Raw genomic sequence first — 55,220 nt, forward strand, 5'->3', positions numbered from 1 at the left:
GGACGAGCGCCGTAGCTGCATCACGTGCGAAGAAGGTCCAGAAAGTCAGCAACATTGCTGCATACACGCCGACGAGCAAGCCCAACGTGGCAGGATGGACGCCGCGCGATGCGATGCCTGGAGCCGTTCTTTCCAGCTCGTCATAATTGCCTGCATCCGGCACGATTGCGAGATGTCGACGCACAGGCTTAGGAGCAACGAGTGTCTCGGTAGCGAGATCGTAGATCGGCTGTGTTGCCATGAGGAAGTCTCCGCGCGTCTCGATGAATGCCGAGCGTGACAGGATAGATGATTGCGGCGGGGCGGTCGGTCCAACGCATAACCACGGTCATTCCAATCATTTAACAGGAACGGTTGGCGATCTATAATCGCGTTTTCGTATTGAAATCATCGCGACCATGCGTTGGACGCGAGGGACATATCGGTCGATCTAGCGGCATCGGACCGGCACGATCACCCGCCGGGTCCGTGATAAGGATCAAACGATGAAAGCTGCGATCGTTCTGGTTGCCGCGATGTTGGCCTCCGTAGCGCCAGTCCCGGCGATCGCTCAGGCCTATTGGGCTGCACCTGCGGCGGACGACTTTCCCTACGATATCAAGGCGGTTCAGGCACCGTGGTCGAAGGCTGATATCGACCTCAGCCATCATGACCGGATCTATGTGTCTGACCCTACATCGACGAAGATCGTTGTCATCGATCCTGCAGCGGGCAACGAACTGGGACGGATCGACCTCGCCAAAAGCGCGATAGCTGAGCCCAGCTTTTCCAGCCCCAAAGTCCAGCACCTGGCTGCAACGCGTGACGGGCGGACCCTGGCGGTATCGGCATTAGCGCAGCACAGTGTGACGCTCGTAGATCTGGCCACGAACACGGAACGAGGCCGGACCGTGTTCCAGACGTCGCCTACCGCCGTCGCGTTTACGCCCAATGGGCACGAACTCCGGGTTTCGCTCGGCGATGAACATGCCATCGCGGTCGTGGATCCTAAGACAGCGCGGGAGATCACCCGCGTACCAGCAAGTGGCGGAGCGGGCGCGACCATCCTGTCGCCAAACGGACGCTATGCCTTTGTATCGCTTACTGAAAGGCCGTCCATCCTGGTTGTCGACGTCGAGCATCGGCGCGTCGTCGGACACGTTGCCAGCAACGGTGCAGGTGCGGGAGCAATCGCGGTCTCGCCAGATGGCAAACAGATCTGGGCAACACGCCGCGAGAGCGGCACGACCACGGTCTTTGCTGCCAAACCGCCGTTTGCGGTACGCGAAGTGATAAACACTGGTCCAGCAACGGGCGCGGTCAACTTCGCCCAGCGCGCAGACGATTCCTTTGCCTATGTCAGCGTTGGCGGCGATCAACCTGCAATCAAGGTCTATAGAACCGACAGCCTGGAGGCTGTGGCAACCGTCCCGCTACAAGCGGCTCCGAGTGCGGTTTGGCCGTCGGGCGATGGTACGAGGATCTATGCCAGCCTGGCCGGAACCAACAAGGTCGCTGGGATCGACACGCTGACGTACACCACCGTGTCGACGATCCCGATCAGTACGGATGCGCAGAGCCTGATCTACGTTCCTGGTGCCGTAAGATCAGGAAAAGGTCTCGCCAATCTGGTGCCATCCGGGCGCGATGCGGCGCTTGCCCTGGCGGCGCGTTGATCGGTCTCACACCGTCTGTAATCTCCCAACGAAAGCCCTTTCCAAAATGACCAAGCCCCCCGTCAGGATCGCGATCAGCGGTGCCGCAGGACAAATTTGCTATTCGCTGCTCTTCCGGGTCGCGCAGGGTGACGTGTTCGGACCGGACCAGCCCGTTATCCTTCAACTGCTCGACGTGCCGCAGGCGCTGGACGCAGTACGCGGCGTGGTCATGGAACTGGAGGATTGCGCGTTCCCGCTGCTGGCAGATGTGATCATTACTGATGATCCGATGGTGGCTTTCAAGGACATCGATGCGGCCATGCTGGTCGGGTCTCGTCCCCGCTCGAAGGGCATGGAGCGCCGTGATTTGCTCGCTGCCAACGCAGCGATCTTCAAGACGCAGGGCGCAGCGCTGGACGCAGTGGCCAAACGCGACGCCAAGATCCTGGTCGTCGGTAATCCCGCCAACACAAATGCCTGGATCATTGCGCAAAGCGCACCGGGTTTCCCTGCCGAAAACATCACGTCGATGATCCGCCTCGATCACAACCGCGCGCAGGGACAGCTTGCGGCCAAGGCGGGTGTCGGTGTCGATGCGATTACAAAGCTCGTCGTCTGGGGAAACCATTCGCCGACGATGTTTGCCGACTGGGGGAATGCCGAACTCGATGGCCAAAAGCTTGCCGACCGTATCGGAAACGAGGCCTGGTACCGCGAGACCCTGATCCCCACCGTTGCGCAGCGCGGAACCGCGATCATCGAAGCACGGGGTGCGTCCTCGGCCGCGTCGGCAGCAAATGCGGCGATCGACCATCTGCGCGATTGGGTGCACGGCGCAGGCGACAATTGGGTGTCGATGGGCGTGGTGTCAGATGGCTCCTACGGTATCCCGCAAGGGCTGGTGTGCGGCGTGCCGGTGCACTGCAAAAGCGGTGGGTATGCGCGTATCGAAGGACTGATCCTCGATCCATTCCAGCGAACGATGCTTGATCGCACGATTGCCGAACTGGTCGATGAACGTGAGGCGGTTATCGACATTCTGAAATGACCGATCGGTATATCTGATTGGAATGACCGTAATCTTTGGTTGGTGCGATTGATCTCCTTTCCCTATCATTGGGGCAAGGAGATCGGGCATGACCCTGGAACAACTCAGGATTTTCGTCGGTGTCGCTGAGCGCGAGCACATGACGCGCGCGGCCGAAGCGCTCAATGTGACGCAGTCAGCCGCAAGCGCTGCCATCGCCGCGCTGGAAGCCCGGCACGGCGTGCCGCTGTTCCACCGGGTCGGCCGTGGGATCGAACTGTCCGAAGCGGGCCGCATGTTTCTGGTCGACGCACGCGCAGTGCTTGGCCGTGCCGCCAGCGCGGAACTTGCACTGGCCGAATATGCAGGACTGGAGCGCGGCACTCTGCGGCTAGTCGCAAGCCAGACGATCGCGGGCTATTGGCTGCCCCGCCAGCTGGCCGCGTTCCATGCGCGCTACCCCGCGATCTCAATCGAACTGGCGATCGACAACACCGAGGGGGCCGCGGCGCGCGTGCTCGACGGTGCGGTCGAGCTCGGCTTCGTCGAGGGTGTGATCGACGAGCCCGCGCTCGCGCATTGGACGGTCGCGAACGACCGCATGGTGCTGGTAAGCGACCGCGCAGCCGACACGATCGACGAGGACTGGATCCGCGCCGCACGCTGGATCGTCCGCGAGCAGGGATCGGGCACGCGCTCGTCGTTCGAGGAGGTGCTGCGCCAGCGCGGCGTCGATCCGTCGGACCTCACCGTGGCGCTGATGCTACCATCGAACGAGGCGGTACGTAGCGCGGTCGAGGCCGGGGCGGGCGTCGCGGTGCTGTCGCAGCATGTCGTCGCACCTGCAATCGCGGCCGGCACGTTGCACGATCTACCGCTCGGTCTGCCGCGGCGTCCGTTCTACGCGCTGCGCCATAAAGAGCGGTATCGAACGCGGGCGGCCGATGCGCTGACCGATCTCATCAAGGAGACTGGCAAGTGACCGCCGATCTGAAACCCGTTCTCGATGGCCTGAAGCCCCTCAGCCGGCTCGACTCCCCGCGCGAGATGATCCGGCAGTTCACCCCCAACTGGTTCGCCGCTACGATGGGCACCGGCATTCTCGCGCTCGCCTTGCCGCAGGTGCCGGGCGTCGGCGCATCGCTGCACCCGGTCGGCGAGGCGCTGTGGTACTTCAACATCGCGCTCTTCACGCTGTTCGCCGGGCTCTACACCGCGCGCTGGACGATGTTCGGACACGAGGCGCGGCGGATCTTCGGGCACAACACCGTGTCGATGTTCATCGGCACGATCCCGATGGGGCTGGCGACGATCATCAACGGATGTCTTGCATTCGGCCTGCCGCAGTTCGGCGCGGGCGTGATCCCGATCGCCGAGACATTGTGGTGGATCGACGTCGCGATGTCGCTCGCCTGCGGTGTGGCGATCCCCTACCTCATGTTCACGCGGCACGAACATTCGCTCGACGGCATGACCGCGGTGTGGCTGCTGCCGGTGGTCGCGGCGGAGGTCGCAGGTGCGAGCGGCGGCCTGCTCGCCCCGCATCTGGCGGACGCGCATCACCAGTTCGTCGTGCTCGCAACGTCGTATGTGCTCTGGGCTTATTCAGTGCCGGTCGCGTTCGGCATCCTCGCGATCCTGATCCTGCGGATGGCACTGCACAAGCTGCCGCACGAGAGCATGGCCGCCTCGAGCTGGCTCGCGCTCGGTCCGATTGGCACCGGCGCGCTTGGGATGCTGGTGCTCGGCAGCAACGCGCCCGCGATCCTCGCCGCCAACGGCCTGGGGCAGATCGGCGCGGTAGCGCAGGGGATTGGCACGATTGCCGGGCTGCTGCTCTGGGGTTTCGGTCTGTGGTGGCTGGCGCTCGCGACGCTGATCACGATCCGCTACTGGCGCGCGGGCATTCCGTTCAACCTCGGCTGGTGGGGCTATACCTTCCCGCTTGGCGTCTACACGGTCGCCACCTTCAAGCTCGGCACGACGCTTCAGCTCGGCTTTTTCGGGATCGTCGGCACTGTCCTCACAGTGGCGCTCGCAGCAATGTGGCTGCTGGTCGGCGCCAAGACGGTCGCGGGCGGCTGGCGCGGGAACCTGTTCGTGTCGCCCTGCATCGCCCAAGCCAATTGATGGGCCGAACTGATCGTCCTGTCGGATCGAACCGTCGCATCCGATCGACCCGTACCGGGCAGACCGGCGGACGGGTCGCGCATAAAAGCATGACATCGAAGGGAGAATGCTGGTGGACAGCCTGGATATGAAATTGGCGCAGGCGACGAACCGCCGTCGCTTTCTCTCAGAAGCCGCGATCGGTAGCGGCGCGCTGATCGCCGCGCCCGCGCTGGCGCAGAGCATGGTCGATCTGCATCTGCCAGGTGGCCCATCGGAACGGCCCATGACCAACGCGTTCCCCGGCAAGGGCAACATGATCCTCCAGCGTATCCACCCGCCGTTGCTGGAAACGCCGATGAGCGTGTTCAATGGCGACGTCTTCACGCCGAACGACCAGTTCTTCGTCCGCTGGCACTGGGCCGACATTCCAACCGCGATCGATGTCGAGGCGTTCCGGATCAAGGTGTACGGCGCGGTCACGCGTCCGCTGTCGATCTCGCTCGCGCAACTGCTGAAGCTGCCGCGCGTCGAGTTGGCGGCAATCAACCAATGCTCGGGCAATTCGCGGGCGTTGTTCCAGCCTCCGGTGGCGGGTGCGCAGTGGCGTCACGGGGCGATGGGCAACGCCAAATGGCTCGGCGTGCGGCTGCGGGATGTGCTCGATATCGCCGGCGTGAAGCCGGGCGCGGTCGCGGTGCGGTTCGGTGCGCTCGACCAGCCGGTGGTCGCGGGCGGACCGGATTTCGCCAAGTCGCTGTCGATCGACCATGCGCGCGACGGCGAGGTGATGCTCGCCTTCGGGATGAACGGCAAACAGATGCCGCTCCTCAACGGCTTCCCGGTCCGGCTGATCGTACCCGGCTGGTATTCGACCTACTGGGTCAAGATGCTGAACGACATCGAGGTGCTTGCCGCGCCCGACGACGGTTACTGGATGGCCAAGGCGTACAAGGTGCCCGCCACGCCCGGCGCGAACGTGCGGCCTGGCCAGAAGGATTTTCCGACCGTCCCCATCAACAAGATGATCCCGCGCAGCTGGGTCACGAGCCTCGACGAGGGGCAGGTGATCGCGTTCGATCGCTCGATCCCGCTGGGCGGTATTGCGATGGGGGGCGATTGCGGCGTCGCCAAGGTCGATGTGTCGACCGACAACGGCAAGACCTGGTACAAGACGACGCTCGGCCCCGATCACGGCAAATACAGTTTCCGCCGCTGGGATGCGCAGGTTCCGCTCACGCATGCGGGCCCAACAAAGCTGATGTCGCGCTGCTGGAACACCGCCGGCATCGCGCAGCCGATGACGCCGATCTGGAATCCGGGCGGGTTCATGCGCGGCAACATCGAAACCACCAACATCGTCGTCGGCTGAGGAGCGCACCGCATGAAAACGCCTTCCATCGGCACGCTGTCGTTCGGGTTCGTCGGCGCGACCGTCGTTCTTCTGCTCGCGATCGGTGCCCCGAACAGCCGCGTCGCCCCGCCGCCTGCGGCCCCGACTGCACCACCGCCGCCAAGCGTCTCGGCGCGCGGCTTTTCGCTGGCGTCCACCTCGGTCGATCTTCCGACCGACGAAGGTCAATATCCCGCCGGCCCGCATGCCGATGTCATCAATGCCAACTGCACGTCGTGTCATTCGGCGAGCATGGCGCTGAACCAGCCACCACTCTCTGGCGACCAGTGGACCGCGGAGGTCACCAAGATGCGCGAGGTCTACAAGGCACCCGTCGCCGCAGCCGACGTACCGGCGATCGTCGCCTATCTGACTGCCATGAGCACGAAGCAGCCGGGCGCCGCGAAGGGCAAGGCACAGGACCCCGATCCGAAGGCTGCGCCCGACGTATCGGGAGGATCAGGTTAAGCCATCAACTCACGACACGCGGTTTTGCGCGCGAAGTGCTGTGCGGCGTGTACGTGTCTCGCGCAGTGTCGCATCGGGCGCCAGACCGTCTGCCGGCACCTTGGGTATCGCAACGCGCTGCGACAGGTAGATGCCGTTGTGGCCCGAGCAGAGATAGGCCACGAAACAGGCGACGGCGATCGGCACCGCATAGGCGGCGCCGAACAGTTCGATTCCCATGAAGGTGCAGGCGAGCGGGGTATTGGCGGCCCCGGCAAACACCGCGACAAAGCCGATCGCGGCGAACAGGCCCGTCGGCACGCCCAAGAAAGGCGCCAGCGCGTTACCGAGCGCTGCGCCGATGAAGAACAACGGCGTGACTTCACCGCCTTTGAAACCCGCGCCGAGCGTGACGACGGTAAACAGCAGCTTGATCGCCCAACTCCACGGATGCGTGTCCGGTCCGAAGAAGCTGGCGATGGTAAGGCTGTCGGGCCCCGCTGCCAGGACACCCAGGCCCAGATAGTCGCGCGTGCCGAACAGGAAGACGAGCGCGATAACGACGGCCCCGCCGATCACTGGACGTAGTGGACCATAGGGAACGATACGCTTGAGCCATCCCCCGACCACGTGGTTGGCTTCGGCGAAGGCCAGACCGACCAGTCCGAATATGATCCCCGCAACACCTGCCTTCGTCACGAGCAGCGCATCGACGGGTATCAACGCACCGATCGGGTAGACACCGTGATGGATACCCCAGGCGAGGCACGTCCAATCGCCGACCAGCGCTGCAACAAGGCAAGGCACCAGCGCGGAATATTCAACGCGGCCGATCGCCAGCACTTCGAGCGCGAAGACCGCTCCTGCGATCGGCGTGCCGAAGACCGCGCCGAACCCGGCTGCGATCCCCGTCTTCAACAGGATGCGCGTGCCGCCCGCATCGAGGTGGAGCGCGCGGCCGAAACCGCTGGCAAGGCTTCCGCCTAATTGGACGGCGGTGCCTTCACGTCCGGCCGAGCCACCGAAAAGATGCGTCACCACTGTGCCGAAGAAGATGAGCGGCGCCATCCGCAGCGGCACACCGCCGCCCGGCTCGTGGATCTGCTCGACGATCAGGTTGTTGCCGCCCTCCACCGAGCGCCCGGTGAGATGGTAGAGCAATCCGACCACGAACCCGCCCACCGGCAGCAGATAGAGCAGCCAGGGCGATGCGAACCGCAGTCGCGTAACGGTATCGAGGCTCAACAGGAACGCCGCACATAGCGTCCCGACGAGTGCCGCCATGGGCAGCAGGATCAGCGCCCAGCGCAGGACAGAGATCGCATGGTCGTGACGATCGCGCACGAATGCCGCAACGTTCAGCGTGTCGACCAGATTGCGAAAGGTAGCGCGCACAATTCCTCCTTGCTGCCTGACGGCGCCAAGTAGGAATCATCAGCTCATGTCAGAGCGGTTCGGCCAAATTGCCCGGCAGAAATCCATTGCCGAGGTCGATCTATGAGACGTTGGCCCCAACCGTCAATGGGCATGTTGGTCGGGCAAATGCTCGGACCTGTCAGTCGCCAGGGTCTATCTGAGCCCGTTATATGGACCGACCCGGGTACGCTACATGCGGGACCGATCGGTTTCGACCCGCGCGTCGTTTTCGGGCTGCGTCACAAGGGGCGATACCGCACGAAAGCCGCCGATGCGCTGCCGGGTCTGATCGGCCCGTAGCGTGGTTAGCGCTGCTGCGCTAAGAGCGCGCCGTCCAGATGCCGACGAGCGCGGCCAGCGACACGAGCATAAGAAACCCGTTCATTACCAGGAGCAACGCCGCTGGCAGGCGCTTGATGTCGGGTCGTGGCGGCGGGGCGCCGGCACCCATCTCGCGCCACACCGCGGCGACAAAGCAAAAGGCGCTGAACAGGATCAGCATGGTCCCGGTCGCCGTCGCCAGCCACGGGAACACGACGTCCTTGAGCAGCGCGCGCGCGCCGATCCCGGAAGCGAGCGCCGCCAGTCCGGTACGCACCCAGGCGGCATAGGTGCGTTCACCGGCGAGGATTGTGCGGTCTGCGGCAAGCTCCGTGCGACGATCAGCGCTGTCCACCTGCTGGACTGCGCTGTCCTTCAGCGTGCTCGCGCTCTCCGCCAGCTTCGCATGGGCCCGATCGGCGTCGTGCGGCGCGTCCATCAGCCGGCGGTGACGGTGGTGCGATGCCAAGCCGTCGAGAGATAGCCGGCGAAGTTCCAGATCGCTTCGGGCCGTTCGGGCTGCATCTGCCCGGCACCGTCGACGGCGCGCACGACCAGGACGTGGAGCCCGGGCGAGAGATCGACCGTGACGTGCCACTGCGTCCAGCTCCAGGGTGAATCCGGTTGGCTGGTCAGTTCCGCCTGCAGCCAGTCGGTGCCGTCATTGACGGAGACCTCGACGCGCGAGACCGCTCGGCCGAAGGCGACCGCATAGCCCGCGATTTCGCATGCGCCGGCGCCGATATGCGCGCCGTCCACGGGGGCGCAGATCGCAGCGTTGAGCGGCATCTCCTCGATCGTCAGGCCCCGGTCCCAATCCGCGTCCTCCTTCGCTACCGACGCCGGAAAGAGCTTGTAGTCCTTGGCCTGGATCGGCGCATCGGACGGGCGATCGCGCACCTCGATGCGCGTCAGCCACTTGGCGCTACGAACGCCCGCATAGCCCGGCACGACGAGCCGCAGCGGTGCGCCATGTTCGGGGGCCAGCACCTCGCCGTTCATGCCCCAGGCGATGAGCACGTCCGGCTCTAGCGCCTTGGCGATCGAGATCGAGGCACCGAACGGCGCCGTCTCACCATCGACATCCACGTCGTCGGCCCCCGTAGTGCCGACGAACGACGCGCCATCTTGGATGCCGGCCGCGGCGAGTACGTCGCACAGTGCGACGCCGGTCCAAGCCGCATTGCCGATCGCGCCCACGTCCCAGGGATCGCCCGAAGTCTTTTCCACGTCTTGAAGATGTGCCCGACGATTGCCGGCGCACTGCATGGTCGCGGTCACTGTCCGGGTCGCAAATGCCGTTTGAAGTTCGGCGACCGTGTAGGAGCGCGGGCGGTCGACCAAGCCGTCCAGCGCTATACGATGATCGTCGGCCAGCTCCGGCGTAGGTCCGTGACTGCGGATGTAGAAATTCGCCTGCGGCGTCAGGAAGGACGTGATCAGTTTATCCGGAGGCGTTTCCGCATTGAGCGGCTCCGGACAGCGGAGGATTAGATTCTGTTCGGCGCGATCGGATGCGGTCATGCAAGCGGCCTACCATGATGAAATCAATAGCGAAATTGATCGTTTGGCTGGACGATGTCACCCAGACTCTTTCGATAGCCTATCCCTTTCTAGACGGGGGGAGCGATCGCCATGCCGTCGCGCAAGAGGCGCCGAGTGCAAGACAGCCTTTCCCGTAGATCGACTCAATGTGGCTGAGCTTGCTACGACGGCTTTGCCCCAAAAGTCGTCGCTAGGCACCAGGGATGACGGAAAACCCTATCGCCATCGCAGATGCGTGACAAACGGGTGTTTTCGGACACCCAAGCAGACCTGTCGGCGCTTAGCGTATATCTGGGTCCGTTCTATGTACCGACCCCATATCGGCGCTAGCAAGCTTCATCGCTGGCTGGCGCTGATTATAGGTGTGCAGTTGCTGCTCTGGTTCTCCAGCGGCTTGCTGATGAGCATCCTGCCGATCGAGCGGGTTCGCGGCGAGCATCTCGTCGCCCGCGATAGCCGGGAGACACTGGCACCGGCCCAGCAGTTCGTTTCACCGACAGCCGTCCTGAGCGCGGCGCCGGGTCTTGTTCGTGAGTTGCGCTATACGAGCTTGCTCGGCCGTCCCGTCGCCGAGCTGACGATGGCGGACGGCACCGTGCGCATGCACGATGCCCTGAGCGGAAACCCGATGGCGAGCATCGATGCGCCATTCGCCGTGAAGATCGCGACGGCGGCGTACCGCGGCACCGGCGCGCCGCCTGCGTCGGCGATGCTGGTCCGCACCGCGAGCACTGAGTTTCGTGGCAAGCTGCCGGTTTGGCGCGTGCAGTTCGAGGATGCGGAGACGACCCGGGTTTTTGTCTTGCCGGATAACGGGAAGATCGTCGGTGTCAGAACCGGCACGTGGCGGCTCTATGACTTCTTCTGGGGTCTCCACATCATGGACTGGAAGAACCACGAAAACTTCAACACGCCCTGGATGATGGCATTCGCAGCGGGAGGGTTGATCCTGGCCGTAGCGGGGGTGGTGCTCCTCTACATGCGCTGGCCGCGCCGCAGGCGAAGAAAAGTTTGAGGGGTGAGCAAGGCTGCCGCGTAGCTCCTTTGTAGGGCGGGGGTTCCTAGGGAGCAGTACCCATGAAGACTATCACCACGATCGGTATCCTCGCTGCGGCGCTCGCCGCTAGCCCCGTTGTCGCGCAGCAGGGCGGCATGGCGGGGATGGACCATAGCCAGATGCAGGGCATGGATCATTCCAAGATGATGCAGCCGACCCCGGCCAATCCGTACGGGCCGGATATGATGAAGATGCATGAGCAGATGATGGCGGCGATGGGCGCCGATGCCGGCGAGACGTGGGTCCGCAAGATGATCGAGCACCATCGCGGCGCCGTGACCATGTCGCAGACCGTGCTTCGTCACAGCCAGAATGCCGAGATTCGGCGCGAGGCGCAGAAAACGATCACCGGCCAAAACCGCGAGATCGCGACGCTGAATGGGATGCTTCGCAAGATGGGCAAGCGTCCCCAGTAAGGCCGTTGCCTAAGTCCCCGCCCTCACGGGCGGGGCTTACCCGAGGAGTCGAGCGATGAAGTTGTCGATCCGTAGCGCACTTGCCGCCGCAGCCATGATGATGCCGGCTGCCGCATTGGCGGCGAACAGTATTGCGATGCATCGCGATCCAGGATGCGGATGTTGCGAGAAGTGGGCGGCACAGGTGCGCCAGCAGTTCGGCCGCAACGTCCAGATCATCGATGATACGCACCGCGACGTGCTGCAGCGCAAGATGGGTGTGCCGGCTGATCTTGGCTCCTGCCATACCGCGATCCTCGACGGTATGGCTTTCGAAGGACATGTCCCGATCGTCGACATGAAGCGAGCGCTTGCGCAGCATCCCAAGGGTGTGCGCGGCCTAGCCGTGGCTGGAATGCCGATGGGTTCACCCGGCATGGAAGTGCCGGGCATAAAAGCGCAGCCATATGACGTGATCGCGTTCGGCCCGGCTGGGAGGCGCGTCTTCGCGCATCATGGTGGATAAGAGCTGGTTGGTCCTACGGCATCGATCTTGCCGTGTAACCGACTGCTCGTTTCGGCGAATTGACCTTTAACCCCGTTGCATTAGGTTACACGATGACGTGACTCGCTTTCTTCGCCTTTTCCTGCTGTTCTTTGCGGTCGTCGGCCTGTTCGGACAGTCCACGGCCATGGCAATGAGCCCGCTTCAGAGCGAGACCATGTCCATGGCGACAATGGCCTCAATGGATTGCCGCGATGGCATGACGGCGGGACAGATGCACGGCTCGGTGCCGTGTAAGAAGATGACGCTCCAATGCATCGCGGCGATGGGATGCACCACCGCAGCGATCACCGAGCCGGTAGGTGCTACTCTCACGACACGCCAGCTCGATCGCCTTGATCCAGCATGGCCACTGACTGCGCGCCTTGATGGGCGGACCTACGGCCCCGACCCCGACCCACCCAGCTTCCTGATCTGACACCCGGAATCCGTCTGCCGCAGGCCTCTTTGAGGCTCTTGCGTGCTGGCGGCCACTGCTCAGATCAAGGAATTAAGACTATGAATATCAAGTTTTCCGGCGTTCTCGTCGGTGTGATCGCCGTGTTTGCTCCCACCTCCGCATCCGCATCACCGCGTCCAGATGCCGGTCATTACGAATGGCGGGCGAGTACCCAGGCTCCCGGCCCTCGCGCGCCGCTTGCCGTGGCGCGCCGCGTCTGGGTGCCAGCGGCCATTGCGATGACCGACGCCGACGTTTGCCAGTCTATGATGACGGCCAAGTTCGGCGCTATGGCCTGCTGCGCCTCGCACAGTTCCTAATCGAGTGCTGAAAGTCGACCGGCAGGGCTTTGACCCTGCCGGTCGACTTTTCGCTACGCATCGATCTGCCAGCGGGGAAAACCATGTCCAGATACACGATACTGAGCGCTGCGCTGATCGCTGCGCTTATCACCACTACAGCCGCGGCAGGACCGCTCTCCTTCGATGCGGCGCTCGCCGCAGCGAAGAGCCATGCGCCGTCACTACGTGCTCGTGCCCTCGGTGCCGATAGCGCGCGTGCTTCACGCGAGGCCGCAGGCGCTCTCCCCGATCCGAAGCTTGCGCTCGGGATCGACAGCTTCCCGGTCTCGGGGCCGCTCGCGTTCGAGCCCAATCGCGACAATTTCACCTGGGCGCGGGTCGGGCTATCGCAGGACATTCCGAACGCCGCCAAGCGGCACGCGCAACAGGCGCGCGCCGATACCGATATTGCGACTGCCGATGCAGAGGCGGTAGCTGAAGCCCGCACCGTCGAGGTCGAAACCGCAATCGCTTGGATCACGCTGGCCTATGCCGAGCGCCGTCTGGTGGCGCTCGACGCCGTGCGCGGCAGGCTCGATCGTTTGGTACGGACATCACCAAGTGCGGTATCGGCGGGAAGCGCTCGCCCAGCGCAGACGCTTGCCGGACGCCAAGGTCTCGCCGCCCTCGATGATCGCCGCGACGAACTGGTGTCCGCGATCGCGCGCGCGCGCTCAGACCTGATCCGCTGGACCGGAGATCCGACCCCTGTGGTCGCCGGCCCGGTGCCAGACTTCATGGTGGACCCCGCGCAATTGCGCAGCGCGCTCGACCGCAACCCCATGCTGGCGGCGATTGCCGCCCGTGTCGGCCAAGCCGATGCCGACGTCCGGTTGGCGCAGGCCGATCGCCGTCCGGATTTCGGGGTCGACGTCAGCTACCAGCGCCGCGATCCGCGCTTTGGCGACTATGTCTCCGCCGGCGTCACTATCGGCCTGCCGCTGTTCAAATCGCACCGCCAAGACCCGTTGATCGCCGCCCGCGCCGCGGACGCGGCGAAACGGCGCGCCGAGCAGGAAGATACCGCCCGCCAACTCGCGGCAGGCCTCGATGCGAGCCTTGCCGATCATGTGATGCACCATGCGCAGTGGATGCGATCGAAGGAGACGCTCGAGCCGTTGGCGCGCGAGCGCGTCGATCTCGAGACCGCGAGCTATGCTGGCGGACGTGCCGGACTGCTCGATGTCGTCGACGCACATAGTGCGCTTGCCAATGCGGCCCTCGAAACGCTCGACCGCGAGGCATTGGTCGCGATCGACGGTGCGCGTCTCACCCTCACCTATCGGAGCGACCCACGATGAGCCCGCGCGATCTCGTCCCCCGCACGCCCGCGTCCCGCGCGGTCGTTCTTGCGATCCTTGCCAGCGGCGGGATCGGGTTCGTCGCCGCACGGTTGACTGGTCCGGCTACGACCGCCCCGGCGACATCGGCGACCGCCGGTCCGGCCTCCGCGGCGAAGCCCAAGCCACTCTATTATTACGACCCGATGGTGCCGCAGGAGCATTACGACAATCCGGACTCGCTCTCGTCGATGGGGATGAAGACGATCCCCAAATATCCGGATGCGAGTGCCACGGGACCGGCCGCCAAGCCCGGCATCTCGATCGATCCGTCCGCGATGCAAAATCTCGGCATCCGTATCGCCACGGCGACTACCGGAACGCTGGCCGGCGCACTGGATGCGACCGGCACGATCGACTTCAACCAGCGTGACGTCGCAATTATCCAGTCGCGCGCAGCCGGGTTCGTCCAGCGGGTCTATAATCGGGCGCCGGGCGACGTGATTGCGCGCGGGGCGCCGATCGCCGACATCTTGGTGCCCGAATGGGGCGGTGCACAGGCGGAATATGAGGCCGTGCGGCGGACCGGCGACAGGGCGCTCACTGCGGCCGCAGCCCAGCGCCTGCGCCTTCTCGGTATTCCGGGCGGCACGCCGCGCGGGCGCGGCATGACCACCGTGCGCAGTCCAATCGCCGGTGTCATCCAGACGCTTGACGCGCGGCAGGGTGTAACGCTCGCCACCGGGCAGACGCTGGCACAGGTCAACGGCCTAGCCACGGTCTGGCTGAATGCCGCAGTGCCCGAGGTGCGCGCGAGCGCCATCAAGGTCGGGCAAACCGCGACTGCCGAACTGGCGGCCTTCCCTGCCGAGCATTTTACCGGACGGATCATCGCTGTCTTGCCGACGACACAAGCCGACAGCCGCACGCTCACGGTACGGATCGAGCTGCGCAACCCTAGCGGCCGCTTGCGCCCCGGCATGTTCGCGACCGTCCATCTGGGCGGCACGTCCGACACCGCACTGCTGGTGCCGAGCGAAGCCGTGATCCGCACCGGCACGCGCACGCTGGTCATGCTCGCCGAGGATAAGGGCCGCTATCGGCCAGCAGAGGTCAAGACGGGCCGTGATGCAGGTGGCAGGACCGAAATCCTCGCCGGACTCGCACCAGGCGAGAATGTCGTCGCGTCGGGCCAGTTCCTGCTCGACAGCGAGGCGAGCCTGACCGGCATCGCCGCGCGGCCGATCACGGGCGACACGAAGTGATCGCGCGGATCATCGAGGCGTCCGTCAAGGCGCGTGTCCTCGTCCTGCTCGCAGCCCTCGCGCTGATCGTCGTCGGAGTGGGCGCTCTGCGCTCGACAGCAGTCGATGCGCTGCCCGACCTGTCCGACGTCCAGGTCATCATCCGCACCACCTATCCGGGCCAGGCCCCGCAGATCGTCGAAAACCAGGTTACGTACCCGCTCGCGACGACGATGCTGTCTGTGCCGGGCGCGCGCGTGGTGCGCGGCTATTCGTTCGTCGGAGACAGCTTCGTCTATGTCCTGTTCGATGACGCGACCGATCTCTATTGGGCGCGCAGCCGGGTACTCGAATATCTGAGCCAGGTGCAAAGCCGCCTGCCCGAGGGCGCAAAGGCATCGCTCGGCCCGGATGCTACCGGGGTGGGCTGGGTCTATGAATATGCGCTGGTCGACCGGACCGGGCGTCACGACCTCGCGCAACTCCGCAGCATCCAGGACTGGTTCCTACGCTACGAATTGAAGACCGTGCCGGGGGTCGCCGAGGTGGCGAGCATCGGCGGCATGGTGAAAGAGTATCAGGTCGTGCTCGATCCGCAGAAGCTGGCCGCTTACGGCATCACCCACGAGGCGGTCACTGAAGCGCTGAAGCGCGGCAACCAGGAGAGCGGCGGATCGGTCCTTGAGATGGCCGAGGCGGAATATATCGTCCGCGCGACCGGCTATCTGAAGACGCTCGACGATTTCCGCAGCGTGCCGCTCAAGACGGTTGGCGGCGTGCCCGTGACACTCGGCGACGTCGCCACGATTCAGATCGGTCCCGAAATGCGTCGCGGGTTGGCCGAGCTCAACGGCGAGGGCGAGGTTGCAGGCGGTGTCATCGTGATGCGCCAGGGCAAGAACGCGCGTGAAGTGATCGACGGCGTTCGTACCCGGCTCAACGAATTGAAGAAGAGCCTGCCGCCCGGCGTGGAGGTCGTCACCACTTATGACAGGTCGGGCCTGATCGATCGCGCGGTCGACAATCTGCGCAGCAAGCTGATCGAGGAGTTCATCGTCGTGGCGCTCGTCTGCGCGCTGTTCCTCTGGCACGTCCGTTCGGCGCTGGTCGCCATTCTCACGTTGCCGCTCGGTATCCTCATCGCCTTCATCGCGATGCGCGTGCAGGGACTGAACGCCAATATCCTCTCGCTGGGCGGCATCGCCATCGCCATCGGCGCAATGGTCGATGCGGCCGTCGTCATGATCGAAAACGCGCACAAGCATCTCGAACATTGGGCGTACGATCATCCGGACGAAACGTTGGCGGGTGCCGAGCGCTGGCGCGTGATCACCGCCGCAGCGGTCGAGGTCGGCCCGGCGCTGTTTCTCAGCCTGCTCATCATCACTTTCTCGTTCGTGCCGATCTTCTCGCTCCAGGGCCAGGAGGGGCGGCTGTTCGCGCCGCTCGCCTTCACCAAGACCTATGCGATGGCGGGGGCTGCGATCCTGTCGATCACGCTGATCCCGGTGCTGATGGGGTTACTGATCCGCGGGCGCATTCCGTCCGAGAATGCCAATCCGATCAATCGCGTCCTCACCCGCATCTACCGTCCCGCGCTCGATTGGGTACTGGCGCGGCCTAAACAGGCGCTGGTCATCGCCGTCCTCGTCTTTGCGACCAGCCTCTGGCCGATCAGTCAGCTTGGCGGCGAGTTCATCCCGCAGATGAACGAGGGCGACCTGCTCTACATGCCGTCCGCGCTGCCCGGCATCTCGACCGCCAAGGCCGGCCAGCTTCTTCAGCTCACCGACCGGCTCATCAAGACCGTACCCGAAGTCGAAAGCGTGTTCGGCAAGGCCGGCCGCGCCGACACCGCGACCGACCCTGCCCCGCTCGAAATGTTCGAGACCACGATCCGCTTCAAGCCCAAGGATCAGTGGCGCACGGGCATGACGCAGGACAAATTGATCGATCAGCTCGACAAGGCGGTGAAGGTGCCGGGCCTCGCCAATTTCTGGATTCCTCCAATCCGCAACCGGATCGAGATGCTGTCGACCGGCATCAAGAGTCCGATCGGCATCAAGGTGGCAGGCGCGAACCTCGCCGAGATTGACGCAACTGCGCGCGAGATCGAACAGGTCGCGAAAACCGTGCCCGGGGTCGGCTCGGCGCTGGCCGAACGGCTCACCGGCGGGCGGTATATCGATGTCGACATTAATAGGGCCGCCGCAGCACGCTATGGTCTCAACGTCGCCGACGTGCAGTCGATCGTGTCAGGTGCGATCGGCGGAGAGACAATCGGCCAGACCGTCGAGGGACTCGCGCGTTATCCGATCAGCGTGCGCTATCCGCGTGAACTGCGCGACAGCATCGGGGGCTTGCGAAACTTAGCCGTGCTGACGCCGGCAGGACAGCAGATCACGCTCGGCACCGTCGCCGACGTCCGCATCACCGATGGACCGCCGATGCTGCGCAGCGAGAACGGCCGACCGGTGACGTGGATCTACATCGATGGACGTGGCGCACCGCTCACCACCATCGTTCGGGACCTGCAGAACGTGATCGCCGCCAAGGTGAAACTGCCGCCTGGCGTCAGCGTCACCTATACCGGACAGTTCGAGTATCTGCAGCGCGCCGTCGAGCGATTGAAGATTGTCGTTCCGGCGACCTTGGTCATCATCTTCCTGCTGCTCTACGCGACCTTTCGCCGGCTCGATGAGGCCGCGCTGGTGATGGGCACCCTGCCGTTCGCGCTCACCGGCGGTCTATGGCTGCTCTATCTGCTCGGCTACAACCAATCGGTCGCGAGCGGTGTCGGGTTCATCGCGCTCGCCGGTGTTTCGGCCGAGTTTGGCGTGGTGATGCTGATCTACCTCAAGCACGCGCTGGATGCCCGCGGTCCTACACCGGACGACGCAGAGGTCGCAGCGGCAGTGCGCGAAGGCGCCCTCCTTCGTGTCCGGCCCAAGGCGATGACGGTCGCGGTGATCCTGGCCGGCCTGTTTCCGATCCTGATCGGCACAGGCACCGGTTCCGAAGTGATGAGCCGGATTGCGGCTCCCATGATCGGAGGCATGCTCACCGCACCGTTGCTCTCGATGCTGGTATTACCGGCAGCATTCCTGCTGCTGCGGCGCGCCCGGCGTTCCCCTCACCCTTCAACCCCAGTCCCAACGCTGCAAAGGAATACGCTATGAAGAACACCCTGTTGGCACTCGCCATCCTCGCGGGCCTGACAACAACTACGGCATCGGCCCAGTCGAGTGCTTCCATGCACGGCATGCCGATGAAGGGGGCCGTCAAGGTCGGTCGCGGCAGTGGCGTCGTAACTGCGATCGATCCCAAAGCCGCCAAGGTTACAATCCAGCATGGTCCGATCGCGGCACTGGGCTGGCCTGCGATGACAATGGCGTTCACGGCAATCCCACCGGCACTGCTCAAGACCGTGAAAGTCGGACAGCGCATCGACTTTGCTATGAGGATGCGCGGTTCCGTGGCGGAGATCACGGCTATCAGACCGCATTGAGCCGGTGTCAAATAATCGAGGGCCTGGGCCAGGGCGCCGTCGGACAGGTCATGAATCTCGGGCGGCTGCTCTTGTCCGGTCCTGACGTTCGCGACGACGCCATTGAACGTCGTGGTTTGGTCGTAACCTGCCGTGAGATGTGATTGGCGGGGGACGGCAGCTATGCTGAGTCGTGCGCCGGTAAGCTGCCTGTCCGCAACCGGCCCAATTACCGACGCTGATCATCATACCGCACTAAAGGGGAAGTCAGCATTCCGAGCCCCTCCGCTCGGAAGCCATTATTGAGGGTATTACCGCGAGGGGACGATCAATGAGGGTCCCACCCCTGGACGATGTCTCCGTACGCGTCCTTCAGGCGGCCATGTACCGCAGCCGGATCGCCGCGCGGGTCCGCCTGTTAGCCCGAGGAGGCTCGCTCGCCGCCTCCATGTCCAGCTACCTGTCAAGCCGGCTCGCGGCAGATCCGGCGATCACGATCGACTACGGTGCACAGGTCACCGCCGTGCATTGCGGTGACCGTCTGGAGGCCGTCACCATCCGCCGGGGCAGATCGGTGGAGACCGTAAACACCTGCGCGATGTTCGTGATGGTCGGTGCGGTGCCGAACACGGCTTGGCTCGCGGATCTGGTGCGGCTCGACGACAAGGGTTTTGTCCTGACCGGCGGAGACGTCAGCTCCGCCTCGCCCCACGCAACATCTTGCCCGGGCGTTTTCGCCGTCGGGGACGTGCGCTCGGGCTCCGTCAAGCGCGTGGCCTCCTCGATGGGCGAGGCGCAGTCCACAGCTGCGAAGTTCGCATAAAAAAAGTGAAGAGCGCGAGGCGTAGGCGGCCGCTGCCGCCTACGCAGTGAGGCGACCTTCGTCGCCTCTAACACCGCTGCGGCGATGTCTTTGAGTTCAATGGTAGAGGGGAAAAGGTATTTAGCTCTCAGCAGCCGCCCCAGCGGATCATAGAAGTACAGAAGTTAACTTTCAGTGCACGGCCAGCTGCCGCCGCACGAATTTTTCCAACAGCATCGTTCCGACATCACCTTGGCCGACCTTCGGGACTGCCGGGGCGGTCGGCGTGCGCATTCCGTTTTCCAAGTTCGAAGAATGAAATTGGCTCTCTGATGAGAGTGGAAAAAATGACCGTGCACAGCGCGGTCTAAAGGAGAAAGTAATATGACCAACGTCACCGATCAGCAGCGTGTCGGCAACTTCATGGGTGCGCTCAGCCACCTACTCTGCGGGAAACCGGGGCGGCATGCCGAATTCATCCGCAAGACCCAAGTGTTCGTCAGTGGCGCCGAACCGCACGCCATGGCGCTCGTGCAGGCCGAGCCGACCCTCCGGCGGACCGGCATCCCGCTGATCTGGATCCACCCCACGGAGAACCCTCATATCCCGCGCATCGGCCTCGCAGCGCTCTGCGGCGACCAGGCGTTCTTCGTGGAGAACTGCGCGCTATGGATGGCCCCTGGGGACGACCGCGCACGCCTCGTGCCGGACAGCTTCGACATGGGCGCATTCCAGCTCAAGAACGACCTCAGGCTACGCTACTCGCGCAAGGCGCCCGCCACGTTCGACGACGCGATGCCTGGCATGGTCCGCGCCTACGACCGGCTCCTCGACCTCCAGATCAGGCAGCGAGAACGGGGCGACGTCTTCGAGCTTCCCGTGCTCCAAAAGGCCGCCTGAGACCGTGGTCGCCCGGGTCGCTCCTGCGCCCCGGGCCTCCGCAGGGCGGACCGACCGATCTCCGTCCCGTCGTAGTCCGCTCCCAGCATGACCTCCCTGTGCCCCCAGCCGCTAAGAAGCCGCTGGGAGGCACGGTTAACGCCGACCGCGGCGGCATCGACCATTCCGAAGAACTGAAGTGTGGAAGTGACCAGGGAGAGGAAAAACCTCCTTGGCTTCCATCGACCAACGAGGAAGCACGCCTGGCGCGTGCCGAAAGGAACCAGCATGACCAGCCAATTCGACCAGCACGCGATCAACCACATGGTCGCCGCCATCAAGCACGAGATGACCCCATGTGGCGGACGCGACACGGAGATGGACACCCTGTTCTTCGGCGGCCGCCTGCCGACCGAGGCGGAGCAGAACGACCTCGGGATGTTCGGGCTGCGCAAGAACTACAAGATCATCCATGCGTCCTTCGATCTCGAGGATGTAGTGCGCGGCCCTGTCGCTTTCCACGTCGTCGTCACCGACGGCCTCAAGCAATCGCTGGTCGTGCAGGACGGAAGGCTCTGGAAGCGCGACCGCCGCAGCCAAGCCGTCCTCGTCTTCCCGAACTCCGGGATGGTCATCAAGCGCAGCTCGAAGGGCCGCCTCCTGGTCCGCGGGATGTCGGGGCGCCACCACGACCACGGCTACGACATCGCGCGCGAAGCGGTTCTCGCCCGTGCAGGCCGGAAGCCGGGCAGCGTGCCGGTCGTCTCGCCCATCGGCAGCCTGATGACCGTTCTGGACATCCGGGCGATGAACAAGATGTTCGAGATGGCTGAGTGAGCCGTCCGGCCCGGCGGCGGCGGCGTCGCCGGGTCGACCCCTCATCGCCGCAAGCCCGCCGCAGATTTTCAGAAAGGCCGGATCAACCGAACTCCGTCCGTCGTCGTCCGCTCCCAGCATAACCGTCTTCTCACGTGAAGCCCTTCGGCCGGGTTCACGGGAGTGGTTTGCGGGGCGTTCACCGTGACCATCGGACAGGGCCAGCCCAATCCGGCTGCCCATCTTGTCCGTGGGCCGTTGGCCGTTCCGGCGGGAGCGTGGCGGCGAATCCCCGCACCTGCCCGCAATTCGACGAACGCGGCATCAGCCGATTCGAGTGCCCGAACCGGGAACCTACCCAATGCCGGCCTCGCGGTGGCCTTCACCGCATCCACCACAACCAGTCCGATCTCAACGGAGACCAAGTATGATCCCTGCACAGAAGCCACTCCCGGACGTCTACAACGTCCACGCCTGGGCCATGGGCGACATCATGACGATGCTGAGGGATCAGGTCGGCATCCCGCTGCGCGAGACGATCGACCTCTCTCCACAGGGGCTCTACGACCTTGCCCGAGAGTTCGCCGAGGACGCGGAAGCCCAGAGCATCGAGCATCTGGTGGTGATCGACGATGAGACGGGCGACGCCCTGAAGGAACTCATCCGGCGGACGGTCGACAGGCTTCGGCCAGAGAACCGCGGCGTCGCCCACAACGTGGCCATCGAGGCCCGCAGCATCGCACTGGAAAAGGCAGGGCTCGACGCGGATGCGGCGATCTCGCTCACCGAACTCGAGAAGCGGCTCTTCGATGTAACCGGCGAGCCGGCGGTCGTGCTCGAGGACGACGACTTTGGGGCCTATGGCGTCGAGATGAACCGCATCATCTCGGCACGGCCGCACGGCCGCTCGCGCGCGCTCGATGGCAGCCAGCAGGAGAGCGTTAAAGCTGAAGCGGCCGACGATGCTGCGCGGTTGACGGGACCGTCGGCATCGCGAGGACTGGACCGGCACCGGGCCGACGACCGCCCGCATCGTCGGTCGGACGGGACGACGATGGCTTTCCTGATCGCCACGACGGTCCTGACGCGCTTCGGACACCACGCGCTGAATGACGAGCCCGATGCCGAGCCCACCGTGATGTTCATGGCTGGACCCGTGAACAACCCCATGGCCAGGCGTGACACCGCGGCGCTCGCGATGCGCACGGGAAAGGACGTCGTCTACCTCGAGTTCGACCGCGGCAAGGCGGCGAAGGGACCGAAGAACATCATCGTGTTCGAGATGAACGACGGCGAGCTCACGACCTTGGAACGGTGCGCGCTGTGGTCGCGCCCGGACAATCCGCTGACGGTCATACTGCCCCGCGGGCAGGACTTCGCCTTCGGCAACGACGGCGTCGGCATCCGCAGGATGACCGGCGCCCCTACGCAGAACCTGGCGCCCGGCTACGCCGCCGCGAAGGCGGAACTCATGGCGGTCGCCGGCAGGATGACGCCCGCGATGCTCGACGAGATCCAGACGGTCAGGACGCATGTCTACCCGGCGCGCGACCGCTAGCGCCGGTCAGGGTTTCCGCGGACCCCGCGTCGGGCGGGGTAGCGACCGCAATTCCTCGGGATCGACGTCGATGCCGGTGAGCAGGTCGGCAGCATTGACGCCCGCCTCGAGCGCTATCCGGAACAGGACGTTCACCGTCGGATTCTGCTTCCCCAGCTCGATCCGCCCATAATAAAGGCGGTCCATGCCGGCCTTCTCTGCGAAGGCAGCCTGCGACAGCCCGGTCGCCTCGCGCGCCTCGCGCACGCGCCGACCAAGCTGCTGCATCACCGTCTCACCCATCCTGAAACTGTGCCCCGCGCGGCCGGCTTCCGCCACCCTGAAACGTCGCGCCATCCAGAAACTGTCGCTTAACTAGTCTTGGGTTAGCTGGTCGCCATTGGGAAAAGGGGCGCCGATTACGGTGAAGGTGCGTGACGACGCGACGCAGTGGCAGATTCATCTGAACCGCTCGGGCTGGCCCCAGCGTGCCGGCCTGCACTTCATCATCGCCGCGTTCGACGACGTGCTGAGCACCCTCTGGGAGATTCGGACAGAGGACCTCGTCGGCGAAGACTTCGAGGACGGCGCCGGGTACAGGAACGCGGCGGCGAGCCACTTCCACACCGCGCTCATGACGGGCGCGCTCGTCGCCAAGGCGCAGCCCAGCGGAGGTGGCGCGACGCGGCCGATACCATCGACGGACTGGGTGCCCGACGTCGTCGATCGCGCGCTTGCTACCGGTAGGATCGAGCGGAAGTTGAACGGTCGTCGCGACGACATGTGGGTGTTCATCGACGACGCCGAGCTGCAACTCATGCGAGGCGTACTTGCGCTGACCGACATGCTGCATCGGCCCGAGGACAGCGGGCCGCTGGAAGCGATGGGCGAGACGGTGCTGGGCAACATGAGCGCGATCGCGGAGGCCAGGCGCCCCCGCGACGATCAGGCGGCGGCCAACCGTCTGATGAGGCTGCTCCTGCGCCTGACGCCAGAGCGCCTCGACGACATCGACATGGCCAGCGTGACGACGGCGGTGGCGACGCTTCTGCGGGAAAAGTTCGACGCGGACCCGCAGGGGATGCTTAGTCGCGACGACTTCGAGACCCCGATCCGGGCGCTCTACGAACCGCATCTGTCCGAAAGAATTTTCGACAATGCGTGGCGCGAGGCCACCCTGTGGCAGGACGACAAGGGCAAGCGCCCATACAAGTCACGCCGAAACCCGGGTCGAAAACGCGCGGCCTGACGTAGAAGGGCAGCGGCACGGTCCGCCGCCTAGCCGGCTGAATGCAGGACTGTCGCCAGTTTCGCAAGGCGCGGCAAGCGTAGCGAGTCGTGGTCGATTCGCCGCGAGAAATCGCCGCGCCCTACTGTGATAGATGTTCCCGCATCCCCGCGTAGACACCACCGATGCGCCCGTAATCCACGCACCTGCACGGGATTTGCAGCGCCCTAGATGTGGCTGGCCTCCAACTGGAGGTAACACAATGCCACGCAAGACAATCAACGGCAGCGCCATACTAAATACCGCCCAGGCCGCAAAGTACATCGGCCGCGCCAAGAGCACCCTCGAGAAGTGGCGAGTCTACGGGGGTGGCCCCGTGTTCGTAACCCAGGGCTCGTCGGTCGGGTACCTCGTCGACGACCTCGACGACTGGCTCGACCGCGGCCGCGGCTTGAGCACCAGCGAACGCGACGGCTGACGCCGCGGGACGCGACGGGGCCGTCCGCCCCTCCACCATCAGCAAACAGCGCCCAATCGGGGCCATGCCGTCCGCATCGGCCCCGCATCCCATAGACATCGGAGACACAGAATGACCGACATCAGCATCACCGCGTCCACGACGGACCAGTCCATCGCCGAAGCACCCCAGGCGAAAGGCCCGAGCCACACCCGACGCCTCGCCCTTGCCAAGCCGGCGCTCAAGGCGACGCTCGCCGAGATCGACTCCCGCCCCGACTTCGCGCCGGATCCCGCGCAGCACGAGGAGGCGCGGATTCTCTCCAAGCTCACCGCGTACCGGGCCTGGCTGCTCGCCAACGACCTCCGCCCGCCCCGCCAGGGCCAGAAGCCCGCGTCCAGCAGCGTGCTGGCTGCGATCGGGCACTTCGGCTGGAAGGCGGAGGGTGACGTGCTCCAGGCGATCCTCGGCCTGGCGGACCTCATCCGGCCGGGCGACGCGTTCCGGCACCGGCCCGAGCGGGCCATCGACCTCACGTTCGACCTCTTCGCCGAACGCGTCATGCAGCGTGGGTATGGCCTCCCCCGCCGCCGGGACGACGGCGCGATCTGCTGGGTGGCCTCCGCCGAGGACGCCGGCTGCCACGTGAGCGACCTCGACAGCACCGCGGTCAACTGCCTGCGCGCGATCGACGCCATGGTGGCCGTTCCGGGACCGTTCGTCGATGCGGCGGAACCGCCGCTGATGAAGGATGCATATCCGCCGCCCAATCCCGCCGCGCGCGGCCTCATCGACGCCGCCATCGCGGAGATGACCGGCATCATGCCGGCCGACCCGCTCGATCCCGAGAGCGTCGACCTCCCGACGTTCGCGGACATGGCCGGCATCGGCGTCGTGGACATCGTCCGCTCCCCCTCTAACGCCGCGGCCATCACCGCGGGAGCCGCGGCTTCCAAGCTGATCCCGCACCCGGCGCTGAAAGCCCGGCGGATAACGTACCGTATGCTCAAGGTCGCTGGCCGCGCCGCGCGCCGGCTCGAATGCAAGGACCGCTCGCGCCCCGCGAACGCGGCGAGGGATACGGTCGGCTCCCTGACGAAGTTCATCGGCGAGGCCGAGGGCGGGTCGCCGGACGACCAGGTGGTGCCGGCGGACTTCGTCGACCGTGTGGCTCTCGCCATCGCCGCGCACGACGGCTCGCTTGGATCGGGCTGGAAGGCTGACATGGAGAGGTGGGTGCGCTACTACGACGAGCTTAGGGCGTCCCTGCCGCTCCCCGAGGTGTTCGCCTCGGCGCTGCGCGTCCTCATCGCCGAAGCCGGACTGACGCTCGCGGACGTCGAGCGCGAGTTCAGCATGACGGCGCGCAAGTGGGCGATGGGAGTCACCTTCCCGAGCCACAACGCCGAAGCGACCTACCAGAGCCTGTGCAAGAGGCTGCGCATCACCTCGGCATGTCTCTCCCCCCTGCTGGCGAACGAATGGCGGCGGCACAGCGTCGGACGCCCGGCGGTGCGCAACAGCACCATCAGCCGCACACTCCCAGCGCAGTTCGCGGAGATGTCCGAGGAGGAGCAGGATGCGCTCATCGCGACACGTCACGCCGAGTTCGCGACGCAGCCGACCGTGCACGCCGCCAAGCTGTCGCAAGCCCTGCGCGACGAGTACCGCCTGGCGCCCAGCGATTGGACTCCAGCCATGCACGAGGCCTTCTCCACGCTGGTCCCCCAGACCGCAAAGCCGCAGTCGGTGCTCCCGATGCCAGGCGAACGGCGGAAGCCGGGCGATGAGGAGGAAGAGCTCAAGCCGTGGAGCGCTCCCAGCATTGGGCGCCTCGAGGACCTGCTCGGTTCCACGCTCGGCTATTTCGCCCGACCAGCGGGCGACCGGAAAGACGTCAGGGACCTTCGCCCGGCCCCGGACGCAAAGCCGACGAAGAAGTTCCTGGCGGAGCCCGGTCTCGGCATTCCCCACGACCTGCTCCATCCCGCCGTCTTCGCGTTCATCGACCTCATCACGCTATATGGTCTTTGGAACCATCGTCGCAACGGCGGCGAGACGTCGCCGATCATCGGGGAGACGGTGCGCCACGTGATGCGGCTGCTGAAGCCAGGGTCCGGCATCATCTACAAGAACCCGCAGTACCTCTCCGCCTTGGAGCGCTTCCACGAGTGGTGGATGCTCAACCAGCCCGTGCTGGTCAACGGCGGCCCGCTGCTCGACATCGAACCCTTCCGCGAAGACTGGGAAGCCGCGGTCGCCCGGGAATACGAGCAGCTGGGCCACAATCTAAGGCATTACAACAGGGGCTACACCGCCCCGTTGCGCGACCCATTCGAGCCAATCTCCGTCTTCGTGCAGAGTGCCACTCCGCTGAACCTCTACATGGAGGGCGTGCGCAACCTCCTGGCGGCCAGGCCGGCGACGACCGTGTCGCGGCACACCCACCTGCGCGATAGCGTAATGACGCTGATCCTCGTCCAGACGGCGCTTAGGGCCAAGAACATGCTGCTGCGCGTGGGCGGTGACAACCCGACGCTGCGCAAGGAGCTGGATGCCGACGGACGCACGATCTGGCGGATCAAGATCGGGGGTGACGAGTTCAAGAACTACGGCAGCGCCGTGTTCGCGGTGAACCGCGGCTTTGACTTCATCCTTGAGGACGAGGACGGCCTCTACGACAAGCTGGAGCGATACATCGGCAAGGCGCGCAAGTATCTGCTGGCCGGTCGCGAGTCCGACGCGCTGTTCGTCACGTCGCGCGGCAACGACTTCAACTCCCTGGCGGTGCTATCGGCGTATCACCGGATCACTGCCATGTACTTCGTGTATAACGAGCAGACGGGGCGCGGGATCAAGGGGGCAATCTTCCATGGTTCCCACGCGGTGAGGCACGTCATCGCGACGCATCTGGTTAAGACCGAAGGCGACCTATACCTCGCCGCCTGGGCGCTGCAGGACGCGCTGAGCACGGTCGAGGCGCACTACGCCCACTTCCTCCCGTCCGACCGCTTCCGCCTCGCCGCCAACGTCCTGCGGCGCGCGAGGCTCGGCCTCCAGCACGAGCGCGACGAGCGGACGATGACCTCGACCGTCGTGCGCGGGCTGGTCACGAACACCGCGAGTTTCGGCAACGCCAGCCATCGTCGCGCAGCGTGATCGCAGCATTTCTGAAAGCGTAGGACAGGAAATCGCCTACGCAATTGATAAATAACAGAAATGTTCTCGGAACTGTCGCCGCGTTGTATGGAGAACGACAACGAGGCGCATACGTGGGACGTCGGTAGTTTTCGACCGAAAACCACGCTTTTCCGTGCTTGTTAGGCCAATCTGATGCTACGGCCACCCTGATTTTTGGGGTGGGGGGCGTAGGACACCGCCTAGCAGGCGTGGAATCACGTCGGAGATCGGGGTTCGGCAGAGCTGGAGGCCCAGGGGGCGGTGCGCAGGCGTTTCGTTCGTGAAAATATGGGCGCCGTACTTCGCACAGGAGCTCAGCGCCGGGATCCGACGTGGCCTAGCCGTCGATCAATGCGGCGATCGCCTTGAGCGGCAGTTGCAGCTCGTCCTCCCGTGACCGGCGCGTCGCGGCAAGGTCATCGGCGAGTTCGGTCATGCGCGCCACCCGGTCCATGGCGAACTCGTGCATGCCGTCCCGCCAGCCGCCGACGTCCAATTCGCTGCAGCCGATCGTCCCCACGCCGACCGTCAGAGGCTCCGTCGCGACGGTCAGGCACCGCGAACCCAGCACATCGTCCAGCCCCCTCGTGTTGCACAGCACTCGTGGCCCGAAGAAGTCGATCATCTCGCTGGAGCCCGACGCACCGACGATGCGCTTGATTGCGGTGCTGGCCTTATATCCTGTTTTCAGCACCTGGCCCAGTTCGCCGAAGCCGGTGGTCAGCGCCTCGGCGTCGTCGATCGCGATCAGCCCGCCCGTGTCCCGCGCAAGGCGGACCAGCGCCGCACCCGAGCCTTGCGACATGAGCGAACCGTTGAAGGCGGCGGCCACGATCGCGGCGGTCAGCTCTGACTTACCCGATCCCTTGGGCCCGTTGATGAAGAGGATCGGAAATACCTCGAAGCAACGGTGGAAATAGGTCGCCATCACGAAGTGCGCGATCATGGCGTAATCCTGCGCCCGCGGCAGCCAGACCGACGATCGGAGGTGAGAGACCAGCGCGGCGTGCAACTCATGGCCGCTTGGCCCATCATAGTTGCGTTCCTCACGCATCCGCATGGCGAAGCGCTCGATGCCGCCGAGCGACCAGGACGATCGGCTCGACAGCGCAGCAGGTCCGTCGATGCGCGTGCCATCGGTCAGCGCATGCACGCGCCGGTCTGCGGGCGTGCCAGGCGGGGCCGGCAGCACGACGGGGTCTAGCAACGCGCCGTCCGAGCGCACGACGACCGTGCGGTAGCTATAGACGACCGGCGAACCACTAGAGGCACGCTCCCGGCGCTCGACTGCGAAGGCGTGGTACATCCGACCGCGATGGACGCCGCCGTGGATCGAGACGCGCTCGGCGGCGTGGTCGCCGATCGCCAAACTGCCGTTCGGCGCCACCTGGGACGCCGTTTCGCCCCGCCCTTCTACGATCCCCGACATCCAGTCCGCCAGGTCGTCCGGCTCGACAGCCGCATCCCCAGTCGCCGTCGGCGCAGCGTCGCAAATCCCGACCGGCCGCCCCGCCGACGCTTTGACCACTTCGGTGAGCGACCGCGAGGCTCCCCGGCTGACCAGCAGCCGGTCCCAGCCTGCCCAGAACCTGCCAGCGCGCCACTCATCGGGCGCCGCGTCTGGCTGGCTCGACGCGATAGCGGTGACCTGAATGCCGATGCCGGCGGCGGCCTGAGATGCCAGCCAGGCCTCGAGCGCGGATGCACAGACGATCGCGACCCCGCCGGAACCGTAGGACACAGACTTCGCCGCACCCATAGACCATCCGACGGGGTGCTCGGCGTTGACCGTGTAACCGTCCAAGGCGAGGCACCCATAGCGGGTCCGGCCGCGGTCATCGGCGACCGGATACACGACCACTCCCGCCACCGTGGCGCCATCCGATCCGGCGTAGGCCTCCCGCAGACCAGCGCCGACGGCGGCAAGCGTCTCGGTCGTGACGCCCGCCGCAGCCAGCAGCCCCATAGCGGCCGGCTCCCGCCTGAGATTGGAGACGAGCCGCCGCGCGTGGGAGCCGCGCTGATCACGAGAGGGTTTTCGGCCCTTGGGGCCGGCTCGCTTCGGACGCCGTTCCGTCGCGGGTGGAGCATTTCGCGCAGCGCATCCCGCAGCATGTTGCGCAACGGGTCGCGCAGCTTGTTCCGCAACGTGCACATCTGCGACGGTGTGATCGCCGGCGGCGTGCGCTCCAGGCGCGACACAGGCGTTGGGCGAGACGACATCCATCACAGGAACCTCGAGGTGGGATCCACCGCATCGACACGTGGCCCCAGCGCCTGAGGATGCGCGTCGGCCGAGTAGATGAAACGGGAGAGCCAAAACTCCTCGGCCTGGCGCTGTCGATCAGGGACCTCGCGCTGCCAGCACCTGATGCCGGCGTTCCACTTGTAGCCGCGCAACCGCAGCAGGTCCTTCGTCCCGTAGCTCGCGCCCGCGGCCGTGAAGGTCCACGCGGGTGAACCCGCGTTCTCGACCATCTCAACGATCGCTGCCCGGCCGTCGGACTCGGAAGCGAGGATCGCGATCGTCGCGTCGACGTCGTTCAGGGCACGGTGGCCGCCGTGGCAGAGCCCAACTTGAGACAGCAGCCAACCGAGACCACGCCCGTCGAAGCCACGCGACGCCCAATCGACATCGACGCACGAGCAGCACCATCGACCACCGGCAGCGTCCTTCAGTCGGCGCTCGACGAAGCGGCGGTCGAAACCGCTGTTGTGCGCGCAGATCCAGTCGGCCGTCGCCAGCATGCCGCTGGCCACACCCTCGTCGATCACGGCGCCCTGCAGGTCCGAATCCGTGAGGCCGGTCAGGCGCGCGACGTGGAGATCGAGCGGGCGCCCGGGATCCTCGAGCCAGCTCTGTCCACGGCCGATCTGGACGATGCCGGTCGCGTCGATCCGGACCCGGCGCAGGGCCAGCTCGATTATGCTGTCGCTAACCGGATCCAACCCCGTGGTTTCCGTGTCGACGACGATAATCACCTGCGTGTCGCCGATGGGCTCGCGGATCGGCCCGATGGGTAGCGTCAACCGTCTTAGCAGACGCACGGGCTCACCTGCGAAGCCCGCGAGCGCACCGGCCGGGTCGAGCGCCACCGCAGGCGGTGGCGCCGTCTCGCCCGCCGCTAGCATCAGAAGGGCTCCTCGATCTGCACGGCCAGCGTCGGGAATATGAGATCGACGCGGACGCTGCGCGACAGCGAGGTCCGGACGACCTCGCCTCCAAGGCGCGAGACCATATCGTCGATCAGGCTGGATCCCTGTCCGCCGGCACGCTCCCATCGCGCGGCGTGGCCATCGTTCTCCACGGACACGTGGGTCCCCGCGCCATCGTCGGTGAGCTTCACCTTCACGAGCATCGGCAATCCGTCCGGAGGGCTGTGCTTGACTGCGTTAATGATGAGCTCGTTCACGACCAGCGCGATGCGGCGGCAGACGAAGTCGCGGACCATCACGGACTGCGCGGACACGAGGATCCGGACGTTGGACGGTCCGCGCCGCTCCGCCGCCTCGCAGAGCATCTCGAGCGTGGGCGCCAGGTCCTCAGAGCCGGCAGCCTGCGTCCCGAGGATCATGTTCACCTCGCCGATCGCCTGAACCTTCCCGGCGATCCCGCGCAGCATCATCGCGCGGGGCGAGCCCGGACGCAGCTTGCGTCCGCAGACCATCAGCGCCGCGACGACGACGGTCAGGTCGTTGGCGTGTCGATGCTGCAGTTCGCGCAGGAGCAGGGTGTCGTCCCCAGGCAGCGCTGCGTCCAGGAGATCGGTGAGATTTGCGGGTAGCTTGCGTTCCATAACAAGGTGTATATATACATCATCAAGCAGTGTCAAGCGAGCATGATCGGCGCGATATGGAAGTGACCAGGTTCATCACCGCGCGGCAGCGCGAGATCCACGAATCCTTCCTCCGCACCCAATCGATGTCCGACACAGCCCGCGAGTTGGGGATCAGCCAGATCCGGGTCCGGGAGGCGCTGGTACAGGTGCAGCGCAACCTGATCAGGGGCGCGGGTGATCAGCCGCCGACATTGAAGGCGATGCAGCGCGGCGACGTGACGACCCGCTTCAACGTCTCGCGCGACCTTAGGAACGGGCGTCCCGCCAAGCATCAGGCCGTGGTGGGAAACAAGGTCGAGGTCAGTGCCAGCGGACCGCGCTCGACCCAGATCGAGGTGATCGGATCGGCTGGACCGCGCCGCATCGTCCTGACCGGATTGAACGGTCAGGACGCTCCGCATGCCGGCTTCCTTAGGAACCTGCGGGCCTACGCCGCCCACCTCGATGCGGAGCTCAGGCTCTACATCGTCGGCAGCCAGTCGCCCGGGGCAGGCTTTTCGCGCGACGTCCGGGATCTAGTGAGGCACGAGACGGTGACGATCAACGATCGGATCGACATACGTCCCGACCTGGGGCTGCCTCGTTACTCCCGTTTTCCGCTCGAGGGCCTGCAGCGCGTCGCTCCGGGCCGCTCCGCAATTGTCATCCACGCGACGCCGCAGCTCGAGAGCCTGCCCCGCATCTCCGCCCGTCCGCCACGCATCCAGATGACCAGCGGGCTCGCGTCACCGTCCGGTCGCATCGTAGGGCATCGCGTAACCGATCAGCCCGAGCAAATGGGCGCGGTGATCATCGAAATTGGTGATCAAGGCGATGTACATGCGCGCCGGATTACCGCCATGCCGGAACGCGGCGGGGACTTCCACGACCTCGACGCGCACGTCGCGGGCGGAAAGGTGGAGACCCGTCGTCGCGTCGAGGCGATCGCCTTCGGCGACATCCACCACCCACTGACCGACCCGAACGTGATCGCGGCGACATGGGGCCCGGGCGGGCTGGTCGACAGGCTGCGGCCACGCCATCAGGTGCTGCACGACCTCGCCGACTTCCACGCGCGCAACCACCACGACGCCCGCGACCACCACGCCCGCTTCCGCAGATTCGCCGCTGGACGCGACGACGTACGCGCGGAACTCGCCGGTGTCTCTGCCTTCGCCGCCGCCACCCGACGTCCCGGCTGCATAACGCACGTGGTTGCGTCGAACCACGACCATGCGCTCACCCGCTGGTTGCGCGACTGCGATCACAAGGCCGACCCCCGAAACGCCGAATTTTACCTCGAATGCGAGCGCATAGCCTACACGCGCCTGCGCGATGGCCACTCGGCAGACATCATGCCTGAAGTTCTGCGCGCGTTCGCCGACGATCAGCTTGATGGCGTGGTGTTCATAGGTGACGGTCAATCGCTCACATTGGCGGGTGTCGAGCACGCCGTTCACGGCGATCGTGGTCCGGACGGCCGGCGGGGTTCGGTCGCGCAGTTCGATGCAATGGGAATCGACATGACCGTCGGCCATTTCCATAGCCCGGCGATCCGCGGGGGAATCTACGTGACTGGTCTATGCTCAACTGGCCTCGGCTACGAACGCGGCCCGACTACGGGAGCGATTGCGCACGTCGTTACCCATTCGGATGGAGCGAGGCAGCACCTCGTAATGGAACAGGGCCGGTATCATGCCTAGGGTCAGGACCCATTGATGTCCGAGGCACGATCTGATTCAGGCTCTGCAAAGGAGAGCGTGAATGAGCGACCTGTATTGGCTGACGGACGATCAGATGGCGCGGCTTCAGCCATACTTTCCAAAGAGCCATGGGAAGCCCCGGGTTGACGACCGGCGAGTGCTGAGCGGCATTGTTTTCGTCAATCGCAACGGGTTGCGGTGGTGCGACGCGCCGAAGGATTACGGGCCGCACAAGACGCTGTACAACCGGTGGAAGCGCTGGGGAGCAAAGGGTATCTTCCTTCAGATGATGGAGGGGTTGGCTGCCGCAAGCGCCGACCCGAAGACCGTCATGATCGACGCGACCTACCTGAAGGCGCACCGCACGGCATCGAGCCTGCGGGTTAAAACGTATGGCTCGCCCCGTCGGCAAGTGGTTTGTGGCTGATGCTCTAAGCAGTCTGCGAAAACGTATCCGGCCTTTCGACACGAGGTCGTTGGCCAAGATGGAGATCCGCGCGTCCTGGCCTCATAAAGGGGCCGGCATCGAGTGCCATTTTTAGCCATAGGGTTCCAGCACACCGGTCGACTGTTAGGCCATCTGTCACTCACCTCCCGCAGACATCATCCAGCTGGCGCAATGCGCGCCGGCCGATCTTGTTCAGGCTGCCTGTGCAACCGGATCGTAGGTGCGCTTGTGCCGCAGCAGCGCCCACACGATACGTGCCATTTTGGCAGCCAGTGCCACCACGACGGTGTTGTGATGAGAACGTGACAGGAGGCCGCGTACCCAAGCACCAAGTCGCGTGTCGCTCTTGCTCATTACCGGCAGCGACGCCCGAGCGCCCTGGATCAGGTTCTTGCGCAGGTAGCGACTCCCACGCTTGGTGATACCGAGCAGCCGCGGCTTGCCGCCAGTCGTCGCCTGCCGCGGAACCAGACCCAGCCAAGCGGCAAGATCGCGACCACGCCCGAAAGTCCGAGCATCACCGACCGCCGCCACCAGCGCGGTCGCGTTCAGCGCACCAATGCCAGGAATGGTCAGCAGACGTCGCGTACGCTCATCCGCCCGTGCTGCATCAGTGAACTCCGCATCGAGATCAGCGATCCGTTCGTCGAGTGCAGTCCAGCGCAGGCGCATGTCGCTTACAAGCCGGTGGATACGATGGCCGAGCACTGGCGTGTCTCCGTCCAGCATCTCACCGAGGCGGGCGGCGAGCTTTGCGCGCCCCTGCGGAACGATATATCCGCGCTCAAGAAGCAAGCTCCGCATCTGGTTCATCAGCGAGGTGCGGTCGCCGACGAGCTGGTCACGGATGCGGTGCAGCGTCTGCATGTCGAGCTGCTCTTCGGTCTTCAACTCGACGAACCGCATGGTCGGCCGGGTCGCCGCTTCCGCGATTGCCTCGGCATCGCGGTCGTCGTTCTTCTGCGCCTTGACGTACGGACGGACATATTCCGGCGACATTAAACGCACGGTATGGCCTTGCCTCGCCAAAGCGCGGCCCATGTGATGCGCCCCACAGCAAGCCTCCATGGCTACGACGCACGTCGACAAGGTCGCCGCGTAGGTGATGACCGTCTCGCGTCGCATCCGACGGCGGACGACGACCTTGCCCGTTGCGTCCAGCCCGACCACGCTGCAGCTGTTCTTGCCCAGATCGATCCCAAGAACTGATATGTCCATGACCTTCGCTCCTTCCTCAAACGACCCGCTGTCGTGAGACGACAACGATTTAGTTTAGGGGCGAGCCATCCATAAAGGGGGTTTTGGCCGCCTGATCGGCCGCACCAAAGGCGGGATGAACACCAAGCTGCACGCCGTCAGTGATGCCAACGGCCGCCCGCTCAGCTTTTTCATGACCGCGGGCCAGGTCAGCGACTATACCGGCGCGGCGGCCCTGCTGGACGATCTGCCCAAAGCGCAGTGGCTGCTCGGCGACCGCGGCTACGACGCCGACTGGTTCCGGGACGCCTTGCAGGCCAAGGGCATCGAGCCCTGCATCCCGGGCCGCAGATCGCGCAACGAGCCGGTCAGATACGACAAGCGCCGCTACCGGCGCCGCAGCCGCATCGAGATCATGTTCGGCCGTCTGAAGGATTGGCGCCGCGTCGCCACTCGTTACGACCGCTGTCCCACCGTCTTCTTCTCCGCCGTCGCCCTCGCTGCCACAGTCATCTTCTGGCTATGACCAATGAGTCCTGAGCCTAGGTGATTAGAGAGTAGCATGCCGGCTGATCGCTAAGGACATGGGGCGCCAACGCCACCAGGCGGTTCGCCGAAGCCCCCTGCCAGCTCGGTTCGACTCTTTCGAGATGCAGCTCGTCGCAATGATAACGGCAGAAATGTCCCGCGCCTGCGTGCCATATGAGTGCCAGGGATTGATCTGCCCCGCGGGGGGCATGCTAACTCATTGAAAAATGGTGCTGCCGGTGAGGATTGAACTCACGACCTCAGCCTTACCAAGGATGCGCTCTACCACTGAGCTACGGCAGCACTCGCCGACTGGCGGGAGCAGCGCCTAGAGACGAGGCAGGCGGGATTGTCAAGGCTTGGGGAGCGGGTTAGCGCCGGGCATGGCCGATAAGGATCGAGAGCGCGAGGAACGGCTGGCGGCCCAACTGCGCGCCAATTTGAAGCGGCGCAAGGCGCAGGCGCGCGAGGCCGTCGACGCTCCTGCCGACCGGCCGCCGCCGGATATCGATCCGTCTGCGTAGATCGGTTCCCACGCCGCGATTGGGGCCACTGCGAAGGCAAGCGGCTCCATCACCCGAGCGGGGCGCACTTTGTCGCAAGCCAGTCCCTGACATCCCCCTCCCCCAGCAACGGGCCGATGATCTCCGCCACTTTCGCGTGATAGACATCGAGCCACGAAAGCTCATCAGCGGTCAGCAGGGCCGGATCGATCAGATCGCGCTCGATCGGGGCGAAGGTCAGCGTCTCGAACGCCAGCATCGTCCGCTCCGGATCGCCGCTCGCTACCGCATGCGGCACGACCAGCAGCAGATTCTCGATGCGGATGCCGTACTCGCCCGCTTTGTAATAGCCGGGCTCGTTCGAGAGCAGCATGCCCGCGCGCAACGGCTCCAGCGCCTGGCCGCTGGGGTGGTCGGGCGGGGCGATCCGCTGCGGCCCCTCATGCACCGACAGGTACGCGCCGACGCCGTGACCGGTGCCGTGACCGAAATCCAACCCCGCCTCCCACAGGGGACGCCGGGCGAAGGCGTCGATCTGGCCACCCATCGTGCCGTCCGGGAAGACCGCGGTGGCGATGGCGATATGCCCCTTCAGCACGCGGGTGAAGCGGTCGCGCATCTCCGCGGTCGGTTCGCCGATCGGCAGCACACGCGTCACGTCGGTGGTGCCGTCCGCATATTGGCCACCGGAATCGACGAGGTACAACTGTCCGAGTTCGATCGGCGCGTTCGATTCGGGTGTGACGCGGTAGTGGGGACTGGCGCCGTGGCCGCCCGTCGCCGAGATCGTGTCGAAGCTGGTGTCGAGCAGCAGCCCGGTTTGCTGCCGGAACTCCAGCAACTTGGCGGCGGCGCTGAGTTCGGTCTGGGCGCCCTTCGGACACTCGGTCGCCACCCAGTGCAGGAAGCGGGTCAGCGCCGCGCCGTCGCGGCGGGAGGCGGCACGGTGACCGGCGATCTCGACCGCGTTCTTGATCGCTTTCGGCAGCAGCACCGGGTCGCGCAGCGGCAGCGTCATCGCGCCCCCGGCCTCCAGCGCATCGGCGATGGCGGCAACCGACCCGGTGGGATCGACGGCGACACGACGCCCCGCAAAATCCGTCAGTGCGTCGGCGAAGCCGGCACGGTCGCGCAGGCGTACGGAGTTGCCGAGGTGCTGGCGGACCGTGTCGTCGATCTTCTCGGGCGCGACGAACAGGTCCGTCTCCCCATCGGCGTGAACGATCGCATAGCCGAGCGCGACGGGCGTGTGATCGACATCGCCGCCCCGCGTATTGAGTACCCACGCGATGGAATCGAGCGCGGAAAGGACGACGGCATCGGCGTTCTTCTCCGTCAGCCAGTCGGCGATCTGAGCGCGTTTCGTGGCGGAGGACGCGCCGGCGACGGCATCGGGCTGGACCGTCAGCTTCGCGGGTGACGGGGCCGGACGATCGGTCCAGATCGCGTCGACCGGATTCGCCGCGACCGCCACCAGCGTCACGGCGCGGTCGGCGAGGACGGAACCGGCCTGCTCGACCCACGACCGCGTGTGCAGCCACGGATCATAGCCGATGCGCGCACCGGACGCGGCGTTCTCCGCCAGCCAGTCGGCGATCGACGTTGCGGGGACGTCGACATAGTCCCAATCGTGCGCGGACACCTGCTCGCGCACCTGCAGCGTGTAGCGTCCGTCGGTGAAGATCGCCGCCCGGTCGGCGAGCACGACCGCGGTGCCGGCCGAGCCCTGAAATCCGGTCAGCCACGCCAGCCGCTGCGCATAGTCGCCGACATATTCGCTCATATGCTCGTCGGTGAGCGGCACCACGAAACCGTCGAGCTGCCGGTCCGCCAATGTCGCGCGGAGGGCCTCGATTCGCGCGGAATGGACCGTCATCGGCGCACCGCCGCGGCACCGAAGTGGAGGAAGTGGAGGCGCTGGAACAGGGCCTCCACTTCGGATGCGGAATAACGATCGGGAGAGGTGCGTGGAGGCCTGGCGGCGTGGATCAACATCCGCCGCTTGTGGCATTTTCCGGGCAATTAGGACAGCGGTGCAGGCTTGCCCTTGTCCGTTTTGCCATCGCCGACATCCTGCGGGTGATGCGGGACGAGGATCAGGGTGCGCTCCTCCACCCGCCACGACTTCAGCCGCGACAGGAAGTTCATGCCGACGACATTGACGTCACCGAACGCAGGCGAGACCACCGCCGGCAGATCGCGCGCAACGATATTGCCGAAGCGGAATTCCGGGATGGTGGCGGAGCGCGCGCGGATCGTGCCGTTGGCGGTCGTCAACAGCACGGGAACGATGCCGTCCTCCGCCCGCAGATCGGCCGCCGCCGCGGTCTGGGACGACAGCGCGGTCACGGTCGCGCCGCTATCGACCAGCATCCGCCGCTCGATCCCGCCGAACCGCGCGCGAATCCAGAAATGGCCGTCCGGGCTCATGCGGATGCGCGTTTCCTGCCCAAGGACGGACTGGTCCTCCAGCTTGAAATAGCGGGCGACGCCGCCGAGCCACGGGTCGAAATCCTGCCGTTGGTTGAGCACGGTGACGAGCAGCACGAGGATCGCGCCCCAACTGGCGATCGAGACGATCGTGCGCAGCACCGGAATGCGCCGCGCGACGATCGTCACGACGATGATCGCGGCGGCGACGGCGTAGAGGGTCGGATGGGATCCGGGGGTCGGGATCATGTCGCCGAATTAGCGCAGAATGGCTGTACCGGGGCTGAAGGCGAGGCCGTCAACGACGCTTTCCCCGGCGACCATTGGTCTTCAGGTCGGGCTTCGGCGGCGGGGTCCAGCCGGGCGGGGGCTCGACGGACTGGCGGCTGGTGCCCAGACCCATGCTGCCCGGTTGTTGGCGGGTCAGTCCAGCAGTGTCCGCCACCGCAGCATCTTCGGCGGACGCACCGGCGCGCAGCAGGGCGATGCGGTCGCGCAGCGCACGCGCCTGCTCGAAATCGAGCGCCTCGGCGGCAGCGTCCATCCGGTGCTGAAGATCGGCTAGCGTGTCGGTCATGACGGCTCAACGCTTTGGATCGTGTATTTGCCGCCGACGCGTTATGGCATCCGCATGATCGACAGCACCGCGCCTGCTACGCCCGCCCAGCCCGCCCTCTTGCCCCCAGTCGCGGAGACCCGCCCGCACAGCTTCACCGCGCACGGCGTGACGATCGAGGACCCCTATGCCTGGCTGAAAGACCCGAACTATCCGGAGGTCGGCGACCCCGACGTGCTCGCCTATCTCGAGGCGGAGAACGCCTATTTCGACAGCGTGATGGCCCCGCACCGGCCGCTGGTCGACACGCTGTACGAAGAGATGAAGGCGCGCATCAAGGAGGATGAATCCTCCGTGCCGCAAAAGGATGGCGATTGGCTGTACTGGACCGCGTTCGAGACGGGTGGCCAATATCGCAAATGGTGGCGCAAGCCCGTCGCGGGTGGCCCGGACGAACTGCTGCTCGACGAACCGGCGCTGGCGGAGGGCAAGGAGTATTTCCGGCTGGGTACGTTCGCGGTGTCGAACGACGCGACCAAGCTGGCCTATGCGATCGACGACAATGGCAGCGAGCGGTTCGAGGTGCGGGTCAAGGACCTGACCACCGGCGAGCATCTGCCGGAGGTGATCGCCGGCATGCTGTCCGACATCGTCTGGACCGCGGACGACAGCGGCTTCCTCTATGGTCTCGCCAACGAGCAATGGCGTACCGACAATGCGCGGCTGCACCGGCTGGGTACGCCCATCGAGGACGACGTGCTGCTGTTTCACGAGGCGGACGAGGGTTTCCGCGTCGGCGTGGCGGAGACGTCGTCGCGCCGATGGATCGTCATCGCGACGAGCGATCACGTGACGAGCGAGGTGCGGCTGGTGCCCGCCAACGATCCGACCGCGGAGCCGATCCTGGTCGCCGCGCGCAAGGTTGGCCGCGAATATGACGTCGACGAGCATGACGGCACGCTGTTCATCCACACCAACGACACCGATCCGCAGTTCCGCCTCTGCACCGCGAGCCTCGATGCGCCGGGCGACTGGCATGAGCTGATCGGGCCGGACCCGCATTTCTACATGACCGGCGTCGAATGCTACCGCGACTTCTTCGTGGTCGAGGGGCGCGAGGACGGGCTCGATCGCATTCGGTTGCACCGGTACGCCACGCCGATCGAGTTCACCGCGATCGACTTTCCGGAGGCGAGCTATGCCGCCGGGCTGGGCGACAATCCCGAATACGACCAGACGGTGCTGCGCGTCGGATACGAGTCGATGGTCACGCCGGGCACCGTCTACGACTACGACACTGCCACCGGCGAGTTGACCGTGCTGAAGGTGCAGGAAATCCCCAGCGGCTACGACGGAGCGAAGTATCGCACCGAGCGGCTGAAGATCGCGGCGCGCGACGGGACGCAGGTACCGGTGTCGATCGTCTACCCCGCCGATTTCGTGCGCGGCGGGCCGCTGTTCCTCTATGCGTACGGCGCATACGGCTACGCGATCCCGCCGGGCTTCTCGACGGGTCGTTTGAGCCTGCTCGACCGCGGGTTCGCCTATGCGATCGCCCATATCCGGGGCGGCGACGATCTGGGCCAGCAATGGTATCTCGACGGCAAGTTGCAAAAGCGGGAAAACACGTTCAACGACTTCGTCGACGTGGCGAAGGCGCTGGTCGCGGACGGCTGGACCGAGGCGGGTAGGATCGCGATCGCCGGGCGGTCGGCGGGCGGCGAGCTGATGGGCGCGGTGGTGAACTCCGACCCCGAACTCTGGGGCGCGGTGATCGCCGACGTGCCGTTCGTCGACGTGCTGAACACGATGCTCGACGCCGACCTGCCGCTGACTCCGGGCGAGTGGCCGGAATGGGGCAACCCGATCGAGGACGCGGACGCGTTCGCGCTGATCCGGTCGTACAGCCCGTACGACAATGTCCGGGCGCAGGCTTATCCGCCGCTGTTCATCTCGGGCGGGCTCAACGATCCGCGCGTGACCTATTGGGAGCCGGCGAAGTGGGGGGCGAAGCTGCGTGCGACGAAGACCGACGATAACGTGCTGCTGCTGAAGACGAATATGGGCGCGGGGCATGGCGGCAAATCCGGCCGCTTCGAATCCTTGCGCGAGGCGGCGGAGGAGCATGCGTTCGTGCTGTGGCAACTCGGCGTCGCCGGATGACGATCGAGGCGCTGGTCGCGCGCTACGGACTGGCGGCGATCTTTCTCGGCGCGGGGCTGGAGGGGGAGACGGCGGTCGTGACGGGTGGCGTACTGGCGCATCGGGGGCTGGTGCCGCTGGTCGGCGTGGCGTTGGCGGCTATCCTGGGATCGTTCGTGGCGGATCAGGGATTCTTCCTGTTCGGGCGGCATTTCCGCGAGCATCGCTTTGTCCGGCGCATCCGCGAAAGGCCTGCGTTCGCGAAGGCGCTCGACTGGCTGGAGCGGTATCCGCGCGGCTTCATCTTCGGCTATCGCTTCGTCTACGGCATCCGCACCGTCAGCCCGATCGCGATCGGCGCGAGCCGGATCGGCGCAACGACGTTCGTCGCGGTGAACGCAGTAGCGGCGGTGATCTGGGGCAGCCTGTTCACCGGCATCGGCTATATCTTTGGACAGGGGCTGGAGGCGCTGGTCGGGCGCGTCGGCATCGGCCACCTGCTGATCGGCGCGGCGGTGGTCGTCGTCGCGGGCGCAGTCGGCTGGCGGGTGTGGCGCGCGGCATGAGCTTCGACCTGCGCTTCGTCGCCGAAGATGGCGACATCGACGAACTCGGCCACGTCAACAACGCGGTCTGGGTCCGGTGGATACAGGACATCGCGACCGCCCACTGGCAGGCGACTGCGCCGGCGGAGCATGTCGCCGCCTATGTCTGGGTCGTGACCCGGCACGAGATCGACTATCGCGGCAACGTGGCGGTGGGCGAGGGCGTGACGGCTGAGACGTGGGTCGGGATCCCCAAGGGCGCGCGGTTCGACCGGCACGTGCGCTTCACCGGGGACGACGGGCGCGTGAAGGTGGAGGCGGTGACGACCTGGGCGCTGGTCGACCGCGCCACGGGCAAGCTGTTGCGCGTGCGGCCGGAGATCGCCGCGCCGTTCCTCACGCCAGCCGGTTCACCGAATCCATGAACCGCGCGAGACTGATCGGCTTCGAAACATAGGCATCCGCGCCGGCGCCGCGGATGCGATCCTCGTCGTCGCGACCCGCATAGGCGGTGACCGCCATGATCGGGATGCGGCGAAGCTCCGGATCGGCCTTCAGCGCGAGGATCAGTTCGTAGCCGGTCACGTGCGGCATCTGGATATCCATCACGATCAGGTCGGGGCGAAAGGCGCGCGCACGCTCCACCGCCTCGCGCCCGTCACGCACCGGCTCCGCGGCCCAGTCGTGCGCGCGGAGCAGGTCGCAGAACAGCTTCAGGTTCAGTTCGTTGTCCTCGACAACGAGCACCTTTTTCGCCACGCGGGAAACTACTCCTGTAAAGATGCTACGATACGCAATGCCGCTGCGCGATACAAACCCCGACGACCATCAAACGATGGCCTTACAGGCGCTCGTCTGGACGCTGGCTGAACCATCGCGCGCGGCGCGGCTGCTCGACACGACCGGGCTGGAGCCGACGGAGCTGAAGGCGCGTGCTGGCGAACCCGCGGTGCTGGCCGCGACGTTGATGTTCCTGGAGGCGCACGAGCCGGACCTGATCGCCTGCGCCGACGAACTGGGCGTCACGCCCGCCCGGCTGGTGGCGGCACGGGAGCGGCTGGAGGCATGAGGCCGCTGCTGATCACCGATTGCGACGAAGTGCTGCTGCACATGGTGAAGCATTTCCGGACGTGGCTGGACGAGGCGCACGCGATCGATTTCCGCATCGGCGCGGGCGACTTCGCCGCAAGCATGACGCGACGCGGTGCGGATGCGGAGCCGATCCCGCAGACCGAGATGTGGGGACTGCTCGCCGGGTTCTTCCCGGGCGAGATGGCGCGGCAGACGCTGGTGCCGCATGCCGCCGAGGCACTGGCGCGGCTGGCGGAGCAGGCCGATATCGTCGTGCTCACCAATTTGCAGGACGCGTGCCGGCAACCGCGAATCGACCAGCTGGCGGCGTTCGGGATCGCCCACCGCGTCGAATGCAACCAGGGCGGCAAGGGCGCGCCGGTCGCCCGCTTGGTCGAGGAGCATGGCAGCCCGGTGACTGTGTTCGTCGACGATCTGGCGGTGCATCACGACTCCGTCGCCCGCCACGCGCCGGGCGTCCACCGGCTGCACATGATCTCCGAGCCCGAACTGGCTGCCGCAACGCCGCCCGCACCCGCCGCGCACGCGCGGATCGACGACTGGCAAGAGGCGGAGGCGTGGATCGCCGCGCGCTTCGCCGATGGTGCCCCGGCTCAAGCTTGACCCCCGGGGCTTGACCCTGCCGCGGAGCGAAGGCAGTCCCGCCGCATGACCGATCGCATCGATACCAAGCTCGCCGAACTGGGCCTCTCCCTGCCGGAAGCGGCCGCCCCCGTCGCCGCCTATGTCTCCGCCGTCGAGGCCGGTGGCATGCTGTTCCTGTCCGGGCAACTTCCGTTCAAGGACGGCCAGTTGGTCAAGGGCCGGCTGGGCGAGAACGTCTCGCTGGAAGACGGTCAGGACGCGGCGAAGCTGTGCGGACTAATGGTCGTCGCCCAAATCCGCAAAGCACTGAACGGCGATCTGGCGCGGGTGAAGCGCGTCGTGAAGCTGGGCGTGTTCGTGAACTCCACCGCCGACTTCACCGATCAAGCGAAGGTCGCGAACGGCGCGTCGGAGCTGATGGTCGCGCTGTTCGGCGACACCGGCCGGCATGCCCGCTCGGCGGTCGGCGTACCCGTACTGCCGCTGGGTGCCGCGGTCGAGGTCGACGCGATTATTGAGATCGGCACCGCACTCTAACTTTACAATCATCGGTCCGGCCGGACCGGCCGGTTTAATCGACGTCCAGAAGCCGTAGCGGCACGTCACGTGCCAGCGGCAGGCCGGTGCAATCGATGTCATTCGATCCTGCGGCATGATACGCTTGACGGGTAACAACGTCGCGGGGCAGCAATCCAATCTGCCGCACCAGAGATATGCATCTAGAAAAGCATGTTTTTCCCGGTGCTCTACGCTCACGGAGAGAAAACGGATGCTGGGACGGGAGCAGGACGGGACTGTTCAGAAGGTTCGTAACATCGCGGAACTCGCGCGACTGGCGGGCGTATCGCCCGGCACCGTGTCGCGCGCATTGGCCGGCAAAGCGCTGGTCAACGCCGAGACGCGTGCGCGCATTCAGGCCTTGGCGACCGAGCATAGCTTTCGCCCCAACCAGATGGCGCGGCGGTTGCGGACACAGCGCACCGGCGTGATCGGCGTCGTCGTGCCCCTGGGGCATGAGCGTCGGCAGCATCTGTCGGACCCGTTCTTCATGTCCCTGCTGGGTCATCTCGCAGATTCGCTGACGGAGAATGGCTACGACCTGATGCTGTCGCGCATCATCCCCGATGCGGACGACTGGCTGGAACGGATCGTCGGGTCGGGCATGCTCGACGGGGTGCTGCTGATCGGCCAGTCCGACCAGTGGGAGACGATCGAGCGTGTCGCCGCCGAATATCGGCCGATGGTGGTATGGGGCAGCCAGATGCCTGGACAGATCCACTGCGCTGTCGGTGTCGACAACCGCATGGGCGGACGCCTGGCGGGCGAGAAGCTGATCGCGCGCGGCAGCCGCCGGCTGGCGTTTCTGGGCGAGGTGCGGACGCTGGAACTGAACCAGCGTTACAAGGGGCTGTGCGATGCAGCGGCGGCGGCGGGACTGGATGTGCCGCTGCAATTGGACACGCATTTGGCATCCGACTTGATGACGGCCGAGATCACGGCGCATATCGACGCTCAGGGTGACCGGATCGACGGGATCGTCGCGGCGTCGGATGTGATCGCGGTGCGTGCGGTCCGCGTCCTGACCGATCGCGGTATCGCCGTGCCGGACAGGATGCCGATCACCGGCTTCGACGATCTGCCGCTGTCCGGTCAGATGGTCCCGCGGCTGACTTCGGTAAAGCAGGATCTGGTCACCGGCGCACGGGCGATGGTCGACGCCCTGTTCGCGCGCATCGCCGGTCAGGATGCGCCATCGGTGGAGATGACGCCGGTCCTGATGGAACGCGACACGGCCTGATCCGTCAGGCGGGGCTCTCCATGGCATCCAGAAGTGCGTCGATGCTGACCGTGCCGAAGCCGGTGTAATCGTCGGCGATGCCATACGGGAGCAACATCGTCCGGCCGCGGACCAGCGCACCGCAGCTGTACACGACGTTCGGAACATAGCCGTCGCGGTCCTGAGGCCCCGGCTCCAGGATCGGCAGCGGCGTGCGGCCGAGCACCTTCGAGGGATCGTCCTTGTCGAGCAGCGCGGCGCCCATGCAGTAATTGCGGACGACACCGACGCCGTGGGTCAGCAACAGCCATCCCTCCTCGATCTCCAGCGGGGAGCCGCAATTGCCCATCTGAACGAATTCCCACGGATAACGGGGTTCGATCAGCTTCTGGCCGCCGGTCCATGCGAACAGGTCGTCCGACGCGAACAGCCACAGATTTTCGTTATCCTGACGCCCAATCGCGAAATGGCGTCCTCCGATCTGTCGCGGAAACAGCGCCATACCCTTCGCCGCGGCGAGATCGCCGGTGACGGGCCGCATCCGGAAGGTCGCGAAGTCGTCGGTCTGGAGCATCTGCTGTTGCACGCCGCGATCGCCCACCGCGGTGAACGTGCCGACATAGGTGGAATGGCCGTCCGGCATGGTGAGCGGCGTGAGACGCAGGTCCTCGATCCCGCGGCTCTGGCTGGGGACGACGGGGAACAGCACGGTTTCCGACGGTTCCCGGCTGCCGCCACAGTCGAGTTCGAAGACATCGTCGGTGCCGGACGGCGCGACGATCGGTGCGACCGAGGTCGGGCTTGGCGGGTCGACGGCGACGCTGCCGTCCGCGGCCCAAGTGCCGGTGCGGAAGGTGACGGACGACAGATGCCCCTCTCCGATCCCGCGCAGCGACAGGATGAAGCGGGTTGCGCCATCTTCGGTGCCGGACAAGTCGGGGTGTTCGACGATGCTGGGGTTGAACAAAGCGGCGGATTCGAAGGAATATTCGGCGCTGAAATACGCGCCGATCAGCATCCGGTGCGCCTCCGTCGCGTGCGCCGCATCAGGTAGCTGCTCCGCCATCTCGGCGAAGCGACGGAGCAGCAGCGCCGGCACATCGCGGTGCCGCTCGTCCAGCGACAGTCGCACGCGGTCGAGTTCCTCGCGCAGTTCCGCCTCGTCCAGCTCCAGCACGCGGCGGGCGATCCGCTCGGCGCGCGGATGGCCGGGCGTCTCGAACCCCGGCGGATCGGACGGCAGGAACGGGCGGATCACCGTGCGGCCCGGATCGGGGCGCAGGACGACGGGCAGGACGGTGACGAGGGACTCGCTCACTTTGCGTTCGCATCCTTCAGTTCGGTGGCGTTGGTGACGGTGGCGATGCCGCCCGCGTCGATCGCGACCAGCCAGCGCGCATTGCCGTCGCACACCGCGACCCACGTGGGTGCGCCCTCGATATCCTTGGCTTCCTGCACGTCGGTCACCTGCTGGCATTCGCGACCGGCATCGCGGATCGCGCGGAACATAACGCCCACGCGCTGCCCCTGCGGCATCGTGCGTATCGCCTGCGCATAATTACCCTTGGGAACGGTGACGTTGGTCGTCGGCTGGTCGCTGGATGCGCCTTGCCCGCATGCGGCGAGCAGAAGCGGAGCGATCAGGAGTGCAGGCATTAGGCGGTTCATGACGATCCCTTTCGTGGCGGGTCCATGCCCTGATAACCGCTGGTCGCCACGCCGGTTGCATGGTGACGGTATCGTAATGACGCGGGAATCACTGGCGTGCGGCGGCGTGCCTGATAAGCCATGAGCGAAGGGATGCGGAATGGCGCGCTGGCGGCTGGCAATATTGAACCTCGCGGCGGTTCTGACCGCCTGTGGCAGCGACTCCGGCGGTTCATCATCGACGGTCGGCGATACCGGCGGCGTGACCACGGCAGCCGCGGGCTGCACGTTGCGGGCGCGGCAGGACTGGGCGGCGGCGCAGTTGCGCGAATGGTATCTGTTCCCGGAGACGCTGCCGGCCTCGCTCGATCCCGCCCCGTATCCGACGGTGCAGGCCTATGTCGACGCGCTGACCGCGGGGGCACGGGCGCAGCGCAAGGATCGTTTCTTCACCTACGTGACCTCCATCCGCGAGGAGGACAGCTATTACCAGTTGGGCAACACCGCCGGCTTCGGCATCCGCATCGCCACCTCCGCCGATCGCACGAAGTTGCAGATCACGGAGGCGTTCGAGGGCGCACCGGCACTGACCGCCGGGATCGACCGCGGTACGGAGATCGTCGGGATCGGCACGACCGCGAGCGATGTGCGTCCGGTGGCGGAGATCGTCGCCGCGAACGGGCTGGACGCGGCGCTGGGGCCGGCGACGGCGGGGACGACGCGGACCTTCCGCATCGTCGACGGCTCGGGAACGCGCGACGTCACCGTGGCGAAGGCGGACTATGCGTTGGTGCCCGTGTCGTCCCGTTACGGCGCACGGGTGCTGGCGGATGGCGACAAGCGGGTCGGATACATCAACCTGCGCACCTTCATCGACACCGCGGACGGCAGCCTTCGCGCCGCGTTCGACGGGTTCCGGGCGCAGGGCATCACCGAGTTCGTGATCGACCTGCGCTACAATGGCGGTGGGCTGATCTCGATCGCGGAGCTGATGGGCGACCTGATGGGGGCGGATCGCCGCCCGAGCGACGTATTCTCCTACACCATTTATCGTCCGGAAAAGGCGGCGAGCAACCGCACGCGCTTCTTCCAGCCGCAGGCGCAGTCGGTCGCGCCGACGCGCATCGCCTTCATCGGCACCACGGCAAGCGCGTCGGCGAGCGAGTTGGTCATCAACGCGTTCATCCCCTACCTGCACGCTCGCGTCGGGCTGATCGGGACCAACACGTTCGGCAAGCCGGTCGGGCAGATCGGGCTGGACCGCAGCGCGTGCGACGACCGGCTGCGCGTCATTGCGCTGGCGACGCAGAATGCCGCACGCCAGGGCGGCTATTATGACGGTCTGGCGGGGACGGTGGAGGCCAGCTGCCGCGCGACCGACGACCTGACGCAACCGCTGGGCAGCGTGGCGGAGGACTCGATCAGGACGGCGCTCGATTTTCTGGCGGGGCGCGCCTGCACGCCGATCGATACCGCCGCGACCGCACAACGTGTTGGCGGGGGAGCGCGGACGCTGGTCGATGCGGCGCGGCCCAATTCGGCGCAGCGCGAGGTGCCGGGGCTGTTCTGATCGGGCGGCGCGGCCTATCGCCCAAGCATGAGCGACGAGTATGTCTATGACGAGGCCAGCGGCGAATGGGTGGCGGGCGGCGACGCCCCTGCCCCGGCAACCGCCGTGGAGGTGCGTGACGCGGTCGGCAACCTGCTGGCGGACGGCGATCAGGTGACGCTGATCAAGGACCTGAAGGTCAAGGGCGCGGGGCAGACGCTGAAGCGCGGGACGCTGATCAAGAGCATCCGCCTGACCGGTGACGAGCAGGAGATCGACTGCAAATTCGACGGGATCAAGGGCCTCGTCCTGCGCGCCGAGTTCGTGCGGAAGCGGTGACGTGAGGCCGCGGATCGACCCGAGCTGGGACGCGGCGCTGGCCGACGCGCTGGCCTGTCCGAGCATGGCGGCGCTGCAGGCGTACCTCGACGACGAGGCCGCGGCGGGCAAGCAGGTGTTCCCGGCCGCGGATGACCGGTTCCGGGCGCTGGAGTTGACGCCGCTGCCGGACGTGCGCGTCGTGATCCTGGGGCAGGACCCGTATCACGGGCCGGGACAGGCGCACGGGCTGAGCTTTTCCGTGCGGCCGGGGGTCAGGCCGCCGCCGAGCCTTGTGAACATCTACAAGGAACTGCACGCCGATCTGGGCATCGCGCCGGCGGGGCACGGGTTCCTGGAGTCGTGGGCGCGGCAGGGCGTGCTGCTGCTCAACACCGTCATGAGCGTCGAGGCCGGGCGCGCCGGATCGCACCGCGAGCGCGGGTGGGAGCGCTTCACCGATGCCGTCATCCGCGCCGTCGCCGCGAAGCCGGAACCGGTCGTGTTCCTGCTGTGGGGCGCACATGCGCAAAAGAAGGCGGCGTTCGTCCGCACGGTCGATCGGGGCGGCGCGCATCTGGTGCTGAGCGCGCCGCACCCGTCGCCGCTGTCGGCGTACAAGGGCTGGTTCGGCAGCCGGCCCTTCTCGCAGGCGAATGCCTTTCTGGTGGAGCACGGCAGACGGCCGATCGACTGGGCTTTGCCTCCAGAGGTTTAGCGCGGAAGGTTAGGCTAAGGTTAGTCCAATGCGACGTTTCACTCGTCGTCGCTTCCATCCCCATTGCGCTCCATCTCGCGGCGGTGGCGACGCAGGGCGCGGTCGATCGCCTTGGGATGATCGGGCGCATTGCGCGGATGGACGAAGCGGTCGAGCGGCACGGGCGCCGGATCGCGCTCGTCGAGCAGGCACGCGATCTCGTCCGCCAGCTCCTGTGGCGGCATCAGCAGATGCGGCTCGGCCGGCGTGACGGGGCCGAGCGTCGCGGTCGCTATCTCCAGCGGCGGGGTCGCCGGCATGGGCTCGGCAGCGGGGCGGGTATCCTGTTCGGCATGGCGGAAGCGATCGGGGCGATAGGCGCGCAGCAGGAACATCATCAGTCGATCGCTGTAATGGCGCTTCGATCCGATGCGGCAGCCGTCGCGGTCGAACACCGGGATGTCGACGCCGTCGATCGCGCGCGTCATCGCGACGTCGATCAGGCGGGTCGCCGCCGCCGCGACGGCGGCATCCCAGGCGCGCGCGAAGCTCTCCGCCCCCGCCGAGCGGCGCAGGCGATAGGCACTCTGCACCGAGATATCGAGCGAGCGGCAGGCGTCGGCGACGATGCCGGTATCGGCCAGTGCCTCGACGAAGCGACGCTGCAATTCCGGCGTCCACCCATCCGAGCGCGGCCGGCGCAGGACGGGCCGCCATTCGAAATCATGGGGGTCGAAGCCGTTGGCATCCAGCACCGGCGGTTCGGGCACCGTGGCGACGGTGCGCGACCGGTCGTCGCCCACCGCCTCCGGCGTGTCGAGGATGGCGGGATCGCGCGGCGCGGCAGCGGCGGGCGGGGCTTTGCGGGTTTTGGGATCGTCCATGCGCGCCAGAAGGTCACGGGTCCTCCAACGTTGACAGGCGGCCGGCGTCGATTGTTGGACGGATTCCGGGCGTGCTGTGGCAGGATGGCATCCAACAGTCGCCCGCGGTGCGCGGGTGCACGAAGGAGACGGACGATGACCGAAGCCTGGTGGAACGACACGCGCATCGCGGCGAGCGACGACATCGTGGTGGTGGAAGGCAACAGCTATTTCCCGCTGTCCGCCGTCGATCCCGCCATGCTGAAGGACAGTGCGACGACGAGCGTCTGCCCGTGGAAGGGCACCGCGCATTACTACACGCTGGTCGCCGGCGGCGCGGAGAACAAGGACGCGGCATGGTACTACCCCGAGCCCAAGGACGCGGCGCGTTCGATCGCGGGGCGGGTGGCGTTCTGGAAGGGTGTGGTGGTGCGGTAGGTCCGGGTCAGCGGGGCCGGTCCAGCGGGAAGCGCATCGCGACGTCGCAGCGGGCATAGGCGTGGCCGAAGCGCGCCATGATGTCGGCGTCGTGGACGAAGCCGGCGCGTTCGTAGAGGTGGATTGCGGCGGCGCATTTGCGGCTGGTGAGCAGGTAGAGCGTGTCGATGCCGGGCAGGTCGCGCGCGCGTTCGATCAGTGCGGCGAGCAGGATGCCGCCGGCACCGGTGCCGCGCGCGGTGGCGACATCTGGCGAGCTCGTATGCGCTGGGTGCGGTCGGCTTCAAGGCGCGGGCGCTGATAATCCCGGCTTCGAGCGTGTCGGTGAACAGGATGACTCCGCCCTTGTCAACGATCGCTCCGGCGACGCAGTCGGGCACGCGATTGTCGTGCCCTCTAGGACAAACGTATTTCTGAGCCGAGCCGTGTTGACCGTTGTCACATTGGCGAGCAAAGATGTCGGCGCAGCAACGTTATACAACCTGTTGCCATTTATAATGGCAATATCATATTTTCTGTTCGAGCATCAAATAGGCCTCACCCTATCCTTCCCTTCTATTTCTAATATAATAGTGATTTCTACACAGAATCCACCTAAATAGCTGTTGAATTGCCATTTAACAAACCTAAGGGCGATATTCTTGTGAACCAAGATTCACAACACTAATGAATAATTCACAGGTTATGGCTGAAAATGCCAACTTCGATAGGCAGGTGCGAGATTTCGACTCGTCCCGTCTCCAAGATAAGGCTTTATTTTTCATGGTTCGCAGCTAGCCTGATTGAGATACACCATTGGTAGGCGACCACAATGCGTCCCATTCCTTTTTCAACGTACTTTGACGTTGATCCAGATGCGTTTGATGAAGCCGGCCTTCTCGACCCATATGTAAATACCGACACACCCCTTTTTATCGATCCACTGCTAATTGACAAATCCCATAACACGACGCTTGCGACTGACGGCTACAAGCAATTTAAGCAACATTTTCAATCGCTAGTAAGGCTTCTCGCCATTGCCGATGAGGAGGGTGATCCCGCCTGGCTTGCCGCCGAGCGCCAGCTTAGCCTTCGCGAGCCTGCAGAGAATGGGCTAGGATATAGTAAGAGCGCGCGAGCAGGCACCTCCCGACCGCGAGATATTAGGACACAACTACTCAGGACAACAAGAAAGATTGTTAAGTTAGGGTCGAAAGATCCGGAAATGCTCTCGCTTATGGGGTTCTTGGAGCCAGGGGTAGGATCAGATACGATCAGCGATTTTACTACTCGGGCAATGACCCAGACTCTTTCGCAAATCACGCATAACTTTTGCAAGACGCATGGAGTTGATCTGCATGACAATGATCTGTCAGAAATTACGCTGCCCGTTGTAGAACGACACGGCCAATCTTAACCATTTGTCTTAATTCCGAGAGATGTTCTTCGCGATCTACCCGTGACAGATAGTTGGAAGGACGTGTGGGAGGCGACGACGCATAATGAAGCTTTGAGACACAAAGTGAGCAAGATGCTGGCGGGTATAATCGAGCCTACCATCAAAGAACAAAAAGAGGCGATTAAACAGGCTGTTACTCAATCTGGCGATACCTTCAATGAGTTCCTTCGCGTTGTAAAATCGGCAGCCACGTCCTACGATGAAAATAATGATGTCATGGGGTATCACGCTTTTCGCAAGACGCTGATTGATAGCCCCCCAATGGCAACTGATAAGGTGTATGACACTCGAAAAGGACCACAGGAAATTGTTCGGGTAATTATGGATGCTCTGAACATATTCAAGCATCATGTGGAAAATGGGAATTTGTGGGAAGAACTGTGGGCAGGGGGACAGCCTAAGCGGGAGCGTGCTGCGCAGTTGCTGTTTTTTGCAATCGCTGACGCCTACTGCCGCGCAAACAATGTCGACATTAGTGGCGAACCTAACATGGGAGGAGGCCCAGTCGACTTTAAATTTTCTGACGGCTACAACGCCAAAGTTGTGGTTGAGTTAAAGAAGTCATCCGGCTCCGTCGAGCATGGTTTCAGTCGTCAACTTGAACGCTATAAAAAGGCATCACAAACCGATTTCGGTATCTTTGTTGTAATAGACTATGGCGGTGATTCTCAGAAGATTCGACGTATCGAAAAACTCAGAGGTAAAACCATAGAGCAAGGGCTACGCGCATCAGACATAGTTATTATCGATGCGCGTAAGAAAGCCTCTGCGAGTAGGGATGGTAGGCCGGTCACTCGCTAAAAGATGCCGGCAGGTAAACCTCGCTCCCCTTCGCCTTAAAGCGTTCGCTCATTTCCGCCATTCCGGCTTCGGCATCCGCGACCGAGCCCTTGCCGTTGGCGAAGAGGGCGCGGTCGGCGTCGGCTGCGTCGGCCGCGAGGAAGGTGTCGGCGGGGGCGTTCTGCTTGGCGGCGAATTCGCGGACTTCGGCGGTGATCTTCATCGAGCAGAATTTGGGGCCGCACATCGAGCAGAAGTGGGCGGTCTTGGCGCCTTCCGCGGGCAGGGTCTGGTCGTGATAGTCCTCTGCCGTATCGGGATCGAGCGACAGGTTGAACTGGTCGCGCCAGCGGAAGTCGAACCGCGCGCGCGATAGCGCGTCGTCGCGCATCTGGGCCGCGGGATGCCCCTTGGCGAGGTCGGCGGCGTGGGCGGCGAGCTTGTAGGTGACCACGCCGACCTTGACGTCGTCGCGGTCGGGCAGGCCGAGGTGCTCCTTGGGCGTGACGTAGCAGAGCATCGCGGTGCCGTACCAACCGATCATCGCGGCGCCGATGCCGCTGGTGATGTGGTCATAGCCCGGCGCGATGTCGGTGGTGAGCGGCCCGAGCGTATAGAAGGGCGCTTCGCCGCAGACCTCGAGCTGCTTTTCCATGTTCTGCTTGATCTTGTGCATCGGCACGTGGCCGGGGCCTTCGATCATGACCTGCACGTCCTGCGCCCAGGCGCGGTGGGTGAGTTCGCCAAGCGTGTAGAGCTCGCTGAACTGCGCTTCGTCGTTGGCGTCGGCGATCGAACCGGGGCGGAGGCCGTCGCCGAGCGAATAGGCGATGTCATACGCCTTCATGATCTCGGTGATCTCGTCGAAGCGTTCGTAGAGGAACGATTCCTTGTGATGCGCGAGGCACCATTTCGCCATGATGCTGCCGCCGCGGCTGACGATACCGGTGACGCGCTTCGCGGTCATCGGGATGTACGGCAGGCGGACGCCGGCGTGGATGGTGAAGTAATCGACGCCCTGTTCGGCCTGTTCGATCAGGGTGTCGCGGAACACCTCCCACGTCAGATCCTCGGCGATGCCGCCGACCTTTTCCAGCGTCTGATAGATGGGGACGGTGCCGATCGGCACGGGCGAATTGCGGATGATCCATTCGCGCGTGTCGTGGATGTTGCGGCCGGTGGAGAGGTCCATGACCGTGTCGGCGCCCCAGCGGATCGACCAGACGAGCTTGTCGACTTCGGCGGCGACGTTGCTGGCGACCGCGCTGTTGCCGATGTTGGCGTTGATCTTGACCAGGAAGTTGCGGCCGATCGCCATCGGTTCGGATTCGGGATGGTTGACGTTGTTGGGGATGATCGCGCGGCCCCTCGCCACTTCGTCACGGACGAATTCGGGAGTGACGTAGTCGGGGATCGACGCGCCGAAGCTTTCGCCGTCGCGCTTGTAATCCTTCAGCATCTCGCGGCCGAGGTTCTCGCGGGTGGCGACGTACTCCATCTCGGGCGTGATGATGCCGCGGCGGGCATAGTGCATCTGGCTGAGGTTCATGCCGGGCTTGGCACGCAGCGGGCGCTTTACGTGGCGCGGGAATTGCGGAACGCCGCCGGAGCGGTCGGGGCCGAGCTGGCCGTTGTCCTCGGGCCGGATTTCGCGAGCGTCGTAGCTTTCAACGTCGCCGCGCGCCTCGATCCACTGGCGGCGGAGCTGCGGCAGGCCGGCCATGATGTCGATGCTGGCGTGGGGATCGGTGTAGGGGCCGGAGGGGTCGTAGACCCGCAGGGGTGCCTCATTCGCGGAGGGATCGAGGTGGATCTCGCGCATCGCGACGCGAAGGGGGCCGACATGCACCTTCTTCGATCCCCGGATCGGTCCGGTGGTGACGCCGATTTCGGTGCGGGCTGGGATGTCGGCCATGTCGTCTCTCCAAAAAACGGAGAGCGGGCGGTCCTCTGGCGAACACCGCTCCCTCCCTCCGCCGGTGTCAACCGGATCAGGTTCAGCGGGTCGAAGGCTCCTGCCTTCCTCTCAAGCGCGGACTGGCGCTCCCCCGGGGATGACGGGAGCATAGGCGCGTCGCAGGCCGCGTCCAAATAAAAAGGCGGCCAAACGAAAAGGGCCGCGCCGTTGCCGGCGCGGCCCCCGTTCGACCGTCAGGAGGGGGAATCAGGTCGAACGAACTGTGCCGTTCACACCGGCGGGGAAGAAGCCGCCGCTGGTCGTGGACGCATTCGGGGTCAGGTACACGATGTTGAGCACCTGCGCCGGCGAGCGGACGAAGGCGAGGCCGTTCGCGTCGGTCGGGACGATGTTCGAGCGGACCTGCCCGTTCACCGTCTCGGATGCGATACCCTGATCGCGGTCGGCACCCTGACCGAGCAGACCCGTCGATGCCGTTCCATCCAGCGTGTCGCGCGCGTCGCTGATCCGCGTGGTGGCGGTGATGATCGACGTGTCGGTCACCCCCTTGCGGTACAGCAAAGTGCGGACGAGGCCGGCGTGATAGGCTTCGACGGCGTGAATGCCCGCCGCCGCCTCGATCGTAGCCGGTGTCGTCAGCAGCTGG

General features: G+C 65.3%; 56 protein-coding genes, 1 tRNA gene, 2 pseudogenes and 2 riboswitches (2 of these 61 cut by a window edge). Of the genes and pseudogenes, 39 read left to right on the forward strand and 20 right to left on the reverse strand.

Annotation, left to right across the window (positions count from 1 at the left end; translation table 11 throughout):
• Positions 1–241, reverse strand: partial view of a hypothetical protein gene (locus AC0CH8_RS02630; protein WP_043150680.1) — the 5' portion only. It extends 239 nt beyond the left edge of the window; 241 of the gene's 480 nt are visible here — the first part of the coding sequence; it begins with the start codon at positions 239–241; its stop codon lies off the left edge, out of view.
• A gap of 244 nt (positions 242–485) precedes the next feature.
• Between AC0CH8_RS02630 and AC0CH8_RS02635 the strand changes: the two genes are divergently transcribed.
• The 6 genes from AC0CH8_RS02635 to AC0CH8_RS02660 all read left to right on the forward strand — a co-directional run bounded on the left by AC0CH8_RS02635 (position 486) and on the right by AC0CH8_RS02660 (position 6,634).
• Positions 486–1,655, forward strand: a complete 1,170-nt coding sequence (locus AC0CH8_RS02635) for a YncE family protein (protein WP_465238552.1) — start codon at positions 486–488, stop codon at positions 1,653–1,655.
• A 46-nt stretch (positions 1,656–1,701) separates the two neighbouring features.
• Complete coding sequence (locus tag AC0CH8_RS02640) at positions 1,702–2,685, forward strand: malate dehydrogenase (protein WP_037535050.1); 984 nt, start codon at positions 1,702–1,704, stop codon at positions 2,683–2,685.
• Positions 2,686–2,773: 88 nt separating this feature from the next.
• A complete protein-coding gene (locus AC0CH8_RS02645) occupies positions 2,774–3,646 on the forward strand; it encodes a LysR family transcriptional regulator (protein ID WP_019054677.1) in 873 nt (290 codons plus the stop codon).
• Entirely contained in the window at positions 3,643–4,794 is a 1,152-nt protein-coding gene (locus tag AC0CH8_RS02650) for a TDT family transporter (protein WP_107955916.1), read from the forward strand. Before AC0CH8_RS02645 ends, AC0CH8_RS02650 begins: the two co-directional genes overlap by 4 nt.
• A 106-nt stretch (positions 4,795–4,900) precedes the next feature.
• Entirely contained in the window at positions 4,901–6,145 is a 1,245-nt protein-coding gene (locus tag AC0CH8_RS02655; protein WP_199860755.1) for a molybdopterin-dependent oxidoreductase, read from the forward strand.
• Positions 6,146–6,157: 12 nt separating this feature from the next.
• Positions 6,158–6,634, forward strand: a complete 477-nt coding sequence (locus AC0CH8_RS02660; RefSeq protein WP_107955917.1) for a hypothetical protein — start codon at positions 6,158–6,160, stop codon at positions 6,632–6,634.
• Positions 6,635–6,643: 9 nt separating this feature from the next.
• Here the strand turns inward: AC0CH8_RS02660 and AC0CH8_RS02665 are convergent, their stop codons facing one another.
• The 3 genes from AC0CH8_RS02665 to AC0CH8_RS02675 form a co-directional block, all read right to left on the reverse strand.
• Positions 6,644–8,008, reverse strand: coding sequence for a voltage-gated chloride channel family protein (locus AC0CH8_RS02665; protein ID WP_043150688.1), 1,365 nt, complete (start codon positions 8,006–8,008; stop codon positions 6,644–6,646).
• 23 nt (positions 8,009–8,031) lie between these two features.
• Positions 8,032–8,108: riboswitch (Fluoride riboswitch) on the reverse strand.
• A 240-nt stretch (positions 8,109–8,348) separates the two neighbouring features.
• Positions 8,349–8,789, reverse strand: coding sequence for a YidH family protein (locus AC0CH8_RS02670; protein WP_068075252.1), 441 nt, complete (start codon positions 8,787–8,789; stop codon positions 8,349–8,351).
• The gene (locus tag AC0CH8_RS02675; RefSeq protein WP_465238553.1) at positions 8,789–9,874 is read right to left on the reverse strand and encodes a sulfite oxidase; all 1,086 of its coding nucleotides are present in this window, start codon (positions 9,872–9,874) and stop codon (positions 8,789–8,791) included. The genes AC0CH8_RS02670 and AC0CH8_RS02675 overlap by 1 nt, the downstream gene beginning before the upstream one ends.
• Before the next feature lie 325 nt (positions 9,875–10,199).
• Between AC0CH8_RS02675 and AC0CH8_RS02680 the strand changes: the two genes are divergently transcribed.
• The 13 genes from AC0CH8_RS02680 (at position 10,200) to AC0CH8_RS02740 (ending at position 22,758) form a co-directional block, all read left to right on the forward strand.
• A complete protein-coding gene (locus AC0CH8_RS02680; RefSeq protein WP_465238554.1) occupies positions 10,200–10,910 on the forward strand; it encodes a PepSY domain-containing protein in 711 nt (236 codons plus the stop codon).
• Positions 10,911–10,972: 62 nt separating this feature from the next.
• A complete protein-coding gene (locus AC0CH8_RS02685; protein WP_465238555.1) occupies positions 10,973–11,368 on the forward strand; it encodes a DUF305 domain-containing protein in 396 nt (131 codons plus the stop codon).
• A 55-nt stretch (positions 11,369–11,423) separates the two neighbouring features.
• A complete protein-coding gene (locus AC0CH8_RS02690; protein WP_465238556.1) occupies positions 11,424–11,873 on the forward strand; it encodes a DUF411 domain-containing protein in 450 nt (149 codons plus the stop codon).
• A 97-nt stretch (positions 11,874–11,970) separates the two neighbouring features.
• Positions 11,971–12,330 carry a hypothetical protein gene (locus AC0CH8_RS02695; protein ID WP_133192481.1) on the forward strand — a complete coding sequence of 120 codons (360 nt, stop codon included), beginning with the start codon at positions 11,971–11,973 and terminating at the stop codon, positions 12,328–12,330.
• An 80-nt stretch (positions 12,331–12,410) separates the two neighbouring features.
• Positions 12,411–12,671: a hypothetical protein gene (locus AC0CH8_RS02700; RefSeq protein WP_465238557.1), complete on the forward strand. Its 261-nt coding sequence runs from the start codon at positions 12,411–12,413 to the stop codon at positions 12,669–12,671.
• A 29-nt stretch (positions 12,672–12,700) separates the two neighbouring features.
• Complete coding sequence (locus tag AC0CH8_RS02705; RefSeq protein ID WP_465238558.1) at positions 12,701–13,993, forward strand: TolC family protein; 1,293 nt, start codon at positions 12,701–12,703, stop codon at positions 13,991–13,993.
• Positions 13,990–15,237 carry an efflux RND transporter periplasmic adaptor subunit gene (locus AC0CH8_RS02710; RefSeq protein WP_465238559.1) on the forward strand — a complete coding sequence of 416 codons (1,248 nt, stop codon included), beginning with the start codon at positions 13,990–13,992 and terminating at the stop codon, positions 15,235–15,237. The genes AC0CH8_RS02705 and AC0CH8_RS02710 overlap by 4 nt, the downstream gene beginning before the upstream one ends.
• Positions 15,234–18,395 carry an efflux RND transporter permease subunit gene (locus tag AC0CH8_RS02715; protein WP_465238560.1) on the forward strand — a complete coding sequence of 1,054 codons (3,162 nt, stop codon included), beginning with the start codon at positions 15,234–15,236 and terminating at the stop codon, positions 18,393–18,395. The genes AC0CH8_RS02710 and AC0CH8_RS02715 overlap by 4 nt, the downstream gene beginning before the upstream one ends.
• Positions 18,392–18,724: a copper-binding protein gene (locus tag AC0CH8_RS02720; RefSeq protein ID WP_465238561.1), complete on the forward strand. Its 333-nt coding sequence runs from the start codon at positions 18,392–18,394 to the stop codon at positions 18,722–18,724. Before AC0CH8_RS02715 ends, AC0CH8_RS02720 begins: the two co-directional genes overlap by 4 nt.
• 310 nt (positions 18,725–19,034) lie before the next feature.
• Positions 19,035–19,526 carry an NAD(P)/FAD-dependent oxidoreductase gene (locus AC0CH8_RS02725; RefSeq protein ID WP_465238562.1) on the forward strand — a complete coding sequence of 164 codons (492 nt, stop codon included), beginning with the start codon at positions 19,035–19,037 and terminating at the stop codon, positions 19,524–19,526.
• Positions 19,527–19,889: 363 nt separating this feature from the next.
• The gene (locus AC0CH8_RS02730; protein ID WP_465238563.1) at positions 19,890–20,405 is read left to right on the forward strand and encodes a hypothetical protein; all 516 of its coding nucleotides are present in this window, start codon (positions 19,890–19,892) and stop codon (positions 20,403–20,405) included.
• A gap of 267 nt (positions 20,406–20,672) precedes the next feature.
• Entirely contained in the window at positions 20,673–21,221 is a 549-nt protein-coding gene (locus AC0CH8_RS02735) for a hypothetical protein (RefSeq protein ID WP_465238564.1), read from the forward strand.
• A gap of 406 nt (positions 21,222–21,627) precedes the next feature.
• Positions 21,628–22,758 carry a hypothetical protein gene (locus AC0CH8_RS02740; protein ID WP_465238565.1) on the forward strand — a complete coding sequence of 377 codons (1,131 nt, stop codon included), beginning with the start codon at positions 21,628–21,630 and terminating at the stop codon, positions 22,756–22,758.
• A 6-nt stretch (positions 22,759–22,764) separates the two neighbouring features.
• Here AC0CH8_RS02740 and AC0CH8_RS02745 read toward each other — a convergent pair whose 3' ends face one another.
• Entirely contained in the window at positions 22,765–23,094 is a 330-nt protein-coding gene (locus AC0CH8_RS02745; protein WP_465238566.1) for a helix-turn-helix domain-containing protein, read from the reverse strand.
• A 67-nt stretch (positions 23,095–23,161) separates the two neighbouring features.
• Between AC0CH8_RS02745 and AC0CH8_RS02750 the strand changes: the two genes are divergently transcribed.
• The 3 genes from AC0CH8_RS02750 to AC0CH8_RS02760 all read left to right on the forward strand — a co-directional run bounded on the left by AC0CH8_RS02750 (position 23,162) and on the right by AC0CH8_RS02760 (position 27,581).
• Positions 23,162–23,986: a hypothetical protein gene (locus AC0CH8_RS02750; RefSeq protein WP_465238567.1), complete on the forward strand. Its 825-nt coding sequence runs from the start codon at positions 23,162–23,164 to the stop codon at positions 23,984–23,986.
• 241 nt (positions 23,987–24,227) lie between these two features.
• Positions 24,228–24,443 carry a hypothetical protein gene (locus tag AC0CH8_RS02755; protein WP_465238568.1) on the forward strand — a complete coding sequence of 72 codons (216 nt, stop codon included), beginning with the start codon at positions 24,228–24,230 and terminating at the stop codon, positions 24,441–24,443.
• Positions 24,444–24,554: 111 nt separating this feature from the next.
• Positions 24,555–27,581: a site-specific integrase gene (locus AC0CH8_RS02760; RefSeq protein ID WP_465238569.1), complete on the forward strand. Its 3,027-nt coding sequence runs from the start codon at positions 24,555–24,557 to the stop codon at positions 27,579–27,581.
• 358 nt (positions 27,582–27,939) lie between these two features.
• Here the strand turns inward: AC0CH8_RS02760 and AC0CH8_RS02765 are convergent, their stop codons facing one another.
• The 3 genes from AC0CH8_RS02765 to AC0CH8_RS02775 form a co-directional block, all read right to left on the reverse strand.
• Entirely contained in the window at positions 27,940–29,568 is a 1,629-nt protein-coding gene (locus AC0CH8_RS02765) for a P-loop NTPase family protein (RefSeq protein ID WP_465238570.1), read from the reverse strand.
• Positions 29,569–29,828: 260 nt separating this feature from the next.
• Complete coding sequence (locus AC0CH8_RS02770; protein WP_465238571.1) at positions 29,829–30,734, reverse strand: 3'-5' exonuclease; 906 nt, start codon at positions 30,732–30,734, stop codon at positions 29,829–29,831.
• Complete coding sequence (locus AC0CH8_RS02775) at positions 30,734–31,399, reverse strand: sensor histidine kinase family protein (RefSeq protein WP_465238572.1); 666 nt, start codon at positions 31,397–31,399, stop codon at positions 30,734–30,736. The genes AC0CH8_RS02770 and AC0CH8_RS02775 overlap by 1 nt, the downstream gene beginning before the upstream one ends.
• A gap of 56 nt (positions 31,400–31,455) precedes the next feature.
• Between AC0CH8_RS02775 and AC0CH8_RS02780 the strand changes: the two genes are divergently transcribed.
• Complete coding sequence (locus tag AC0CH8_RS02780; protein ID WP_465238573.1) at positions 31,456–33,123, forward strand: hypothetical protein; 1,668 nt, start codon at positions 31,456–31,458, stop codon at positions 33,121–33,123.
• A 61-nt stretch (positions 33,124–33,184) separates the two neighbouring features.
• Positions 33,185–33,529, forward strand: a pseudogene (locus AC0CH8_RS02785) (transposase); the annotation flags it as partial.
• 234 nt (positions 33,530–33,763) lie between these two features.
• Here AC0CH8_RS02785 and AC0CH8_RS02790 read toward each other — a convergent pair.
• On the reverse strand, positions 33,764–34,789 hold the full coding sequence (locus AC0CH8_RS02790) for an IS110 family RNA-guided transposase (RefSeq protein ID WP_465238574.1): 1,026 nt from the start codon (positions 34,787–34,789) through the stop codon (positions 33,764–33,766).
• A 67-nt stretch (positions 34,790–34,856) separates the two neighbouring features.
• Between AC0CH8_RS02790 and AC0CH8_RS02795 the strand changes: the two are divergent.
• Positions 34,857–35,294, forward strand: a pseudogene (locus AC0CH8_RS02795) (IS5 family transposase); the annotation flags it as partial.
• Between the two features lie 230 nt (positions 35,295–35,524).
• Here AC0CH8_RS02795 and AC0CH8_RS02800 read toward each other — a convergent pair.
• Positions 35,525–35,599, reverse strand: a tRNA-Thr gene (locus AC0CH8_RS02800).
• Positions 35,600–35,679: 80 nt separating this feature from the next.
• On the opposite strand from AC0CH8_RS02800, the gene AC0CH8_RS02805 reads away from it, so the two are divergent.
• Positions 35,680–35,820: a hypothetical protein gene (locus tag AC0CH8_RS02805; protein WP_465238575.1), complete on the forward strand. Its 141-nt coding sequence runs from the start codon at positions 35,680–35,682 to the stop codon at positions 35,818–35,820.
• A 49-nt stretch (positions 35,821–35,869) separates the two neighbouring features.
• On the opposite strand, the gene AC0CH8_RS02810 is transcribed toward AC0CH8_RS02805, so the two are convergent.
• From AC0CH8_RS02810 to AC0CH8_RS02820, 3 genes are all read right to left on the reverse strand, one after another.
• On the reverse strand, positions 35,870–37,675 hold the full coding sequence (locus AC0CH8_RS02810; RefSeq protein WP_465238576.1) for an aminopeptidase P family protein: 1,806 nt from the start codon (positions 37,673–37,675) through the stop codon (positions 35,870–35,872).
• Between the two features lie 146 nt (positions 37,676–37,821).
• Complete coding sequence (locus AC0CH8_RS02815) at positions 37,822–38,478, reverse strand: retropepsin-like aspartic protease family protein (RefSeq protein WP_204199122.1); 657 nt, start codon at positions 38,476–38,478, stop codon at positions 37,822–37,824.
• A 49-nt stretch (positions 38,479–38,527) separates the two neighbouring features.
• On the reverse strand, positions 38,528–38,806 hold the full coding sequence (locus AC0CH8_RS02820) for a UvrB/UvrC motif-containing protein (protein ID WP_465238577.1): 279 nt from the start codon (positions 38,804–38,806) through the stop codon (positions 38,528–38,530).
• 54 nt (positions 38,807–38,860) lie between these two features.
• Between AC0CH8_RS02820 and AC0CH8_RS02825 the strand changes: the two genes are divergently transcribed.
• From AC0CH8_RS02825 to AC0CH8_RS02835, 3 genes are read left to right on the forward strand one after another with little or no spacing between them, the layout of a single operon-like run.
• The gene (locus tag AC0CH8_RS02825; RefSeq protein ID WP_465238578.1) at positions 38,861–40,948 is read left to right on the forward strand and encodes a S9 family peptidase; all 2,088 of its coding nucleotides are present in this window, start codon (positions 38,861–38,863) and stop codon (positions 40,946–40,948) included.
• Positions 40,924–41,493: a DedA family protein gene (locus AC0CH8_RS02830; protein ID WP_465238579.1), complete on the forward strand. Its 570-nt coding sequence runs from the start codon at positions 40,924–40,926 to the stop codon at positions 41,491–41,493. The genes AC0CH8_RS02825 and AC0CH8_RS02830 overlap by 25 nt, the downstream gene beginning before the upstream one ends.
• Complete coding sequence (locus AC0CH8_RS02835) at positions 41,490–41,897, forward strand: acyl-CoA thioesterase (RefSeq protein ID WP_465238580.1); 408 nt, start codon at positions 41,490–41,492, stop codon at positions 41,895–41,897. The genes AC0CH8_RS02830 and AC0CH8_RS02835 overlap by 4 nt, the downstream gene beginning before the upstream one ends.
• Here the strand turns inward: AC0CH8_RS02835 and AC0CH8_RS02840 are convergent.
• A complete protein-coding gene (locus tag AC0CH8_RS02840; protein ID WP_204199117.1) occupies positions 41,869–42,231 on the reverse strand; it encodes a response regulator in 363 nt (120 codons plus the stop codon). The genes AC0CH8_RS02835 and AC0CH8_RS02840 overlap by 29 nt on opposite strands.
• Positions 42,232–42,307: 76 nt before the next feature.
• On the opposite strand from AC0CH8_RS02840, the gene AC0CH8_RS02845 reads away from it, so the two are divergent.
• The 4 genes from AC0CH8_RS02845 (at position 42,308) to AC0CH8_RS02860 (ending at position 44,947) form a co-directional block, all read left to right on the forward strand.
• Positions 42,308–42,541 (forward strand): DUF3572 family protein, encoded by a 234-nt coding sequence (locus tag AC0CH8_RS02845; protein ID WP_465238581.1) that lies wholly within the window; start codon positions 42,308–42,310, stop codon positions 42,539–42,541.
• Complete coding sequence (locus AC0CH8_RS02850; protein WP_465238582.1) at positions 42,538–43,167, forward strand: HAD family hydrolase; 630 nt, start codon at positions 42,538–42,540, stop codon at positions 43,165–43,167. Before AC0CH8_RS02845 ends, AC0CH8_RS02850 begins: the two co-directional genes overlap by 4 nt.
• A gap of 45 nt (positions 43,168–43,212) precedes the next feature.
• The gene (locus AC0CH8_RS02855) at positions 43,213–43,686 is read left to right on the forward strand and encodes a RidA family protein (protein WP_465238583.1); all 474 of its coding nucleotides are present in this window, start codon (positions 43,213–43,215) and stop codon (positions 43,684–43,686) included.
• Positions 43,687–43,918: 232 nt separating this feature from the next.
• Positions 43,919–44,947 (forward strand): LacI family DNA-binding transcriptional regulator, encoded by a 1,029-nt coding sequence (locus tag AC0CH8_RS02860; protein WP_465238584.1) that lies wholly within the window; start codon positions 43,919–43,921, stop codon positions 44,945–44,947.
• Positions 44,948–44,951: 4 nt separating this feature from the next.
• Here the strand turns inward: AC0CH8_RS02860 and AC0CH8_RS02865 are convergent, their stop codons facing one another.
• Positions 44,952–46,244 carry a glycoside hydrolase family 130 protein gene (locus AC0CH8_RS02865; RefSeq protein ID WP_465238585.1) on the reverse strand — a complete coding sequence of 431 codons (1,293 nt, stop codon included), beginning with the start codon at positions 46,242–46,244 and terminating at the stop codon, positions 44,952–44,954.
• A complete protein-coding gene (locus tag AC0CH8_RS02870; RefSeq protein ID WP_465238586.1) occupies positions 46,241–46,594 on the reverse strand; it encodes a hypothetical protein in 354 nt (117 codons plus the stop codon). The genes AC0CH8_RS02865 and AC0CH8_RS02870 overlap by 4 nt, the downstream gene beginning before the upstream one ends.
• 139 nt (positions 46,595–46,733) lie before the next feature.
• Between AC0CH8_RS02870 and AC0CH8_RS02875 the strand changes: the two genes are divergently transcribed.
• The 3 genes from AC0CH8_RS02875 to ung are packed head-to-tail and all read left to right on the forward strand — an operon-like array spanning position 46,734 to position 49,158.
• Positions 46,734–48,143 (forward strand): S41 family peptidase, encoded by a 1,410-nt coding sequence (locus AC0CH8_RS02875; RefSeq protein ID WP_465238587.1) that lies wholly within the window; start codon positions 46,734–46,736, stop codon positions 48,141–48,143.
• A gap of 27 nt (positions 48,144–48,170) precedes the next feature.
• The gene (locus AC0CH8_RS02880; RefSeq protein WP_465238588.1) at positions 48,171–48,461 is read left to right on the forward strand and encodes an alkylphosphonate utilization protein; all 291 of its coding nucleotides are present in this window, start codon (positions 48,171–48,173) and stop codon (positions 48,459–48,461) included.
• A 1-nt stretch (position 48,462) separates the two neighbouring features.
• Complete coding sequence (ung, locus tag AC0CH8_RS02885; protein WP_465238589.1) at positions 48,463–49,158, forward strand: uracil-DNA glycosylase; 696 nt, start codon at positions 48,463–48,465, stop codon at positions 49,156–49,158.
• A 38-nt stretch (positions 49,159–49,196) separates the two neighbouring features.
• Here ung and AC0CH8_RS02890 read toward each other — a convergent pair whose 3' ends face one another.
• Positions 49,197–50,021, reverse strand: a complete 825-nt coding sequence (locus tag AC0CH8_RS02890) for a hypothetical protein (protein WP_465238590.1) — start codon at positions 50,019–50,021, stop codon at positions 49,197–49,199.
• A 135-nt stretch (positions 50,022–50,156) separates the two neighbouring features.
• On the opposite strand from AC0CH8_RS02890, the gene AC0CH8_RS02895 reads away from it, so the two are divergent.
• A complete protein-coding gene (locus AC0CH8_RS02895; RefSeq protein ID WP_465238591.1) occupies positions 50,157–50,438 on the forward strand; it encodes a DUF427 domain-containing protein in 282 nt (93 codons plus the stop codon).
• Positions 50,439–50,445: 7 nt separating this feature from the next.
• Here the strand turns inward: AC0CH8_RS02895 and AC0CH8_RS02900 are convergent, their stop codons facing one another.
• Positions 50,446–50,652 (reverse strand): GNAT family N-acetyltransferase, encoded by a 207-nt coding sequence (locus AC0CH8_RS02900; RefSeq protein WP_465238726.1) that lies wholly within the window; start codon positions 50,650–50,652, stop codon positions 50,446–50,448.
• A gap of 597 nt (positions 50,653–51,249) precedes the next feature.
• Here AC0CH8_RS02900 and AC0CH8_RS02905 point away from each other — a divergent pair.
• Both AC0CH8_RS02905 and AC0CH8_RS02910 read left to right on the forward strand, forming a co-directional pair.
• Positions 51,250–51,834 carry a hypothetical protein gene (locus tag AC0CH8_RS02905; RefSeq protein WP_465238592.1) on the forward strand — a complete coding sequence of 195 codons (585 nt, stop codon included), beginning with the start codon at positions 51,250–51,252 and terminating at the stop codon, positions 51,832–51,834.
• Between the two features lie 105 nt (positions 51,835–51,939).
• Positions 51,940–52,677, forward strand: a complete 738-nt coding sequence (locus AC0CH8_RS02910) for a hypothetical protein (RefSeq protein ID WP_465238593.1) — start codon at positions 51,940–51,942, stop codon at positions 52,675–52,677.
• Here AC0CH8_RS02910 and thiC read toward each other — a convergent pair.
• Positions 52,667–54,571, reverse strand: coding sequence for a phosphomethylpyrimidine synthase ThiC (gene thiC / locus AC0CH8_RS02915; protein WP_465238594.1), 1,905 nt, complete (start codon positions 54,569–54,571; stop codon positions 52,667–52,669). The two genes, AC0CH8_RS02910 and thiC, sit on opposite strands and share 11 nt — an antisense overlap.
• A gap of 36 nt (positions 54,572–54,607) precedes the next feature.
• Positions 54,608–54,716: riboswitch (TPP riboswitch) on the reverse strand.
• 104 nt (positions 54,717–54,820) lie between these two features.
• On the reverse strand, positions 54,821–55,220 hold the final stretch of the coding sequence (locus AC0CH8_RS02920) for a ferritin-like domain-containing protein (protein ID WP_465238595.1). It continues 620 nt past the right edge of the window; 400 of the gene's 1,020 nt are visible here — the last part of the coding sequence; its start codon lies off the right edge, out of view; its stop codon occupies positions 54,821–54,823.

It is taken from the genome of Sphingomonas sp. AC435 (genome assembly GCF_979253005.1).

Bases quoted from the DNA above. Each gene is read 5' to 3' on its own strand.
- AC0CH8_RS02635 (WP_465238552.1), top strand. From the start codon at position 486: ATGAAAGCTGCGATCGTTCTGGTTGCCGCGATGTTGGCCTCCGTAGCG.
- AC0CH8_RS02640 (WP_037535050.1), top strand. From the start codon at position 1,702: ATGACCAAGCCCCCCGTCAGGATCGCGATCAGCGGTGCCGCAGGACAA.
- AC0CH8_RS02645 (WP_019054677.1), top strand. From the start codon at position 2,774: ATGACCCTGGAACAACTCAGGATTTTCGTCGGTGTCGCTGAGCGCGAG.
- AC0CH8_RS02655 (WP_199860755.1), top strand. From the start codon at position 4,901: ATGCTGGTGGACAGCCTGGATATGAAATTGGCGCAGGCGACGAACCGC.
- AC0CH8_RS02660 (WP_107955917.1), top strand. From the start codon at position 6,158: ATGAAAACGCCTTCCATCGGCACGCTGTCGTTCGGGTTCGTCGGCGCG.
- AC0CH8_RS02670 (WP_068075252.1), bottom strand. From the start codon at position 8,789: ATGGACGCGCCGCACGACGCCGATCGGGCCCATGCGAAGCTGGCGGAG.
- AC0CH8_RS02675 (WP_465238553.1), bottom strand. From the start codon at position 9,874: ATGACCGCATCCGATCGCGCCGAACAGAATCTAATCCTCCGCTGTCCG.
- AC0CH8_RS02680 (WP_465238554.1), top strand. From the start codon at position 10,200: ATGTACCGACCCCATATCGGCGCTAGCAAGCTTCATCGCTGGCTGGCG.
- AC0CH8_RS02685 (WP_465238555.1), top strand. From the start codon at position 10,973: ATGAAGACTATCACCACGATCGGTATCCTCGCTGCGGCGCTCGCCGCT.
- AC0CH8_RS02690 (WP_465238556.1), top strand. From the start codon at position 11,424: ATGAAGTTGTCGATCCGTAGCGCACTTGCCGCCGCAGCCATGATGATG.
- AC0CH8_RS02700 (WP_465238557.1), top strand. From the start codon at position 12,411: ATGAATATCAAGTTTTCCGGCGTTCTCGTCGGTGTGATCGCCGTGTTT.
- AC0CH8_RS02710 (WP_465238559.1), top strand. From the start codon at position 13,990: ATGAGCCCGCGCGATCTCGTCCCCCGCACGCCCGCGTCCCGCGCGGTC.
- AC0CH8_RS02720 (WP_465238561.1), top strand. From the start codon at position 18,392: ATGAAGAACACCCTGTTGGCACTCGCCATCCTCGCGGGCCTGACAACA.
- AC0CH8_RS02725 (WP_465238562.1), top strand. From the start codon at position 19,035: ATGAGGGTCCCACCCCTGGACGATGTCTCCGTACGCGTCCTTCAGGCG.
- AC0CH8_RS02730 (WP_465238563.1), top strand. From the start codon at position 19,890: ATGACCAACGTCACCGATCAGCAGCGTGTCGGCAACTTCATGGGTGCG.
- AC0CH8_RS02735 (WP_465238564.1), top strand. From the start codon at position 20,673: ATGACCAGCCAATTCGACCAGCACGCGATCAACCACATGGTCGCCGCC.
- AC0CH8_RS02740 (WP_465238565.1), top strand. From the start codon at position 21,628: ATGATCCCTGCACAGAAGCCACTCCCGGACGTCTACAACGTCCACGCC.
- AC0CH8_RS02745 (WP_465238566.1), bottom strand. From the start codon at position 23,094: ATGGCGCGACGTTTCAGGGTGGCGGAAGCCGGCCGCGCGGGGCACAGT.
- AC0CH8_RS02755 (WP_465238568.1), top strand. From the start codon at position 24,228: ATGCCACGCAAGACAATCAACGGCAGCGCCATACTAAATACCGCCCAG.
- AC0CH8_RS02760 (WP_465238569.1), top strand. From the start codon at position 24,555: ATGACCGACATCAGCATCACCGCGTCCACGACGGACCAGTCCATCGCC.
- AC0CH8_RS02765 (WP_465238570.1), bottom strand. From the start codon at position 29,568: ATGGGGCTGCTGGCTGCGGCGGGCGTCACGACCGAGACGCTTGCCGCC.
- AC0CH8_RS02770 (WP_465238571.1), bottom strand. From the start codon at position 30,734: ATGCTAGCGGCGGGCGAGACGGCGCCACCGCCTGCGGTGGCGCTCGAC.
- AC0CH8_RS02775 (WP_465238572.1), bottom strand. From the start codon at position 31,399: ATGGAACGCAAGCTACCCGCAAATCTCACCGATCTCCTGGACGCAGCG.
- AC0CH8_RS02780 (WP_465238573.1), top strand. From the start codon at position 31,456: ATGGAAGTGACCAGGTTCATCACCGCGCGGCAGCGCGAGATCCACGAA.
- AC0CH8_RS02790 (WP_465238574.1), bottom strand. From the start codon at position 34,789: ATGGACATATCAGTTCTTGGGATCGATCTGGGCAAGAACAGCTGCAGC.
- AC0CH8_RS02805 (WP_465238575.1), top strand. From the start codon at position 35,680: ATGGCCGATAAGGATCGAGAGCGCGAGGAACGGCTGGCGGCCCAACTG.
- AC0CH8_RS02810 (WP_465238576.1), bottom strand. From the start codon at position 37,675: ATGACGGTCCATTCCGCGCGAATCGAGGCCCTCCGCGCGACATTGGCG.
- AC0CH8_RS02815 (WP_204199122.1), bottom strand. From the start codon at position 38,478: ATGATCCCGACCCCCGGATCCCATCCGACCCTCTACGCCGTCGCCGCC.
- AC0CH8_RS02820 (WP_465238577.1), bottom strand. From the start codon at position 38,806: ATGACCGACACGCTAGCCGATCTTCAGCACCGGATGGACGCTGCCGCC.
- AC0CH8_RS02825 (WP_465238578.1), top strand. From the start codon at position 38,861: ATGATCGACAGCACCGCGCCTGCTACGCCCGCCCAGCCCGCCCTCTTG.
- AC0CH8_RS02835 (WP_465238580.1), top strand. From the start codon at position 41,490: ATGAGCTTCGACCTGCGCTTCGTCGCCGAAGATGGCGACATCGACGAA.
- AC0CH8_RS02845 (WP_465238581.1), top strand. From the start codon at position 42,308: ATGGCCTTACAGGCGCTCGTCTGGACGCTGGCTGAACCATCGCGCGCG.
- AC0CH8_RS02850 (WP_465238582.1), top strand. From the start codon at position 42,538: ATGAGGCCGCTGCTGATCACCGATTGCGACGAAGTGCTGCTGCACATG.
- AC0CH8_RS02855 (WP_465238583.1), top strand. From the start codon at position 43,213: ATGACCGATCGCATCGATACCAAGCTCGCCGAACTGGGCCTCTCCCTG.
- AC0CH8_RS02860 (WP_465238584.1), top strand. From the start codon at position 43,919: ATGCTGGGACGGGAGCAGGACGGGACTGTTCAGAAGGTTCGTAACATC.
- AC0CH8_RS02870 (WP_465238586.1), bottom strand. From the start codon at position 46,594: ATGAACCGCCTAATGCCTGCACTCCTGATCGCTCCGCTTCTGCTCGCC.
- AC0CH8_RS02875 (WP_465238587.1), top strand. From the start codon at position 46,734: ATGGCGCGCTGGCGGCTGGCAATATTGAACCTCGCGGCGGTTCTGACC.
- AC0CH8_RS02880 (WP_465238588.1), top strand. From the start codon at position 48,171: ATGAGCGACGAGTATGTCTATGACGAGGCCAGCGGCGAATGGGTGGCG.
- AC0CH8_RS02890 (WP_465238590.1), bottom strand. From the start codon at position 50,021: ATGGACGATCCCAAAACCCGCAAAGCCCCGCCCGCCGCTGCCGCGCCG.
- AC0CH8_RS02895 (WP_465238591.1), top strand. From the start codon at position 50,157: ATGACCGAAGCCTGGTGGAACGACACGCGCATCGCGGCGAGCGACGAC.
- AC0CH8_RS02905 (WP_465238592.1), top strand. From the start codon at position 51,250: ATGCGTCCCATTCCTTTTTCAACGTACTTTGACGTTGATCCAGATGCG.
- thiC (WP_465238594.1), bottom strand. From the start codon at position 54,571: ATGGCCGACATCCCAGCCCGCACCGAAATCGGCGTCACCACCGGACCG.